The organism is Desulfosalsimonas propionicica (assembly GCF_013761005.1).
Classification (GTDB): Bacteria; Desulfobacterota; Desulfobacteria; order Desulfobacterales; family Desulfosalsimonadaceae; genus Desulfosalsimonas; species Desulfosalsimonas propionicica.
Genome location: NZ_JACDUS010000013.1, coordinates 57,672 through 102,977 on the forward strand (window position 1 = coordinate 57,672; position 45,306 = coordinate 102,977).

42 protein-coding genes (1 of these 42 cut by a window edge) are annotated in these 45,306 nt (G+C 52.9%); 24 read left to right on the top strand and 18 right to left on the bottom strand.

Features of this window, described 5'->3' with window-relative positions; genetic code table 11:
- From HNR65_RS15725 to serA, 8 genes are all read left to right on the top strand, one after another.
- Positions 1-806 carry the 3' portion of a trimethylamine methyltransferase family protein gene (locus HNR65_RS15725; RefSeq protein WP_181552480.1) on the top strand. The gene continues 661 nt to the left of window position 1, outside the view, so only the last 806 of its 1,467 coding nucleotides appear in the window; its start codon lies beyond the left edge, outside the window; its stop codon occupies positions 804-806.
- 186 nt (positions 807-992) lie between these two features.
- On the top strand, positions 993-3,050 hold the full coding sequence (locus HNR65_RS15730; RefSeq protein ID WP_181552481.1) for a hydantoinase/oxoprolinase N-terminal domain-containing protein: 2,058 nt from the start codon (positions 993-995) through the stop codon (positions 3,048-3,050).
- 37 nt (positions 3,051-3,087) lie between these two features.
- Positions 3,088-3,534, top strand: coding sequence for an aminoacyl-tRNA deacylase (locus HNR65_RS15735; RefSeq protein ID WP_181552482.1), 447 nt, complete (start codon positions 3,088-3,090; stop codon positions 3,532-3,534).
- A 19-nt stretch (positions 3,535-3,553) separates the two neighbouring features.
- Positions 3,554-4,084 (top strand): glycine cleavage system transcriptional repressor, encoded by a 531-nt coding sequence (locus HNR65_RS15740; RefSeq protein WP_181552483.1) that lies wholly within the window; start codon positions 3,554-3,556, stop codon positions 4,082-4,084.
- 5 nt (positions 4,085-4,089) lie between these two features.
- Positions 4,090-5,841 (top strand): ASKHA domain-containing protein, encoded by a 1,752-nt coding sequence (locus HNR65_RS15745; protein WP_181552484.1) that lies wholly within the window; start codon positions 4,090-4,092, stop codon positions 5,839-5,841.
- A 165-nt stretch (positions 5,842-6,006) separates the two neighbouring features.
- Positions 6,007-6,744 carry a DUF1638 domain-containing protein gene (locus HNR65_RS15750; protein WP_181552485.1) on the top strand — a complete coding sequence of 246 codons (738 nt, stop codon included), beginning with the start codon at positions 6,007-6,009 and terminating at the stop codon, positions 6,742-6,744.
- A 41-nt stretch (positions 6,745-6,785) separates the two neighbouring features.
- Complete coding sequence (locus HNR65_RS15755; RefSeq protein ID WP_181552486.1) at positions 6,786-7,583, top strand: methyltetrahydrofolate cobalamin methyltransferase; 798 nt, start codon at positions 6,786-6,788, stop codon at positions 7,581-7,583.
- Between the two features lie 24 nt (positions 7,584-7,607).
- Positions 7,608-9,200: a phosphoglycerate dehydrogenase gene (serA, locus tag HNR65_RS15760; RefSeq protein WP_181552487.1), complete on the top strand. Its 1,593-nt coding sequence runs from the start codon at positions 7,608-7,610 to the stop codon at positions 9,198-9,200.
- Between the two features lie 109 nt (positions 9,201-9,309).
- Here serA and HNR65_RS15765 read toward each other — a convergent pair whose 3' ends face one another.
- The 8 genes from HNR65_RS15765 to HNR65_RS15800 all read right to left on the bottom strand — a co-directional run bounded on the left by HNR65_RS15765 (position 9,310) and on the right by HNR65_RS15800 (position 14,656).
- Positions 9,310-9,906 (bottom strand): F0F1 ATP synthase subunit B, encoded by a 597-nt coding sequence (locus HNR65_RS15765; protein WP_181552488.1) that lies wholly within the window; start codon positions 9,904-9,906, stop codon positions 9,310-9,312.
- Positions 9,899-10,357 (bottom strand): F0F1 ATP synthase subunit B, encoded by a 459-nt coding sequence (locus HNR65_RS15770; RefSeq protein ID WP_181552489.1) that lies wholly within the window; start codon positions 10,355-10,357, stop codon positions 9,899-9,901. The genes HNR65_RS15765 and HNR65_RS15770 overlap by 8 nt, the downstream gene beginning before the upstream one ends.
- Positions 10,358-10,390: 33 nt before the next feature.
- Positions 10,391-10,636, bottom strand: coding sequence for an ATP synthase F0 subunit C (gene atpE, locus HNR65_RS15775; RefSeq protein WP_220128413.1), 246 nt, complete (start codon positions 10,634-10,636; stop codon positions 10,391-10,393).
- A 45-nt stretch (positions 10,637-10,681) separates the two neighbouring features.
- Complete coding sequence (locus HNR65_RS18060) at positions 10,682-11,899, bottom strand: ATP synthase F0 subunit C (protein ID WP_232364802.1); 1,218 nt, start codon at positions 11,897-11,899, stop codon at positions 10,682-10,684.
- Positions 11,900-12,574: a F0F1 ATP synthase subunit A gene (gene atpB / locus HNR65_RS15785; RefSeq protein ID WP_181552490.1), complete on the bottom strand. Its 675-nt coding sequence runs from the start codon at positions 12,572-12,574 to the stop codon at positions 11,900-11,902.
- A 6-nt stretch (positions 12,575-12,580) separates the two neighbouring features.
- Positions 12,581-12,973, bottom strand: a complete 393-nt coding sequence (locus tag HNR65_RS15790) for an ATP synthase subunit I (RefSeq protein WP_181552491.1) — start codon at positions 12,971-12,973, stop codon at positions 12,581-12,583.
- Between the two features lie 6 nt (positions 12,974-12,979).
- On the bottom strand, positions 12,980-13,261 hold the full coding sequence (locus HNR65_RS15795; RefSeq protein WP_181552492.1) for an AtpZ/AtpI family protein: 282 nt from the start codon (positions 13,259-13,261) through the stop codon (positions 12,980-12,982).
- 183 nt (positions 13,262-13,444) lie between these two features.
- Positions 13,445-14,656, bottom strand: coding sequence for a response regulator (locus tag HNR65_RS15800; RefSeq protein WP_181552493.1), 1,212 nt, complete (start codon positions 14,654-14,656; stop codon positions 13,445-13,447).
- A gap of 151 nt (positions 14,657-14,807) precedes the next feature.
- Between HNR65_RS15800 and HNR65_RS15805 the strand changes: the two genes are divergently transcribed.
- A complete protein-coding gene (locus tag HNR65_RS15805; RefSeq protein WP_181552494.1) occupies positions 14,808-16,433 on the top strand; it encodes an endonuclease/exonuclease/phosphatase family protein in 1,626 nt (541 codons plus the stop codon).
- Entirely contained in the window at positions 16,430-20,707 is a 4,278-nt protein-coding gene (locus HNR65_RS15810; RefSeq protein ID WP_232364803.1) for an acyl-CoA dehydratase activase, read from the top strand. Before HNR65_RS15805 ends, HNR65_RS15810 begins: the two co-directional genes overlap by 4 nt.
- 79 nt (positions 20,708-20,786) lie before the next feature.
- Here the strand turns inward: HNR65_RS15810 and brnA are convergent, their stop codons facing one another.
- The gene (brnA, locus tag HNR65_RS15815; RefSeq protein ID WP_181552495.1) at positions 20,787-21,011 is read right to left on the bottom strand and encodes a type II toxin-antitoxin system BrnA family antitoxin; all 225 of its coding nucleotides are present in this window, start codon (positions 21,009-21,011) and stop codon (positions 20,787-20,789) included.
- A gap of 143 nt (positions 21,012-21,154) precedes the next feature.
- Positions 21,155-21,967: a DUF3786 domain-containing protein gene (locus HNR65_RS15820; protein ID WP_181552496.1), complete on the bottom strand. Its 813-nt coding sequence runs from the start codon at positions 21,965-21,967 to the stop codon at positions 21,155-21,157.
- Positions 21,968-22,556: 589 nt separating this feature from the next.
- Here HNR65_RS15820 and HNR65_RS15825 point away from each other — a divergent pair.
- The gene (locus HNR65_RS15825) at positions 22,557-23,423 is read left to right on the top strand and encodes an MBL fold metallo-hydrolase (RefSeq protein ID WP_181552497.1); all 867 of its coding nucleotides are present in this window, start codon (positions 22,557-22,559) and stop codon (positions 23,421-23,423) included.
- A gap of 58 nt (positions 23,424-23,481) precedes the next feature.
- Positions 23,482-24,960: a CDP-alcohol phosphatidyltransferase family protein gene (locus HNR65_RS15830; protein ID WP_181552498.1), complete on the top strand. Its 1,479-nt coding sequence runs from the start codon at positions 23,482-23,484 to the stop codon at positions 24,958-24,960.
- A 44-nt stretch (positions 24,961-25,004) separates the two neighbouring features.
- Here the strand turns inward: HNR65_RS15830 and HNR65_RS15835 are convergent, their stop codons facing one another.
- Positions 25,005-25,385 (bottom strand): cytoplasmic protein, encoded by a 381-nt coding sequence (locus HNR65_RS15835; protein ID WP_181552499.1) that lies wholly within the window; start codon positions 25,383-25,385, stop codon positions 25,005-25,007.
- Between the two features lie 14 nt (positions 25,386-25,399).
- Between HNR65_RS15835 and HNR65_RS15840 the strand changes: the two genes are divergently transcribed.
- Both HNR65_RS15840 and HNR65_RS15845 read left to right on the top strand, forming a co-directional pair.
- Positions 25,400-27,013: a sensor histidine kinase gene (locus HNR65_RS15840; protein WP_181552500.1), complete on the top strand. Its 1,614-nt coding sequence runs from the start codon at positions 25,400-25,402 to the stop codon at positions 27,011-27,013.
- Between the two features lie 131 nt (positions 27,014-27,144).
- Entirely contained in the window at positions 27,145-27,651 is a 507-nt protein-coding gene (locus HNR65_RS15845) for a peptidylprolyl isomerase (protein ID WP_181552501.1), read from the top strand.
- 19 nt (positions 27,652-27,670) lie between these two features.
- Here HNR65_RS15845 and HNR65_RS15850 read toward each other — a convergent pair whose 3' ends face one another.
- The 5 genes from HNR65_RS15850 to HNR65_RS15870 all read right to left on the bottom strand — a co-directional run bounded on the left by HNR65_RS15850 (position 27,671) and on the right by HNR65_RS15870 (position 33,413).
- Positions 27,671-28,288, bottom strand: a complete 618-nt coding sequence (locus HNR65_RS15850) for a hypothetical protein (RefSeq protein WP_181552502.1) — start codon at positions 28,286-28,288, stop codon at positions 27,671-27,673.
- Positions 28,289-28,312: 24 nt separating this feature from the next.
- Entirely contained in the window at positions 28,313-29,638 is a 1,326-nt protein-coding gene (locus HNR65_RS15855) for a DUF362 domain-containing protein (RefSeq protein WP_181552503.1), read from the bottom strand.
- Between the two features lie 18 nt (positions 29,639-29,656).
- Positions 29,657-30,568: a 3-hydroxyacyl-CoA dehydrogenase gene (locus tag HNR65_RS15860; protein ID WP_181552504.1), complete on the bottom strand. Its 912-nt coding sequence runs from the start codon at positions 30,566-30,568 to the stop codon at positions 29,657-29,659.
- Positions 30,569-30,628: 60 nt separating this feature from the next.
- A complete protein-coding gene (locus HNR65_RS15865; protein ID WP_181552505.1) occupies positions 30,629-32,728 on the bottom strand; it encodes a molybdopterin-containing oxidoreductase family protein in 2,100 nt (699 codons plus the stop codon).
- A 64-nt stretch (positions 32,729-32,792) separates the two neighbouring features.
- Entirely contained in the window at positions 32,793-33,413 is a 621-nt protein-coding gene (locus tag HNR65_RS15870) for a TetR/AcrR family transcriptional regulator (RefSeq protein ID WP_181552506.1), read from the bottom strand.
- 468 nt (positions 33,414-33,881) lie between these two features.
- On the opposite strand from HNR65_RS15870, the gene HNR65_RS15875 reads away from it, so the two are divergent.
- Both HNR65_RS15875 and HNR65_RS15880 read left to right on the top strand, forming a co-directional pair.
- Positions 33,882-34,967: a hypothetical protein gene (locus tag HNR65_RS15875; RefSeq protein WP_181552507.1), complete on the top strand. Its 1,086-nt coding sequence runs from the start codon at positions 33,882-33,884 to the stop codon at positions 34,965-34,967.
- 161 nt (positions 34,968-35,128) lie between these two features.
- Positions 35,129-36,154, top strand: coding sequence for an ExeA family protein (locus HNR65_RS15880; RefSeq protein ID WP_181552508.1), 1,026 nt, complete (start codon positions 35,129-35,131; stop codon positions 36,152-36,154).
- Positions 36,155-36,527: 373 nt separating this feature from the next.
- Here HNR65_RS15880 and HNR65_RS15885 read toward each other — a convergent pair whose 3' ends face one another.
- On the bottom strand, positions 36,528-37,376 hold the full coding sequence (locus tag HNR65_RS15885; RefSeq protein ID WP_232364804.1) for a choice-of-anchor L family PEP-CTERM protein: 849 nt from the start codon (positions 37,374-37,376) through the stop codon (positions 36,528-36,530).
- A 550-nt stretch (positions 37,377-37,926) separates the two neighbouring features.
- Between HNR65_RS15885 and HNR65_RS15890 the strand changes: the two genes are divergently transcribed.
- From HNR65_RS15890 to HNR65_RS15925, 8 genes are all read left to right on the top strand, one after another.
- A complete protein-coding gene (locus HNR65_RS15890; protein ID WP_181552509.1) occupies positions 37,927-38,556 on the top strand; it encodes a PEP-CTERM sorting domain-containing protein in 630 nt (209 codons plus the stop codon).
- A 134-nt stretch (positions 38,557-38,690) separates the two neighbouring features.
- Positions 38,691-38,882, top strand: a complete 192-nt coding sequence (locus tag HNR65_RS15895) for a hypothetical protein (protein ID WP_181552510.1) — start codon at positions 38,691-38,693, stop codon at positions 38,880-38,882.
- 132 nt (positions 38,883-39,014) lie between these two features.
- The gene (locus tag HNR65_RS15900; RefSeq protein WP_181552511.1) at positions 39,015-39,905 is read left to right on the top strand and encodes a CIA30 family protein; all 891 of its coding nucleotides are present in this window, start codon (positions 39,015-39,017) and stop codon (positions 39,903-39,905) included.
- Between the two features lie 216 nt (positions 39,906-40,121).
- Positions 40,122-40,364 carry a type II toxin-antitoxin system Phd/YefM family antitoxin gene (locus HNR65_RS15905; protein WP_181552512.1) on the top strand — a complete coding sequence of 81 codons (243 nt, stop codon included), beginning with the start codon at positions 40,122-40,124 and terminating at the stop codon, positions 40,362-40,364.
- A complete protein-coding gene (locus HNR65_RS15910) occupies positions 40,351-40,785 on the top strand; it encodes a type II toxin-antitoxin system VapC family toxin (RefSeq protein WP_181552513.1) in 435 nt (144 codons plus the stop codon). The genes HNR65_RS15905 and HNR65_RS15910 overlap by 14 nt, the downstream gene beginning before the upstream one ends.
- A 50-nt stretch (positions 40,786-40,835) precedes the next feature.
- Entirely contained in the window at positions 40,836-41,087 is a 252-nt protein-coding gene (locus HNR65_RS15915; RefSeq protein WP_181552514.1) for a CIA30 family protein, read from the top strand.
- A 51-nt stretch (positions 41,088-41,138) separates the two neighbouring features.
- The gene (locus HNR65_RS15920; protein ID WP_181552515.1) at positions 41,139-42,227 is read left to right on the top strand and encodes a GNAT family N-acetyltransferase; all 1,089 of its coding nucleotides are present in this window, start codon (positions 41,139-41,141) and stop codon (positions 42,225-42,227) included.
- A gap of 239 nt (positions 42,228-42,466) precedes the next feature.
- Positions 42,467-44,041 (top strand): Ig domain-containing protein, encoded by a 1,575-nt coding sequence (locus tag HNR65_RS15925; RefSeq protein ID WP_181552516.1) that lies wholly within the window; start codon positions 42,467-42,469, stop codon positions 44,039-44,041.
- A gap of 46 nt (positions 44,042-44,087) precedes the next feature.
- Here the strand turns inward: HNR65_RS15925 and HNR65_RS15930 are convergent, their stop codons facing one another.
- Entirely contained in the window at positions 44,088-45,209 is a 1,122-nt protein-coding gene (locus tag HNR65_RS15930; RefSeq protein ID WP_181552517.1) for a glycosyltransferase family 4 protein, read from the bottom strand.
- Between the last annotated feature and the right edge of the window lie 97 nt (positions 45,210-45,306).

The following is a 45,306-nucleotide window of genomic DNA, read 5'->3' on the forward strand; positions in this document are numbered from 1 at the left end:
CCATTGGAAAATGTTATTACTGCGCCGAGCACCGGATCCCTCAGGTGTATACGCCGTGCTGCATTGGCGGCGCCACCGTGCCGGCCACCCATGCCGGACAGCTCATTGTTGCCATGTCTGAATCCATGGTGGGCGTGGTGGTCTCCCAGTTGCTCAATCCGGGTACTTGTATTCTGATCGGCGGTGTGCAGTCCATTCTTGACATGCGGCGGACCATTTATTCCTACGGCGCACCTGAGCTATCCATCATGAGCGCGGCATACACCGAACTGCTCAATTATGTGGGCCTTCCCATGTATTCCACCTCCGGGTGCACGGACACCAAGAAAATGGATATTCAGTCAGCCATTGAAGCGGCTTATTCCATCCACACCGCCATGATGTCAGGGGCCAATTTTGTCCATGACAACGGGTATACCGAGTCGGGCATTACCGGCGATGTCTTCCAGACAGTTATGGACGATGAGATCATCGGCATGAGCCGGTTGATCTGCGGCGGCGTCGAGGTCAATGAAGAAACCCTGGCAGTGGAGGAAATCTGCAACGTGGGCCCGGGCGGTCATTACCTCTACGAGGACCACACCATGAAATGGTTCCGCAAGCACTATCAGCCCTCCCTCATGGACCGAAACTCCTACGAGGACTGGGATGCTCAGGGACGCTTGACCATGAAGGACCGGATTGTCAAAAAGACCCGGGATATCATTGAAAATCACGAGGGTCCCGTGTCCCGTGTGCCCGAAGATGCGAAAAAGGATATCCAGAAGATCCTGGACTCCGCCGAGGAACGGGTGCGTTCCAAATAATCGTAGAATCAGCCGGTTAAATGGTTTCGAAAAGCCTGTGAGCGCACAAATCGGCTGCTTGCAGGCTTTTCGAATGTCCAGGGCGGTTAATTGATCTGTAATATTCTGATTTGTCAAGAATTTCGAATAAAAGACGATTTTTTTGAATTATAACAATAATTTTAAGCATATTCTCAGACAGGAAAAATGAAAACGAAGCAGCCATTTGATCCCGGAGCCGGGCGGCGTGGGCTTGGTTCCGGCAAGGAAAAACAGGCAAACTATGTTGTAGGCATTGACACCGGCGGCACCTATACGGACGGGGTTCTTATGGATTACCGGTCCCGCGAGGTGCTGGCCTCGGGCAAGACCCTGACCACCCGCGAGGATCTGGCCGGCGGCGTTGTTTCCGTGCTCAAAATGCTCAAGATCAAGGACCCTTCCCGGGTGAAACTGGTGGGCATTTCCTCAACCCTTGCCACCAATTCCGTTGCCGAGGGAAAGGCCCGGGATGTGGGCCTCATCTTAATCGGTTATGACCGGGAACTGGTGGCCTCCTTTGGCTTGGAGGAAAAACTTTCAACTCCGTATTTTGAATTTTTTGCCGGCGGCCATTCCGCCCAGGGCGAAGAGCAGGCTCCCGTGGATCTCGACGGCATCCGGGCCTGGGTGGCGGAAAACAAGGATAAGGTGGATGCATTTGCCATATCCAGTTATTTCAGTCCATTAAATCCTTCCCATGAGGAGTCCGCCTTCCAGGAAGTCCGGGATGTGTGTAAGCATCCGGTGGTGCTGGGCCATCAGCTCTCCACCCAGCTCGATTCGGTAAAGCGGGCGGCCACGGCCAGTTTAAACGCCTCGCTGGTGGCGGTGATGCATGAGTTTATCGAAGCGGTGAAGGCGTCTTTGAAAAATCGCGATATCCATGCCCCCCTGATGATTGTCAAGGGCGACGGCTCTTTGATGCCTTATACCGAGGCGGTGGAAAAGCCTGTGGAAACCGTGCTGTCCGGACCTGCGGCCAGCGCTATCGGCGGACTGTTTTTCTCCGGTCACAGCAATGCCCTGATGATCGATGTGGGCGGGACAACCACGGATATGGCCCTGATTGAACAGGGCCAGGTCACGGTATCAGATGCCGGCGCCCGGGTTGGCGAGATTGAAACCGCGGTCAAGGCTGCCCGGATCCGGACAGCCTGCGTGGGCTGTGACAGCCGGATTTCCTTTGGCCAGGGCGGCCGGGTGGAAATCGGACCGGACCGGGTGGTGCCGCTTTGCCGGCTGGCCTCCCGATACAGCCAGGTCCGCGAAGCGGTGATGGGCTTAACGTTAAAAGACAGCATCCACTGGAAAATTTCAGACATTGAGTTCTGGTTTTTGCATAAATCCGTTGATCCGGAAAAGATGGGCATTTCCGAGCACCGTCATATCCAGCTGATCAATCTGCTCAACCAGGGTCCGGCAAGTGTTACCGCCATACTCGAGGCTCTCGGGGTGCACCACCGCTTGCAGGTCAAGGCAGAGCCGCTGTTTCGCCAGGGCCTGATCGAACAGGCCACGCTGACGCCCACCGATCTTTTGCATATCAATGGTCAGATGGATACATGGGACAGAGAAGTGGCCCGCCAGGCCATGCTCTGCGCCTGTGACATATTCAGCCGGGATCCGAAAACCTTTGTCAGTCAGACTTTGGATCAGATCATTTCCATGATGGTGGAAGAAGCCGTTGTATTTCTTGCCGGCCAGGAAAAGGGGGCGGATCTGCCTGATACGGTTGACGGGCATTGGGGCAGATGGCTGCTGGAGGAATCCATCCGGGGCAAAAACGCACATTTATCGGTCAATATCTCCTGCCGGTTTCCAATCATCGGTATCGGCGCGCCGGCCGGGATTTTCGTCAAGCGGGTGGCCGAAACACTGAAGGCCCCGTTTGTCCTGCCGGCCCATGCCCACGTGGCCAATGCCGCAGGCGCAGTGGCCGGATCGGTGGTGGCGGAAAAAGAAGCCATTCTATACGCTCAGGAGGCCGGGGAGAGCCATTGTTTTATTGTTCAGATCGGAGATCGGCGGACGCGTTTTAATGAATACGAAGAGGCCTTGTCCCATGCGCGTAAAAAAGTGGACAAAATGGCCAGGGAAGTGGCCGAAGGCGCCGGGGCCAACGATCCCCAGGTAAAGGTGCGGGTTGTCACCGAAGGCGCCCTGGAGCGGATTCAGGCCCGGGCCGTGGGAAATCCGCGCCTTTCAGAGGAGTTCGGCGAATAATTGTGTAAACAGCAATGGAAAAGAGGCCAAATCACCCATGACCCTTGAACAAAAAATTGTCCAATTGCTTGAAGCCCAGGGGATTTCATATAAAATCACAAAGCATGAACCGGTTTATACCAATCCGGCCATGGCCGGGGCCCTTGGCGTAACCGAGGGGGAAACCGTCAAATCGCTTGTGCTGGAAACAAAAGAAGACGAGATGATTGTCATGGTCCTGCCTGGTGACCGGAAGGTGGACTGGAAGGCAGCGGCGTCTGCGGCCGGCACCAAAAAAGTCTCTTTTGCCAGGCCCGAGGCGGTCAGCCGCAGCGTGGGCTGCGAAGTGGGATGCGTGCCGCCGTTTGGGCACGGGCTTCCGGTTTATATGGACAAGGCCCTTTTGGAAAAAGACCGGGTCTATTTTAATCCCGGCGTGCATCACAAATCATTTTCAATCGCCGGCAGCAGTTTGAAAAGCCTGTGCCGGCCAAGTCTGTTATAAAGAGTGGAGTAAACCGATTATGAACCAGGAATACATCATATCCGCAGTGGGAAAAAACGTTCCCGGCATTGTGGCCAAGGTTTCCCGGGCCGTCTATGAAAGCGGGTGCAATTTTGAAGACTCCCGTATGAACCTGCTGGGCAATCATTTCGCTCTCATGGTGCTGGTCACGGCCGGAGATAAAAAGGCGCAACAGGCGCTTTCCGATGCCTGTGAAAGCCTCGACAAGGAGCCGGATCTCAATGTGATCCTTTTTGAGGTGGAAGGCGGGCGCAAGAGCGAATTTGCCACGGAAGCCAATTATGAAATCCGTGTCAAGGGCATTGACCGCATGGGCATTGTCTACCGGACCTCTCAACTGCTGGCCTCCCGGAACATCAACATCATGGAGCTGGAAACCCGGGTGGAAACCGGCAAGAACGGAAAACCCATGTTTACCATGCGCACCAGTGTGGCGGTTCCCAGGGAAGTCGACGGGGAGTCATTGCGCAAGGATCTGAAATTTCTTGCCGAGGAAATCCCGGAAACCATTTCTCTGACGCGGATTTAGAGATTATGCCGGAAATTCAAATTCTGCCGATGAATCTGTCGGTGCGAACCCGAAAAGGTGAAACCCTGCGGGATGCCTTATACAGGGCCGGAGTTGAACTGGAATCCCCCTGCAACGGTAAGGGACTTTGCGGCAAGTGCCTGGTCTGCGTGGAAGAGCCTGATAATGTGCCAGAAACCCCGCACAAGGAAATCACCGCTGAGCAGGCCCAACAGGGAATCCGGCTGGCCTGTCAGCTGGTGCCGGCCTCGGATATGGTTGTCCGGGTAATTGGTGAGTATAAAAAAGACGAGCACCGGATTCTGGAAGGCGACCGCGACCCAACCTTTTCTGAAAGGGATACCGGCGATGCGGGCGTCGGCCGCAAGCATCTGTCGGATACAGAATCGCTGGTGAAAAATACGCCTGCAGCTGTTGTGAAGATGTCCGGCGGAATCTGCCGGCTGCAATATGCCGGACAGGCCCAGGAAGAGTTAAAAAACTGGCCGGAAAAATCCGTTGCAAAGGGACTGGCCATTGATCTGGGCACCACCACCCTGGTGGTCACGCTTATCGAGCTGCCAACAGGACGGGAACTGGCCACCACCTCCAGTCTCAACCCACAGATTCGTTTCGGCCATGACGTGATCAGCCGCATCCAGAAGGGATCGACGCCGGAGGGGCTGGCGGAACTGAGCCAATGTGTGCGCGACGGGCTTAATCACTTAATTGATCAGGCCTGCCAGGATTCGGGTGCGAATCCAATGGAGGTACTGGATGTGGTTCTGGGCGGCAATACCACCATGCTGCAGCTTGCTGCATCTATTGATCCCGAGCCCCTGGGTCAGGTGCCGTTTACTGTGGCCCTGCAGGGCGGCCGGGCGTATCCGGCGCGGCAATTCGGCCTTGAGATAAACCCGGCGGCCCGGGTTTATGTGCCGCCCATTGTTCATGCCTATGTGGGTGCGGATATCAGCGCCGGGCTCCTGGTTTCCAGGCGCTTTTTCGAACCCGGCGGGGCCATGTTTTTTGTGGATGTGGGAACCAACGGGGAAATGGGGCTCAGCGCAAACAGTGAGTACCTGATGACATCAACCGCCGCCGGGCCGGCTTTTGAAGGCATGGGCATATCCGCGGGCATGCGGGCGCGGATCGGTGCGGTGGAAGGGGTGGACACAGATGGTCAGGACCGCCTCGATATCCATACCATAGGTGATGCCCCCCCGCAGGGTATCTGCGGAAGCGGTATTATTGATATCACTGCGGCTTTGCTCAAACTCGGCGTCATTGACGCAAGCGGCCGCATGCGGCGGCCGGATGATACCAATGGCCTTGCCGGGACAATCGCTTCACGCATCATTGAAATCAACAAAAGCCCGGCATTTCGCCTGGGCGGCAAAGTCTATTTCACTCAGGAGGATGTCCGGCAGGTGCAACTGGCCAAAAGCGCCATCCGTGCGGCCATGGAGATTCTGCTGCATGAGTCGGGCATGGAAGCCGGCAGCCTGGAGCGTATTGTCCTGGCCGGCGGCTTTGGCTATTCCCTCAGGGCGCAAAATCTGGAAGCCATTGGCATGCTGCCCCCTGATACTGCGGACAAGGTGTATTTTGCGGGCAATACATGCCGGATCGGGTGCGCGCGCATGCTGCGCAATGCGGGCTACCGGCAATATCTGGAGGAAAAAATGCAGTCTGTGCGGCATGTCTCCATTGAGACCCGGCCCGATTTTATGGATCTCTACGTTGAAAGCATGGAATTTCCTGAGATTAAGGAATGATGCCGTCGTAAAAAGTCGATTTTCAGATGGTGCCGTAAAGTTCAAGATCAAGGCTTGCGCGATTTCGAAGAATGCAGCGTACTTATCCGTACGTGAGGTTCTGAGAAATCGCGCGTAACGCAGATATTGGACTTTTACAGCGCCATCAAGGAATAAAAATATCAGATGCCTGATTTGAAGACGGATAAACGGCGAGATACAGCCGCGCCTGCGGGCCCGCGCCTGATTATCGCCTGCCGGGTGATGCAGCATGAACTCGATGCCCTGCGGCAGCAGTATAAGGATATGCTAGACCAAGGTATTGAAATCTGCTATATGGATCAGAATCTTCACCTCACCCCGGAAAAAATGCCCGGCCTGATTCAGGAGCAGATTGATGCGCGCGCGGATACCGCCCAAAATATTGTCCTTGGCTATGGGCTTTGTTCCAACGGCATTGTCGGGGTCACGGCCAGAAAGCAGAATATTTATATTCCCCGGGTCCATGACTGCATCTCCCTGCTGCTTGGCTCCAGGCAGGCCTATTTTGAAGCTTTCCGAAAACGGGCCGGCACTTATTATCTCACCCCGGGCTGGGTGGCCGAGGAAAAAGATCCTTTGGGGATGGTGGAACACGAGTATGGCCCCAAAATGGGGCAGGAAATGGCTTTGTGGGGCATTAATGAAGAGCTGAAACATTATACCCATATTGTGCTCATCAACACCGGCGCAGGCGACATAAAAAAGGTTCGCAAAAGGGCAAAGGCCAATGCAGCGTTTCTGGACAAAGTTTATGAGGAGGTTTCCGGCTCAACCTCCTATTTTGAAAAACTGCTTTTCGGCCCCTATGATAGGGAGGATTTTGTGTGTCTGGCCCCGGGGCAGAGGGCTGAGCAGAAGGCTTTTATGAAGCAGACGGAGTAAAAAACAAATACAATTCACCATAATTTTTAAGGAGGTTGACAATGTTAATTGTTGGAGAACTGATTAATTCCAGCCGTAAGGCCATCAAGGAGGCCATTGATGCCGAAGACGCGGAGGCGATCAAGAAAATTGCCAGAGACCAGGCAGAGTGCGGGGCGGACTACATCGATGTCAACGCCGGCACTTACGTGGGCAAGGAAGACCAGTACATGAAGTGGCTGGTCTCCACCGTGCAGTCTGCAGTGGAAATTCCCTGCTGCATTGACAGCCCGGATCCCAAGGTGGTGGAAGCGGCCATGGAGCTGCACAAGGGCACGCCCATGCTCAATTCCATTTCCCTGGAAAAGGAACGCTGGGATGCGCTTCTGCCGGTGGTGGCCGGATCGGACATCAAGGTTATTGCCCTTTGCATGAGCGATTCGGGAATGCCCGAAAGCAAGGATGACCGGTTGTCTATTGCCAGTGACCTGATCAATAGCCTGGTGAAAAATAATGTGCCGGTGGAAAACATTTACGTGGATCCCCTGGTACAGCCCATTTCAACCAACGACTCCTATGGCATGGAATTTATGAACGCCGTTGGAGCGATCATGACAGAATTTCCGGGTGTGCATACCATCTGCGGGCTTTCCAATATTTCCTACGGACTGCCTGAGCGCAAATTGCTCAACCAGGCCTTTATGGTCATGGCCATCTGCAAGGGCCTTGACAGCGCCATTATCAATCCCCTGGACAAGCGCATGATGGCCAATGTGTATGCAGCCGAAACCCTGGCGGGTCGGGATGAATTCTGCGGCAATTACCTGACAGCGTACAGGGAAGAAAAGTTGGTATTGTAAAATAAATCAAAGGGAGGACCCTATATGACTTACAAGGTACTGGTCAGCGACAAGCTTGGAGAAGCCGGAATCAAGCTTTTTGAACAGGAAAACGATATTGAAGTGGATGTGAAGACCGATCTTTCCCCTGAGGAGTTAAAGGAAATTATCGGTCAATACCACGGCCTTGCCGTTCGCAGCGCCACCAAGGTAACAAAGGAACTGCTGGATGCCGCAGAGAATCTACGGGCCATCGGCCGTGCAGGCATTGGTGTGGACAATATTGACGTGGACGAAGCCACGCGCCGGGGCATCATTGTCATGAATACCCCCGGGGGAAACGTGGTGACCACCGCAGAACATGCCATTTCCATGATGATGGCATTAACGCGCAACATTCCCCAGGGAACCGCATCCCTGAAAGACGGCCGGTGGGACAAGAAAAAGCTCCAGGGCAGGGAAGTGATGAACAAGACACTGGGCGTGATCGGTTTTGGCAAGATTGGTTCTATTGCGGCCAACCGGGCCCGGGGCCTGAAGATGAATGTTATTGTTTACGATCCTGTGGTCACTCCGGAAAATATCAAAAAGGCCAAGTGCGAGCCGGTGAGTCTCGATGAACTCTATGAGCGCTCCGATTACATCACCATACACGTTCCCAAGATCAAGAAGACAGCCAATATGATCAACAAGGACGCCTTTGCCAAAATGAAAGACGGCGTGATGCTGATTCATTGCGCCCGGGGCGGTATTGTGGATGAAGATGCACTCTATGATGCCCTGAAGATGGGAAAAGTGGGCGGGGCGGCCATTGACGTTTTTGCTACCGAGCCGCCGCCTGAGGGATTTAAACTCTTTGAATTTGACAACGTGATCTGCACGCCGCATCTCGGGGCGTCCACAGCCGAGGCCCAGACCAACGTAGCCGTTGACATCGCTCGTCAGCTCATTGCTTATCTAAAAAGCGATACCATTCAAAACGCGGTCAACGTGCCCTCGGTTTCCGGAAAGGTGCTCGAGGAACTCGACCCGTTTATCAGACTTGCTGACCGCATGGGCCGCATGCTGTCTCAGTTGTCTGAGGGGCATATCAAGTCTGTTGAAATTGATTATGACGGCAATTTCGGGGACAATGACATGGCCCCGGTGCGCACGGCGGTTGTCTGCGGTTTGCTCGAACCTCTTGTGCTCGATGACGTCAATGCTGTCAACGCTCCTTATCTGGCCAAGGAAAAGGGCATCAAGGTACTGGAGTCGTCCAGTGATGATGCACAGGAGTTTATCAACCTGATAACCGTGACCGTCAAGACTGATAAGGACACCAATGTGGTCTCCGGAACCCTGTTTGGCAAAAGCGATCCCAGAATCGTGCGCATCAACGACTTCCGGCTGGAAATGCGCCCATCGGGTAATCTGGCACTGATCCACAACATGGACATTCCCGGTGAGATCGGGGTGATCGGCACCATTCTCGGGGATCACAAGGTCAATATCGCCCGCATGACAGTGGGGCAGGAAGAGCCGGAAGGGGAGCGCAACATTGTGTTTCTGCGAACCGACACGCCCCTGACCAAAGAGGTGCTTGATAAGCTGGAAACATATCCCAGAACCAGGCGGGTGATTTACATGGAATTGTAGACAGTTGAAAGGTTTCGTTAGAACAAAACAAAGCCCGGAAGGCCAAAAGGCTTTCCGGGCTTTTCAATGGGATTGCGTCTGAATTTTGCCGGGGCTGACTTATCCTGACTTAGCCTGACATGCGGTTTACGCTGGCGACGTAAAAGTCAATGAGCTTGTCTTGATCGTTTTCCGTGATTTCCTCCGGAAGCCGGTTTCTGGCGAGGTTTGAGGCAGTGTCCACAAGTTCGGACATGAAATTTTTCCGGGCGTCGGCAAGCCGGCGACTGGCATTTTTCTTTTCCCGCTCCAGCATGGTTTTGCTTTGCTGCCGCGCATCATCGATAATCTGCTGCCGGGTTTGTTCGCCTTCCTCAATGATCCGCTGCTTTAATTTCTCATAGCGTTCACTGCTTTCCTGCATCTGGCTCTGGGTTTCATTGATCTGCGCCAGCAGTTTTTCCTTGCGGCCTTCGACCTTGTGAATCGACTCGGAAACCTGCAGCTTCTGGGTCTGGAGAAACTGCAGAAACGGCTGACGACCGTAGCGGTAAAGCAGATAGGCCAGAATGAGGAAATTGACATAAAGCATGATCGTGTCATAAACCGGGCGCCAGTCTCCGCCACTGCCTTCTTCGGCCAGCACTGCAAAGGCTGTCAGGTGCAGCAGCAGGATGCAGAAAAACAGTATTTTGCAGGTTGTTTTGATGGTGCCTGAGTTACCCACGCGATACCCCCCGCTCCAGAATGGTTTCCATGATTGTTCCTGCCAGTTTTTCAGATTCAGCTTCAATGTATTTGCGGGCCTCGGAAATTTCCTGGTTCAGCAGTCGGGTGTTTTCCTGACGGATCTGATCGATCTCATTTTTGGTCTCCCCCAGAATTTCCTGAGCCTGCTGATTGCCCTGTTTTTTGAGGTCTTCCTTTTCTGCGTTGGCCTCCCGGACGACTTTTCTTTCATGTTCCCACAGCTGTTGATTGAGGTCTTCGAGCTTTTCAGAGGACTGATGAATCTCTGATTCAATGTTTTGAATATAGTGCTCCCGTTTTCCCATGGTTTCCCGCAGAGGGCGGATCATGATCCGGTTAATGAGAAAAAAGAAGATCAGAAAAGCAATCAGCTGCGCAATCAGAGTCTCATTTAAGCTGATCAGAGCAAGATTTTCGACAATTTCCATCACGGGCCTTCCCGTACTAAACCATTAAACCGATTAGACAACAAAAAGGAGCAACAGGGCAATAACAAGAGAATAAATACCTGTGGATTCGGAAACCGCCTGACCCACAAGCATGGTACGGGTGAGCAGGCCGGCCTCGCCGGGATTTTTCCCGATGGCCTCACATGCTTTGGCTCCAACCATGCCTTCACCAAGCCCCGGGCCGATTGCGCCAAGGCCCATTGCCAGTCCGGCACCAAGAAATGCCGATGCCTGGATTAGATCTGCACCTTCAATCATAATTTCCTCCAGTTGAAATTTAGGGGTTTATTTTTATTTATTGTTTTATACCAGAAAAATCAATGCCAGAGAAATAACCATGGCATAAATGGCTGTGGACTGCGATACGGCCTGCCCAACGAGCATGGTGCGCATCAGTAAGGCTTCCTGCTCCACATTTCGCCCCACCCAGGATACAGCGGTTTGTGCCACCTGTCCGTTTCCCACGCCTGATCCGATGCCGCCGAGTCCGGTGCACAAACCCGCTGAAACCAGTGCCGTGGATACGATAAACACCTCGGTAGAGGGGTATCCCTTGAAGATGAGAATAAAGCTGATCAAAAGCCCGAAAATAGAGGGCGTCTGGGATACCGCCTGGCCCACCAGCATAATCACCAGCACGTTGCCGGTAGCCATGGGTTGCCTGGCCCAGCCTTCAACGCCAGCGCCTGCGGCAAGACCGCTTCCCACCCCGGATCCGATTGCGGCCAGGCCCGTTGCCAGGCCTGCGCCGAGTAAGGCAGCAGACGTGGGATGCACCGGTGTGCCGGCAAAACTGATAAACATGAGCATAAACGAGACCACCATGGCAAAAATGGCCGGTGTCTGGCTGACGGCCGCGCCAATGAGCATGTTGGTGGTCAGGCGGCTGCCCATTGCTGGCTGCCTGGCCAGACCAACGCAGGCCTGACCGGCCGGAAAGCCGGAACCGATTCCGGATCCGATGGCGCCAAAACCCATACACAGCCCTGAGCCAAGCAGTGCGGCCACCATATGGGGGCTGCCGCCGGAAAAATTGATAAACATCAGCATAAAGGCAATCACCATGGAAAAAATGGCGGGCGTCTGGCTGACAGCCGAGCCGATCAGCATGGTGGTGGTGAGGGTGCGGCTGAGGGCCGGCTGACGGGCCAGCCCGTCGCATGCTTCACCGGCCGGAAAGCCCGAGCCCACCCCGGAACCAATGGCACCCAGGCCCATGGACAGGCCGGCGCCGAACAGGCCTGCAGCAGTGATCATTGAAGCGTTGCCGCCGGTGGCAAACAGCAGCAGGACACCAATAACCAGGGCAAATATGGCTGCGGTTTCCGCGATGGCCTGACCCACCAGCATCATCTTGACGATATCGCCGGAATAAGTCGGATTTTGAGATATGGCATTGTTTGCTTTTGCAGCAGCGAACCCTTCCCCGATTGCAGCACCAATGGCGCCGAATCCCATTGAGAAACCGGCCCCCACGAATGCCGCCATTCTAACCCAGGCTTCAATTTCGATGGACATCATTTAATTTACCTGTACCGCAATGTATACCAGTGTGAGCATCGTAAACACAAACGCCTGTATCCCGCCGATGAAGATGACAAAAAACGCATTGAGAAATGGCGGCAGCACAAGGCTGAAAACCAGATGCGAAACCACAAGCACAATGATGGTGCCGCCCATGATATTGCCGAAAAGACGAAACGAGATGGATATGACCTTGGAGATTTCACCGATGATGTTGAGCGGCGCCATAAAAAAGATCGGATCAAAATAGGCCTTGATGTATTTTTTAAAACCCTTTTGCCGGATGCCGGCATAATGGGCAATCACAAAGCCCATCAGGCCAAGGCTCAAAGGCGTGTTCAAATCGTTTGTGGGTTCATAGAGGTGTGGGATAAATCCGATCCAGTTGCAGAAGAGCAAAAACATGAACAGGGCAATGATCATGGGCCCGTAGGTTTTGGCCATATCCTCGCCCAGAGCGTCTTCGGTCAGGGAATAAAACTGGAACACAAAAGCCTCCCCGATAGTCTGCAAGGTCCCCGGAATCATCTGCTGTTTGCGGGCCGCAAAATAACCGAAGATCAGAAGTCCGATGATGACCAGCCATGTCATGGCCATGATGTCAAGGTTAAACGTCATCTTGTAGTCGGACACGGTAACAATAAGCTGATGTATTTTCCCGAGTTCTTCCATATCGCGTCAATAATCCAGGTTTTTTCGAGTTGATGCGTATATGCCCTGTGTGGCCAGTATCATAATCTGTATCATGAATAGGCCCACAACGGTGGCCGCCAGGTTAAAGGAAGGGCTTTTGATGGCAAGGATCAGGGGCGCAGCCAGCAGGGCGTAGCGGATAAAAATCGATACACCTGAAACAACAGAAGCGCGCCGCCGGGAGCCGGAGATTCTTCTGGGCAGGGTTTCTCCCATGAGGATAAAATTCAGCGAGCTGAAGACGGTTCCCAGAACCAATCCTTTTCCAAGAGGTTTATAGCCGGCAAAAATAAGGATCAGAGCAACGGAGATTGCAGCAAGCATTGCGATTGAGCAGTATTTTTTCTGGGTTTGCCGGATTTGTTCATGCGGTTCCAACTGCTGTTATCCCCTGCCGTCTTTGTGTTTGTTCTTTTCTTGTTCCGTATCCGGTTTTGTTACTTCCATGATCTGGCGATAAACAACCACTGCCCCGCCCACAATTCCAAAGAGGATAAAAAGTATTGTAAAAATGCCTTTCGTCCCCAGCCAGCCATCCAGAAAACGTCCCACAAACAAACAGAAAACAATGCAGCCGGCCATGGTCAGGCCGACCTGGACAACAATCTGCAAATGCTGGGCCCACGGTCGGTTGTCGTTGAAGTTAAAAATTTTCCTGGGCGCCATAACGATTGTATCCCCTTAAAGCTCAAGTATACTAACAACTGCTCCCCGGGCAGTCAAGAACTTTTTTGGCTCTCATGGATCGTAAGATTCGGAGAAATGGATTATTTTGCGGGCCTCCGGCGAGTCTGCCGGCCGTGGCGGAATGATAGGGCCAAAAAATTGGCTAAAAACTTGAATTATTGTTCAAAAAAGTTTTTTGGCGGACAAACCCTTACTTTCAGTTCCCCCGGGCATGGCCACTTCGGAAAGAATTTTGGGGATGATGGTTTTGAGCTGTGTCTGGATGAAAAAGCAGTTGCCGTCTTCTGCCATCAACGCCAAAAAACGGTAGTTGCCGCTTTTATACATATCCGTGTTATGCACCAGCAGAATACCCTGTTCCGTGTGCAGGCTCAGGCCCCGGCATCGGCCCAGTCCCTTCCGGCTCAGGTGCCGGGAGCAGTCCGTATATATTTGGTTGGCCATCTCGGCAATGGCGTTGAAATCAATGTCCGCCCGATAGGATGTGTCATTGGCAAGGACCTCGCCGGTGCCGCTGACAATGGCCAGTCCCTTGTAGCCTTTGGCGGTGCGGAGAATGCCCGCGTGTTTGTGAAAGGCATCTTCGAGCTTTGATCCGATCCGGGCGCCTGTGCGGGATTCATAGGCCAAAGATGCCGGGAAGTTGTCCGCCTGCGGGGCGCTTTTTTCCCAGGTGGCCTTGGCCAGAGCCAACAGGTCGACGTTGATTCGCGCCTGTCGGTTTATGTCAGCGAGCGGGGAAAACGATAGATGGATACCACGCCATTCAGCGATCTGTTTGGCTGCTGCATCCCCTTCGTGTTCAGCGGTCCGGGCATTGAGCAGCTGGCCTTTTTCCAGGTAACAGATCCCTTTTTGCCGGGTCGCTGACTTTATATCCATTCTGCAGGTTTTGCGGGCAATGGCCAGCAGTGGCAGAAAATTGGTCATGGTCATGCCGTTTCGGGTCTGGCCTTCGTCGCGGAGGTTTAAACCCACAAAAATGGCCGAGGCCAGCCTGCCGAAGGAAAAGGGTTTTTTCAGGTAATACAGAACCCCGGTATGGCCTGTGCGGTCAATAAACCAGGGTTTGGGGTCATCTTTTTCCAGAATGGCGATACAGGGGATGGAGGGATATTTCCGGGTCATCAGTGCTATCAGATCCAGGCCGTCGCCCTGGGGCAGGTGGATGCTGGTGGCCAATACGGCAATCCGGGTGTAGGCCAGGATGTCAGTGGCGGTTTTGACGGAGCTGGCGGTGAGCAGCTCAAAGTGATGCAGATCCCTGAACCCGGCCCGGATCTGCTCCAGTGTGCTGCGGTGGTTTTCGACAATGAGTACCTTGTCCATAAGCGGTCCGTATCCAAAATAGGGCGGCTGCATGCGGGCAGCCATGGGATGTCAGAATGTCTTGCTTGACGGCATTTTCTGGTTTTATTATAACTATTTTAATTAACGGTAGATATAATGAATGTCAATAAAAAAACAGGAAATTGGGGTGTTTTTTGAAATAAGAACACCTGCAGGGAAGAGGAAAAGGTGTTGAATGTCTTTTGCAAAGTCATATAAATTTGGGAAATCCTGCATTTTAGCGGCATTGTTGATCTGCCTGACATTGCCGGCCGCCTCCCGGGCCGGGTGCATTAAAATTGCCGCCTATAACCTGGAAAATCTTTTTGACCTCAAACATGACGGCACTGAATACACCGGCTATATTCCGGGCGGTCCTCTTGGCTGGAACAGGGATATGATGGAAACCAAGGTGGATCATTTGGCGCGGGTAATCCATGATCTTGACGCCGATATCATAGGCCTCCAGGAGGTGGAGTCCCCGGCGGCCCTTGAGACACTGCTGCGGCACCTGGCTCAGAAGGACAGCCCCTATCCTTACTCTGCCATTGCCGATGCCCGTGACGCAGCGGTCAGATGCGCCCTGCTGTCAAGATTTGCGATTATGGATTCGTCGGAGATCTTTGCGGAAGGCGGCTCCGGCCGAAGTATACTTCGGGCGGACATCGATATTTCCGGGAATCGGCTGATTGTTTTTGTCAATCACTGGAAATCCAAAAGCGGACCGGAAAGCCGCAGGATGGCCGGCGCCCGGGCCCTGGCCGAAGCCGTGGAAAAGTTGCCGGAAAAAACCGATTATGTGCTTCTGGGGGATTTTAACACGAATTACAATGAGCATGAAACCCTCCGTCGCCGGCCGAAACTCAATGATACCGGCGGAAAAACAGGGCTGGAGCATGTTTTAAATACCCGTTTTCAGGGCGCGGCCGTGGATGAGCGGCAGCTGATCATCAACCCGGCACAGGGCCTGCATTACAATCTGTGGCTGGAGCTGGACGAACATCGGCGCTGGTCTGCCCGGTTTTTCGGCCGCCCCCAGAGCCCGGATGCCATTTTGCTGCCCGCAGCCCTTTATGACGACCACGGCATTTCCTACCTGGACAATTCATTTGACAGGTTCGACCCGGGCTATCTGTTTGACCGGCATCGCATCCGGCGCTGGCAGCGGGCGGATCAGGGCCGGGGCCGGCACCTGGGGCGGGGATATTCGGATCATCTGCCGGTTTATGCCTGCCTGCAGACCGGGCCCTTTGTTTTTCGGCCGGAGACCACAAGCCCTGTAAAGAGTTTGGAAAAAGCTGAAATAGCCGATCTGTATAATGCGAAAGCCGGGGCCGTGCGATTTGCGCTGAAAAATTGTGCCGTGATTTACCGGCACGGTGATAATGCCGTGATCAAGCAGCCCGGCGGCCGGGCTGTTTATGTATATAAAGCAGCAGCCGATCTGGACAAAGGCGCTTATTATGATCTGGTTGTGATCCGGCTGAAACGTTTTCACGGCAACCTGGAGGTCACAGGTGTCAAAAAGGTTTGTCCACGCCCGGGCATTGCCCCGGTTGGTTCCCTGTATATCTCGGATCCGGACGCGGATTTTTCCGAGGCGAAACTGGAAAACGAGGTCATCGGGGCTTATACCGGGCGGTATGCCAACGGGCATTTTTACTATGGAAATCAGCGGAAAATCCGGCTATATTTTGCTGATAAGGCTCTTGCACCACAAGCGCCGGCACAGGTCCGGATACGGGGCGCGCGCATTGGTTACCATCGCAGCCCGGAGCTTGTGATTGAAAAAAATACACAAATCAGAGAAGTAAAACCATGACAATGACGATACAGAACCCGGAAAAGCAAGACAGGGAACCCCTGGTGCTGGGACTGGATGCCGGATCGGTCAGCGCCGGTCTGGCGGTTTTGACGCCGGAAAGGGAACTTCTGCACTCGGATTACCGCTTTCATCACGGCCAGATCGCCGGCACCCTGGAAAAGATGCTGGCCTCGGTGGACCCCGGCCGACTGGCGGCTGTATGCCTCACCCACTCCACGCCACGGATTGTTGACGGGGACTGGCGCTGCGATGACCGGGTGGCGGTGATTGCTGCAGCCGGTTTTTTTCATGATAAAATCGGGGCCATACTCAATGTCGGGGGTGAAAATTTTTCCCTCATGCGCTTTGACGGGCAGGGGCGGTATGCCGGCCTGGAGACCAATACCTCGTGCGCCGCAGGAACCGGCAGCTTTCTGGATCAGCAGGCCGGCCGGCTTAATCTGTCCGGCATATCGGATCTGGCCCGGATTGCTGCGGACAATACAGGTGCCGTTCCCAAGATCGCATCCAGGTGTGCGGTTTTTGCCAAGACCGATTTGATCCACGCCCAGCAGGAGGGCTACAGTCTGGCTGAAATTTGCGACGGGCTGTGCCGGGGACTGGCCAGAAATATCGTGGATACGGTGTTCAAACATCAGCGCCCCAATGTCCCGGTGATTTTTTGCGGGGGTGTGGCCCGCAATCCCGCAGTGATTCATCATATCAGCGAAATGACGGGAATTCAGCTGGTTGTGGATGAAATGGCGCCCCTTTACGGCGCCGTGGGAACAGCCCTGTCCTGGATCGAGGAAAACTGGACCGGGAAAAAATCAAAAAAGGCGGCTGCCTTCCGTGCCCCAAAGCCCGTGGTGCGGCAGGCCGAGTTTGAGCGTACATACGGCCATCCGCCTCTGGTATTGGAGCATTCCCAATATCCGGAATTCAAATCCATGGAAGCCTATATCTACAAAGCCGGCAGCCAGGGGTTTGCCAGCGACGTGGAAATCGACATATACGCCCGGCTGGAACCTGAAAGCCGGCAGCAGGTGTATCTGGGCATGGATATCGGGTCTACCAGCACCAAGGCGGTTTGGCTGACACCGGAAAAACAGGTGATGGCCGGATTCTACACCCGCACCGCCGGCCGCCCCGTTGCCGCCCTGTGCGGCGTGCTGGAGGCCATGGAGGATCTGGTTGTCAAAAAAGATCTGAATTTGTGCATTGCCGGTGCCGGCACCACAGGCTCGGGCCGAAAGTTCGTGGGCCGGATTGCCGGTGCCGACCGGATTCTTGATGAGATTACCGCCCATGCCCGTGCCGCACGGGAGCTGAACGCGGATGTGGACACCATCATTGAAATCGGCGGCCAGGATTCCAAGTTCACCACCCTGAAAAACGGCCGGGTGACATTTTCAATCATGAACACGGTGTGCGCGGCCGGCACGGGAAGTTTCCTTGAGGAACAGGCTGAAAAGCTCGGTGTGGACCTGGCGGATTACGCCCAGCTGACCCAAAACGTGGCCGCTCCCGTGGCAAGCGATCGGTGCACGGTTTTCATGGAGCGGGATATCAATTACTACCTGAGCCTGGGCTACGAGGTAAGAGAAGTGCTGGCCGCGGCCCTGCACTCGGTACGGGAAAATTATCTGACCAAGGTGGCAGTGGAGGCCGGCATTGGCGAAAACGTCTGCTTTCAGGGCGCCACTGCCAAAAACCGTTCCCTGGTTGCCGCCTTTGAGCAGCGCCTGGGCCGGCCGGTTTACGTCTCCGAGTTTTGCCATCTGACAGGTGCCATGGGCGTGGCCCTTTATCTGGCAGATGAAGGCCTGTCCCAGAGCGCATTCCGGGGTCTGGGCCTGCATAAGGCCGAAATTCCGGTCCGGTCCGAGATCTGCGATCTGTGTCCCAATCACTGCAAGCTCACCATTGCCGATATGGCCGACGGCCCTGTGGCATTCGGGTTTTTATGCGGCCGGGACTATAACACCCGGCATTTTGTGGACAACAACCGGGCCGGATTTGACCTTGTTAAAACCCGTGGCCGGGTTTTTGCCCCGGCTGCGGCCGCACCCGAGCAGGCCGGCTTGACTGTTGGCATTCCCGCGGCCCTGTATATGCATGAAGACGTGTCCATGTGGGTGGATTTTTTCCATCAGCTCGGCATGCGCACGCATATCGCGCCCAAAAGCGCTGATGTGCTGGCACGGGGAAAGGCGCGTGCCGGAGCGGAATTCTGCGCGCCCATCACGGCCCTGCACGGCCATGTGGATTACCTGCTGGGAAAAACCGATTTCGTGTTTCTGCCCCATTATCTGGAAAACCGGGAAAAGGACGGCAGCGCCCGGCGCCAGTACTGCTATTACTCCCAGTTTGGCCCGGCCCTGACCGCGGCCCTGGACGATTCCGGGCAAAATCGTATTGTTTCACCGGTGATCCGGTCTTTATACAATCCCTTTCACACCCGACTGGCCCTTTACCGGGCCGTGCGGCGGATGAATCCGGATCTCGGGTTCTTCGAGATCATCCGCGCTTATGAGCGGGCCCGGAGCCGGCATCAGACGGCTGTTGAAAAATGGCGCCAGGTTTTTGAACACCGGTTTTCCCCTTCCCAAGAAGTTTCCGTGATGTTTCTGGGCCGGCCCTACACGGTGCTGGACCCGGCCATGAACAAAAATATTCCGAAAATTTTCGGGAGCCTTGGGGTTAAGGGATTTTTTCAGGACATGCTGGATCTGGAAAACGGTGATTTTTCCGAAATTGCCGGGTTTCTGAATGAACTGCACTGGAATTATGCCGCAGACATCATCAAGGCGGCAAAGGTCGTGGCCGAGACCCCGGGCCTGTATCCGGTTTTAATGACCTCGTTTAAATGCTCACCGGATTCGTTTGTCCGGGATGTGTTCCAGTCCCTGATGGAAGGGGCCAATAAGCCGTATTTGATCCTGGAGCTTGACGAGCACGGGTCGAGTGTAGGCTATGAAACCCGGATTGAAGCGGCTGTGCGGGCGTTTGACAATCATTTCCACTCCGGCCGGCCCCAGAGAAACGATGCCGGCCGCATCAATCCGGCCAACGCATCGGGTATGCAGGCAAAGACCGTGGTTCTGCCCAGCTGGGACCCGATTACCTGCCGTTTGCTGGCGGCCAACCTCCGGCGGGAAGGCATTGATGCCAGAGCGGTCACTGAAACCCCGGATGCAATCCGGCGCAGCATGCAGTTAAACAGCGGCCAGTGCATTCCCATCAATGTCATGGCCCAGGAATTTGTGGACTATGTAACGGAAAACGATCTCGACCCGGCCAATACAGTGCTCTGGATGGGATACTCGGAGGTCCCCTGCAATATCCGGCTTTATCCCTACAAGATAAAGGAGATGATATCGTCTTTTGGCAGGGATATGGCCGGGGCGGAAGTGTATGCCGGTGAGATTTCATTTGCGGACGTATCCCTTCGGGCGGCCACAAATGCCTATTTCGCCTTTATGTTCGGCGGTTTGCTGCGGCGCATGGCCTGCCGCACCCGGCCTTATGAAAAAAATCCAGGCGCTGCAGACCGGGCGGTGGAAGCCGGTATCCGGACCCTTGAAAAAGCTTTTCTGGGACTGCAGGACAAGGAAACGGCCGTTATTGAAACCGTCAAGCGGTTTGAACATATTGAAACCGTTGCCGGCAGCCGGCCGAAGGTGGCCATTTTCGGGGACCTCTACGCCAGGGACAATCCCGTGTTTAACCAGGACCTGATCTCCCTGATCGAGGCTTGCGGCGGCGAGGCCCTGACCACGCCGTATACTGATTATGCCAAGATGATCGCACCGGCTTATTTCAAGAAATGGTTCACAGAGGGGCGTTTTGCGAGCCTTCTGGTCAACCGGGGCCTGCTGGCCACCATGGTGTACCGGGAAAAAGCCTATTACCGGCATTTCCAGAAGGTCTTAAAAGAGCCTGAACCGGTCTATGACGTGGCCCCTGAAAAGATCCTGGCCCAATTCGGCATGGTGGGCGAAAACACGGGCGAGTCCATGGACAATATCCTAAAGATCTACTACATTTGCCGACACCATCCCGAGGTGGCCCTGTTTGTGCAAACCTCGCCGGCGTTTTGCTGCCCGTCTCTGATCACCGAGGCCATGGCCAAAACCATTGAGACGCAAACCGGTGTGCCCATGGTGTCGATCACCTATGACGGCACTGGCGGGGAGAAAAATCGCAAGATCGTGCCTTATCTCAAGTTCGCCCGGCCCCCGGAGGCCGGCGGCGAAAGGGCTGATGCGGCCTGCCCGAAATCTGTGTGAAATGTCGGTCGCATAAGGCCCGCACGGGCAAGGGCCCGGCCGGAGAAAACCGGGGATGGTTTATTCAAGGCAAGCGGCGTCAGCTCAATTCCTTCAGCCTTTCTGCAATCCATATTTTAATGATGGATTGCCGGGGGACCCCCAGTCGTTTGGCTTCCTTGTCCAGGCTGTGGATCATCCATTCGGGGAAATCAACATTGACGCGGCGAGATTCCCGGCCGGGCCGGCGGGCTTTGGCAAAATCCAGAAATTCGGTGATATCTTCACCTTTTTCAAATTTTTGATCCAGTTCTTCAGCTTTCATAAATTGTCACTTCCTTAATATAAAAAATATATCATTTTTATATCAAATATCAACGGATTTTCATATCCTCATTCATGAACAGGCCTTCCTGCGCCAAAAAAGCTCGTGGGTTTTTGCTTGGCAAAAATTGTCATAGCCAGTTATTATGAAGGGCCTGATTGGTTGCGCGCCGCAATTTTTTCAAACATTTTGACCATGCCGGCCAGAAGCGTGTAGATGGATTCGGCATCCAGTTGCTGGTCCGCGCTTTTGTCGAAAAACAGGTGAAGACTGGAGCCCATGCCTTCCTCGGGCTCCCAGTAGCAGCACATCACCGGCAGAAGCGGCAGGGGGTGGAGGACCACGGAAATATCTGAGTCAATATGGGTCTGCACCCGGCGGCCGGCAAACACATCGAGCATGTCTGAAAACAGATCTGTATAGGTGTCTGCCAGGTGTTTTAAGGGTTTTTCACAATTCTGCTGAAAATGGTTGTACCGTTCCGGGCCGCCTTTTAGTTCCCGAAAGGTAATCCACTCGCCGGTGAGGGCCTCGCCCCTGCAGTGCAGCACGTGATTGAGAAATGGCATGGCCACCCAGGCATTGATATGGATGTCGGCCGACAGGCTGCCGGCCCTGTCCACGGAAAACGCCTTGCCCATGACCCGCAGGGTCAGTTTCTGCCCGTCAAACTCGCCGGCGGTCCGCCGGGCGGCTTCAGCCATGTCGATGTCCGGGATTTGTTCCTGCAGTTCTTCCACGGCTTGCTGCATGAATTCGTCAATGGTGTCAGGCCGGTCTGTGGCATCCTGGTATTGGGCCAGCACTTCAGGGGCGATTTTCGGGCACTGGTCCAGGTTTTTTCTTCCCTTGAACACGGCCACGCCAAAGGCCATGCAGGTTTTTTCATTGCACGCCCGGCAGTTGGAGCCGTCGGTAAGCTTAAACACATCCATGGGGCTGTTGATTCGTGCCATTTTTCAATACTCCTTGAAAGCTTCTTGCATTGTCCGATATTTGTCAGGAGCCAGGAAGGAAGTCCGGGGACTTCCTTGGAACTTTGTTGCTGCCGCATGGCGTCGATATGCCGATGCAGTGCAAAGTCTTTGTATAATGCACATTCATGCTGTGTGCAACCCGGCAGTTTGATATGGCCGGGTAAAAATCCAGGAAGCCTGACGAGGCGTGAGAACGACAGCATCGGCACAATCAGGGCCATAACCAAGGCGTAAGCAGCTTGCACGGGTTTTCGCATGTGACGGGTCGGGTGCGGTTTGTTTGTCTGCGGCGGGGTTTCGGCGATCGTCCCGGGGCTTTGGCTGGAATTTTAAAAACTCGGGCTGATCGCCCTCAGACAGTTTAAAATTCCGGTCGCCAAAGCCCCGGTCCGATCTTATGCCGAAACCGCGCCAATGCAGCCAAACAAACCACCCCCGCCCCGCCCCATGGCTTTCCTTCCTGACACTCCCGCCCCCTCCGCCTGCGAAAATCAGGGACAAGGGTCGGTTGTTGTTTTTGTCAGGAATGCAAAAACGTGATATAAGGGCGGTATTTAAGGAGATGGCCATGTATTCTTTGATTGATCTGGATATCCCGGAATTGGGGTATACCCGTTTTATTTCGTCCTGGCTTTATTCCGGCCCGGAGATGGCGTTTTTGGTGGATGTGGGCCCGGCGTGCACAGCAGATGTGCTTTTGGAGACCCTGGAGCGCAAAGGGGTTGAAAAGCTTGACTGGATTCTGCTGACCCATATTCACCTGGATCATGCGGGCGGGATCGGACATGTGGCACGCCGGTTTCCGGAAACGCGCATCGTGTGCCATCCAAAGGCGGTCAGGCATCTGGTGGACCCTTCAAAGCTGTGGGAGGGTACACGAAAAGTTCTGGGCAACATCGCAGATATCTATGGCCCCATGCTGCCGGTGGACCCGTCGCGCATCCTGACCCCGGAGGATATGGACCCGGATGCCGGCATCGGCATTATTGATACCCCCGGCCATGCCGCCCATCATCAAAGCTACCTGTTTGATGACCGGCTTTTTATCGGCGAGCTTTTCGGTGTTTTCCACGATCTTGGCGGGGAGATCTATCTGCGGCCGGCCACTCCGCCCAAATTTATTTATGAGCAGTTTGCCGCATCCCTTGACCGGGTGGCGCCGGCTGCGGACCGCAAGGTCTGTTTTGCCCATTACGGCATTTACCCGGACGGGGAAAAAATACTGGAGCTGGCGAAAACTCAGTTGTCTTTGTGGCTGGAAGTGGTGCGGGCGCATTTGGAAAATCCCCGCAAAGACGCCATTATCAAGGACCTGAAAACGCAGGACCCGGTGTTTGCCCGAATCGATGACCTGCCGAAGGCTTACCGGGACCGGGAAGCCTATTACGTGGGAAACACCATCGGCGGCATGCTCGATTATCTCCAAGGGGCCTGACAGTGCGGGCGCACACAAGCTGCCTGCTTTTGATAATGATTTATATTAGTTTGAAATTATGCTGAAAAAGAAAAATTTGCTCACAACCATGACCCCGATTCTGGTCTATGGCCGGCCCCTTTTGGTGTTTTTCGGGATGATGTGCGCGGTGGCGGTCATGTTAAACCGCAGTCCAAACGTGTATTTGGCCGGAACCCTGCTTTTTTTTGCCGCCATGGTCTTTGATCTGATGGATGGGTGGTTTTCGGCCCGGTTCGGCCCGGAGATTTCCTTTGCCGAACTGGCCGACAAGATCATGGACCGGGTGGTGTATTCCATTATATTTCCCCTGGTGGCAGTGGGCAGCATGTGGCGGCTGCATTATTTGGTTCCCGATCACAGCCGTCTGGAGCTGGTGCATGCGGTGTTTGTGCTCATGCTGTGCGTCACCGTGCTGATCCGGGACAATTTTGCCCATTTCATGCGCGGCTTTGCCATCCGACAGGCCCGGGAGCCCGAATTGCGGGAACTGACCCGCCTGCGAACCGCCGTGGCAGCACCCTTGGGATTTCTGCTCTATGTTCATGCGTTCTATATTCCGGTGGAGGGTGATTTCGGCTTCCTCTATTCCGGTCTGACCTGGCTTGGCGGTCTTTCCGTGCGCAATCTTTTTGTCATTGAAATCGTGTTTCTGGTGATCAATTTTGGCTCCATTGCCTTTTACTGCCGGAAATACGGGACCTACTGCCTGGATGCGCTCTGCGTGGAGGACATGGCGCTTCGCCGCCGGATCCTGGCGGCCTTTCCAAACGCCCTGACTGTGATGAACGCCATGATGGGGCTTCTGGCGGTTTTTTTTGCCTACCAGAGCAAGATGACCGAAGCCTACCTGCTTTTGATCGGGGCGGCGGTGTTTGACAAACTCGACGGGGCCATGGCCAGGAGGCTGGGGCTGACCGAACCGCTTCCGGGCGCAGCGTCAAAGCATATCACCTTTGGGGGGATCATGGATGACGTGGCAGACGCGGTGAGCTTCTGCATTGCCCCGGCCTGGATTTTTTATGTGTGTCTTTCAAATCATCCGGTCACGGAAATCCGGGATCTTCCCGTATATATTCCCGCCCTGGTTTATGCATTTTGCGGGTTTGCCCGGCTGGCCTATTTTACGCTGGACCGGACGCCGGTGCCCGGCTTTTTCAAGGGGCTGCCCACCCCGGCGGCGGCCCTGTTCGTAACCGCGCCGCTGATTGTGCTGACGCAGGCAACTTCTGCCGATTCCCAGTGGGCGGTATTTTTGGGTTATTTCTGCATGGGACTGATGGTGTTTACGGCCTTTCTCATGAACCTGTATCCGGTGCGCTATCTCCACATCGGTCGGTTCATGGACCGCAACCCCTGGTTTACCTGGACCAATCTGGTGCTGATGGTGGTGTTTGTGTTCACGCCGTATTTCGGTTATCTGGTTTTTTGCCAGATGGTTTTGTATCTGCTCTCGCCGCTGATCACCTGGCGGGTGGATCCGGATACCGCCGCCCGGGAGGCGCAAAAGAACGGCTGAAAAGAATCTCCGGCCGGCGTTGGTCCGCCGGCCGGCAGGAGCAATTATTCATAGGGCGTATAGATTCGTGATCCCCCTTGCTTGGGCTGTTGTGGCTGCTGCTGCTGTTCTTGCTGCTGCATCTGCTTTAGCCGATCAATGGTTTGATCCAAAGCCTTTTTCATGGCCCCGGGAAATTCCTCCATGGCTTCCTGCAGGCTGGTGGCAGACAGCTGGGACTGGATGGGCAAAGGGCCTTCGGGTGTCATGAGCTGGGTGGAGCCGTAATAAATCCTGGAACGGGAAGGGTCTTCAGAGCCGTCGGCTTTCACCGGGGTCATGCACCGGATCGAGGCCACCTTCAGATCGGTGACCGATTCTTCCCGGTATAGGTTGTCCTTGTCGACGGTAAAATCAATCTGTTGAGATTCTGCAGAATCCGGCATAAGGTACCTCCATTATGTTTAAGATGTTTCAGCCTGAATTTACCTGGTTAAAATATGCATCCCCGGGCCGATGTCAACCCTTGAAATCCGGCCGGAGACCGTTTGTAGCCACCCTGGGTGCAGCCGTTCTGGTGCTGGCCGTGATTTATGTGACCGGTTGGTACAGCTACCTGTTGTTTCACAGTGTGGTGGAAACCTTTGCCATCCTGGTGTCTTTTTCCATTTTCCTGTTTGCCTGGAATACTCTGCCGTTTTCCCGTCAGCGCTACCTGGTTGTACTGGGCATTGCCTATTTGTTTGTGGGCGGCCTGGACATGCTCCACATGCTGTCTTACAAGGGCATGGGCGTGATTGCCGTTGAAGGGTCCGATTATGCCACCCAGACCTGGATTGCGGCCCGTTACATGGAAAGCATATCTCTTCTGGTGCTCCCGTTTTTGTTTCATCGCAAGGCAGATTACCGGGTGGCGTTTGCCGTTTACGGCGGGATTTCCCTGCTCCTGTTTTTAACTATTTTTGTTTTTCCTGTTTTTCCAAAATGTTATATTGAAGGGACCGGACTGACCCCTTTTAAGGTCATTAGTGAATACATCATATGCGGGATTCTTATTGCAGCTGCTGGGGCGCTTTATCGCCGGCGCAAGGATGTGGATCCGGTAATGTTTGGATTTCTGATGGCGGCCCTGGCCGTGACCGTGGCCTCTGAGCTCGCCTTTACCCAATATGTCAGCGTCTACGGGCCGGCCAATCAGATCGGGCATATGTTAAAGCTCATATCCTCTTATCTGATTTATCGCGGAATCGTGGCAAGGGGTCTGCTGTCGCCCTATCAAAGCATGTTCCGGGAACTCGCCCGGAGCCAGAAGGAGCTTGAGCGTTATTCCCGCGCCCTTGAAACCCGTGTCGCAGAGCGCACCCGGGAACTGGAGGAAAGCAACCGGGAACTGCGTTATCTGTCCGGGCAGCTGGTCCATGCAGAGGAAAAAGAGCGCAGGCGCATTGCCCGGGATCTGCATGACAGCATCGGCCAGACCCTGAGCGCCATTAAGCTGACCGTGGAAAATGCTGCAGATACCCTTGGTCAGCGCGTGGATCGGCGTTATCTCAAGGAACTTGAAACGCTGATGCCCATGGCCAGAACCGCAATTGACGAAGTGCGGCGGATTATCATGGATCTGCGGCCGCCGGTGCTGGAAAAGGGGATTTTGCATACCATCGGCGTGGTGTGCCGGGACTTTGAACGTCTGCATCCGGATATCCGCATTCAAACCGATTTGTCCGTGGCCGAAGACCAGGTGCCCGAGGAGGTAAAGGTCCCCGTATTCCGATTGCTCCAGGAGGCGTTGCACAATATTGACAAACACAGCAATGCCAGCAGCGTAAATGTGATTTTTTGCCTGGAAGCCGATCGTCTCAGGTTTGAAGTGGCGGACGACGGCAAGGGTTTTGATCCGCAGGCAGCCGAATCCGGCTATGGTCAAAGCGGCTTTGGTTTGAAGGGCATGCGGGAGCGCGCCGAACTCAGCGGTGCCGGTTTCCAGATCCAAAGCCGGCCTGGCGGCGGCACCCGGGTGCAGGTTGACTGGTCGGCTGCCCCGGGCCCGGAGGCTGCGGCAGCCGGGCAGTGAGTTTGCTGTTTACTTTTTTGATATTACTTAACACTTAATCACTTAACCACTTGGCTCTGCCTGCAAAAAACACTTTTTACAGGCGCATCAACCATTTATTTCACGATAACATAAGAGGAGAAGTTGCGAATATGAATGTTTTGCTTGAAACCAGCATGGGGGATATTGAAATTGCCCTGGACGCGGAAAACGCCCCGAAAACCGTGGAAAATTTTCTGGGCTATGTCAAAGACGGCCACTATGACCAGACCCTGTTTCACCGGGTGATTAACGGGTTTATGATCCAGGGCGGGGGCATGGATGTGGACATGAATGAAAAGTCCACCCGGGCCCCGATTGGCAGCGAGGCGGACAATGGATTGAAAAACGAGGCCTATACCTTGGCCATGGCCCGTACATCAGATCCCCACAGTGCAACGGCCCAGTTTTTTATCAATGTAAAGAATAACACATTTCTCAATCACACAGCCAAAACCCCGCAGGGATGGGGATATACCGTATTCGGCAAGGTAGTCAAAGGCCATCCGGTGGTCAACAAGATCAAGGCTGTGAAAACCGGATCAAAAGGGATGCATGCAGACGTGCCGGTTGAGCCGGTGATCATCCGCAGCGCAACGGTTGTGTCAGAAGCCTCCTGAAAGATTTGCTGCAAACCGCTTACCACTCGATTTTTACAGCTATCACTGAAATGCCGAGGGCTGCGGCGGATGCCCCGCCAATTCCGCCGTGGCCTGAATCATTGTCGGCTTCGGCAATCACCAGGGTCGCCACCAGGGCGGCTGTTCCCAGGATTCCGAAAACCGCATGGGTGTCATGGGTGGAAATGCCTTCCGAGAGGTTGATGACATTGCCGTAGCCGGCAAAGCCGGTTGCGCACGTGGCCCCGGCAAGCCAGGCAGCCCCGTAGGATGCCGCCCTGTGTATTTCATGGGATGAATTGGACACGGCTGCAAGGGCGGTAAGGGCCAGGGTGCTGTATCCCAGGTATTTATGGGCGGTCATTGTGCGAAATGATGCCCGGTCCGGGGAAGGCCGGTGTTCGGTGAGCAACCGGGTATTGTTTCCGCCGAAGGTGTTTTGTGCAAAAACAGGCGCGGGACCGATTTTTTCAAAAAATTGCGCATCCGGGTAAAGCCGGGGGGAATTGTCCGGGCCGGCAGGTGTCTGCGCCCGCACCGGCCCGGGCAACCCACAAAGGGTCAAAATACAGAGCGTCAATAGCAGCAGCCATGCTGTAAAAAACAGTTGCGCGGTGCGCGTCCTTGTTTTGTTCATGACATGGCCCTTTTCCCTGTATTTTTATTCCACCCGAAAAAAGCTTTCCTCAAATTCAGGCCGGTCCTGGTATCTGGCCATAAAGAAGCCGGGCAGGGATTCGGCCTGGGCAAACAGGTTGGGGTCTGCCTCAATACCGGCTTCATGCAGGGCCTCGACCACTTTTTTCGGCTCAGGCGGGCATCCCTTGACCGCGATCATTTTCTGGATGTCCGGGTGATCCTTGTTTTTCTTATACATGCACTGGCCCAGCAGGATCGTGGCCTTCATGCCCGGGGAGGGTTCCATGGCCTTGCCGGTGAGCACCTCCACGTTGTCCCAGGGCTCGCCTTTCCAGGCATAGCGGATGGCCGTGAGCACCAGGCCGTTTAAAGCCGTGCAATAGGTGCACATGGTGTCGTCGAATTTCCGGTAAAACAGGCCGTCAAGCCCCTGTTTTGCCAGAGGCACCGGGATTTCCCGGGAGCTTTCACTGCAATAGTCAAAATCATACTCGTGATAAACGGCCGCATCTTCGATTTTTTCCCCGATGATTTCCACGTCCGACAAATCCGCGGGCCGGCCGCGGTTGGCAGCCGCATGTTTCAGATACGGCACCTGCGCGGGATCATGGCCCAGCAGGCGGGTGCCGGTTAAATCTGCTGATAACACATCGGCGGACGCCGCCAGCAGGTTGGTTCTGTGCATTTTGCCGTCAAAACCCGGGCCCCGCTCCACGGTGTAAATGCCGTCGATAACAGTGAGCATGGGCGGCATTTTGTCTGCCAGCCGGGCAATGTGGAAATGCAGGTCTTTTTCCGGATCTGCATTGTGGCATTTTTTCCGTGAGGCAATGTCAATGGTGCCCTTGAGATTCTTGATGCCCAAACTGACCATGGTCTGATTATGGGTTTTTAAGGGCGGAATGTCCACCACAAAATCGCTGTTGAGAATATCAGTGTTAAATTTCAGCTCAATGCCGTCGCCCAGGTCCACTTTTTCAAAAGGGCGGTCCATGACATTGACGGTTTTGACCCCGTATTTTTCCGTGAGTTTCTTGTATCCCAGGGTTTCAAAGGCATGGGCCGGTGTCTGCTTGTCCTTGGGGTCGGCCACAATGCCTTCGCCGATGGTAATATCGGTGATGCCGTGCTCGGCAAGCACGCGGACCACATCCTCAATGACCCGGGATGTGGTGATCACCCCCCATTTGGGAAAATCGCAGACCTTGGTCCAGAACACGATATTGGGTTTGATAAAAACCTTTGCCCCGGAAGGCAGATGGTCCAGGCCGCCGCACATGTCAATGACGGTTTTGACCGATTCATAGGGTTTTTCATATTTGACAATGGATACGCGGTGTTTTTTCATTTTTTGCTGCACCTTTGGTTATTCGTTTTTTCCCTGGATAAAACCGGGTTTGGAAAAGGCGGGTTTGGGATAAGTATAAAAGCCTGTTCCGGTTTTGGCTCCCAGTCGGCCGGCGTTTACGTAGGGTCTTAAAAATTCGGCGTTTTTTATATCCTGGGGATCGCCGTCGGCTTTTGCCCAGTAATCGGTAACCTTCCATACCGTATCAATGCCAATGGAATCCATCATGCCAAAGGGCCCGATCTCCATTCCCATCACGCCCATCCAGGCGCGATCCACGTCCTTGGGATCGGCCACTTCATTGGCCGCCAGGCTCTGGGCGCTTTTGAGCAGTTCCATTAACATGGCATTAAACACATACCCGTTGTTCTCTTTTTTCAACACAATAGGGATGGTGCCGATTTTTCGCGCAAAGGCCTCGATAACAGATACGATCTCTTTGGATGTGTCCGGATGGGGCATGACATCGACAATGTTGTTGTAGCGGATGTCATGGAAGTGAAATGCCGCAAACCGGTCGGGCCGGCCCGTGGCTTGGGCAACCATGGAGGGCAGAAGCGATGAGGTGTTGGTGGTAAATATTGTTTGTTCCGGGCAGATTTCATTGAACCGGGCAAACACTTTGGCTTTGAGGTCGGGGTCCTCGGGTACGGATTCACTGATCAGATCGGCTTGTTTGCCGGCTTTTTCAGCATCGGGTTCCGGGCGGATCCGGCCTAAGGCCGCATCGGCTTGATCCTGGCTCAGCCGCTGGGTTTTGACAAAGATCCGGGCCAGCTTGCCCATGCGGTCTAAGGCAGTATCCATCATTTCCTGGCTGATGTCATGCAGGATCACGTCATATCCATGGGCAGCGCACTGAAATCCGATTTGCTGGCCCATGGTGCCCGAACCGATAATTAAAACGGTTTTGATGTCTTCTGGTTTCAATAAGATCTCCCTGGTTTTCATGTTGCCGGCGATCAGGGCCGGGTTGCGCCTTTAAGCGTTTTATTGTTTTTCATTGTTTTTCGCCATTTTCTCCACCCGGCACATCAGGGCTTTGATGGGTACGGATCCGGTGACCGGGCAAAGGGGCTCGTCGCTGGTGAGCATGTTGATATTGATGCGCTTCCATCCGTCTTTGACCCCGTACCAGAACCCGTGGTGGGAATGGACCACCCGCGGGTCCATGTCCTCAAAGTACCGGGCCCGGATTTCCACCTGTCCCCGGGGTGATATCAGATATACCCATTCCCCGTCCCCGATGTCAAGGCCGCGGGCGGTATCCGGATGGATCTGCAGTTCCGGGTCCGGGGCGCGTTTTTTCAAAGAGGCGATGTTTCTGTGGGAGGAATGGTAATACACCAGCAGGCGGCCGCCTGTGGTCAGCACCAGGGGAAAGTCACCGGCCAGATCCGGGCGGGAGGCCGGGCTTTCATCCGGTTCCCGGAACACCGGAAGCGGGGAGATGCCCAGGTCCTTTAGAAAATCTGCGCTAAGGGCCACCTTGCCCGTGAGGGTGCGGAATTTCCCCTTTCTTTCATAGCTTTTGTACTCAAAGCCGTCAAAATGCCACAGTTTTTCCTTAAACTCCCGGTATGTGGTGCCCATGGGCGCCAGCCGGTAGTCGAGGATCTGCTCGATGTTCTGGAAAAAATCAGTCATGCCGAGTTTGCCCGCCAGGTCAATGAGCATCTGCTTTTCATCCCGGCATTCAGGGATCGGCTCCATGGCCTTGGGCTGTGCAAACACATGGCTTTTCATTAAAAGATCTTCCACATCATCGCGCTCGGCCCAGTGGGCCGGCGGCAGGATCACGTCTGCCAGGGCCGTGGTGGGGGTGTGGAAATAATCCACGGCAAACAGAAAATCGAGTTTTTCATAAACCTGCCGCACGCGTTGAGAGTTGGGATAGGCGCACACCGAATTGTTGGCAAACAGGCCCACCACCTTCACCGGATAAGGGTTGCCCTCTTCAATAGCCGGCCACACGGCCTGGGGCGGGGAGGGAATCGGGATGAAGTTCATTAAGGGAAACCGGTCTGTGCCCAGCTTCTTGCGTGCCTGCTCCTTTGGCAGATTAACAAACGGGTCATGGTCTGCGCCGTAGCAGGCCCGCTTGTGGGTGGGCGGCGGACACCGCAGGTTGCCGCCGGCCACTTCCAGGTTGCCGGTGATGGCCGCTAAAATGGTCAAAGAGCGGGTGAGGTCAAACGCATCATTGGCCTGGCATACCCCTCCCATGCCCGGGCCCAGGGAGGCCGGCGCGTTTTGGGCATAGGCCGCTGCCGCATCCCGGATTTTTCCGGCATCCACCCAGGTGATCGCTGCGGTTTTTTCCGGGGTGAAATCCGCCACGTGCGCGCGCAGGGCCTCGAAACCGTCTGTCCAGTTTTCCACAAAATCCTTGTCATAAAGCTGGTTTTCAATGATGACCTGCATGAAACACAAAGCCAGGGCCACATCCGTTCCAGGGCGGATTTGCAGCCAGTGGTCGGCCTTTTTGGCCAGTCGGGTGCCGCGCGGGTCCACCACGATCAGTTTGGCCCCTTTTTTCAGGCCGTCGCGGATGTCATTCATGTAGAGCCCGGGCCAGGAGTTCTCCGGGTTATGGGCCCACAGCATCATGCACCGGCTGTTGGTATAATCCGGGTCTGTGAGGCCGAAGCCGCATGTGGCCGAACTGCCCATGACAATGGGGCCGCCGCTCATGTTCGAGGGGGCCATGAAATTCGGGGACCCGAACTGCGTCAGAAACCGGTTGAGGTACGGGGCCATGCCCCGGGTGGTGCCCGAGCCGAACACTACGGACTCGGCGCCGAACTGCTCCTTTGCGCTGCTCATTTTGTCGGCGATAATCGACAGGGCATTGTCCCAGGAGGTCTCGGCGAATCCGCCGTTGTTTTTCACCAGGGGCCGGGTGATGCGTTCTTTGTGATATACGATTTCCGGGGCGGCTGCGCCCTTGGGGCAGATGTAGCCCCGGCTGATGGGATGGTCCTTGTCGCCCTTGACACCGGTGAGCCGGCCGTCTTCAATGCTCAGCACCACTCCGCAGCGGGAATGGCATTCAAAGCAGATGGTTTTTACGCTCTGTGCAGCTGCCATGGATTTGCTCCTTGTCTGTGAAAATGGATCAAAATGCCCGCAGACGGGCCAAGATTGCCCAGGGTTATTTCATTTTAAGCATCATTTTGGTGGCTTCCTTCATGTCGTGGTTGTACTGCTTCACCCGGTTGTGGTGGACAAAAAAGTGACGGAAATGCCTGGCGCCTTCAACCAGGGTGATCACCCGGTTGGCCGCGCGCACCGAATCCTGGGCTTCGATTGCCCCGGCATCGCAGGCCCTTTGGATTTCCTTTGCCAGAAAATGTTGAAATGATGCGTAGAGCCCCTGGATTTTTTCGTGAATGCGTGGGTTTCTGAAGCTGACCGCGATCATGGAAAAGGAACTGGCAATATGGATTTTTTCATAATACTGGCGGCTCCAGATAATTTCGATGAGTTTTTCCAGGCGGGCGGCAGGCTCCAGGCCGCCCAGCCGGATTGTTTGAAAAAGCCGGGCGTATTCATCAATGACATAATCCACAAGCGCCAGGGTCAGGCTTTCCTTGCTGCCAAAGTAATGGAGAATCAGGCTGGGGTGTATCCGGATGCGGGCGGCCACCTTGGCAATGGAGGCGCCTTCAAGCCCCTGTTCCAGGATGGTCTGGTAGAAGCTTTTGACGATCTCGGGCTTCCGGATTTCCGCATTCTGCCGCTGACGGCCAGTGTCCGGCTGTTTTGGAGGCATTGGCAAGTCCTGGCTATTTTGAAAGGATTTATTTTATGGGATGCAGCCCCGGAATCCGGAATAAGGTTTTTCCCCCGCCCCGGAGGACGGGGGAAAAACCTTTGGAGGGGGGCTTGAGAATAATTAACTGAACAGTTAGTTAATTAATCATTTTTTAAGCCTTTATTCAGATTTTTGTCAAGATAAAAATGTTTCAGAAATTGATGATTTCGCAAAAAGCTTTTTACCGCGTCCGCTGTTTGTCAGGAGTGAAAAAACCAACCCCGCCCCTGGACTGCCTTGGAAGCTTTGAGGTGGCGCTGACACGTGTTGACAAACCCCTTGAGATATAATTGTCTGTTGTGTAAAATAATACGTTTCATGGGGAAATTGTTGCGCCGGCTCGGATATCAAGTCATTTATTGTCACGGCAAGGTGGTGCGGGCAATGTTGAAGCAGTCGGATTTATACAGCCTGGCAGGAGTGTTCATGGCAGCCGGCCTGCTTTTGGGCCTGCCCCTGCTGGGGGCATGGATGTTTGTGGATGAGCCGCTGTGGATTTATTTTGATTTTCCGCCAGAACCCGGCCGGATTGATCATGCACCGTTTTCATGGCCCGTGTTCTGGGTTCTTGCCCTGTTGATTGCCGCCTGCCTGGCCCCTTTTGCTGTCCGGGGTTTGCGGGTGTTTTTGCAGGGCAGGCGGATCAATGCCAAAGCGCAGCCCCTGGAAGCGTTTCCGGCCTGGGGCCATGCCGGGATTGCAGTCGGCGCTGTGGCCTGGATTTTTTCCTGGACCCGGTTTTCATGGTTTGGCGCCTGGCAGCCTTATACTTTTCCGCTTCTCTGGCTGGGATACATCATAATCGTGAACGCGCTTTGCCAAAGACGCACCGGCGCATGCCGGATGCTGGCCCAGCCCCGTTTTTTTGCGCTGCTGTTTTTGGCAAGCGCTGTGTTCTGGTGGTTTTTTGAGTATTTAAACCGGTTTGTCCTAAACTGGTATTATGTGGATGTGGACATGTTCGGCCCGGCGGGCTACATTTTTTACGCCACCATTTGTTTTTCCACTGTCCTGCCTGCTGTCTGGTCCACCGCGGACCTGATTGCATCATATCCTTTTTTCCGGCACGCCTTTGCTGATTTTATTCCGCTTCGCCCGCGGCATTCCGGACTTGCAGCCGGAACTTTGCTGACAGCGGCGGCGGCCGGTCTGTTTTTGCTCCCGGCTTACCCCAACTGGCTGTTTCCCCTGTTATGGGTTTCGCCCTTGCTCATCATTGTCTGCTTCCAGGCCATTGCCGGCCGGCCCCACCTGTTTTCACCCGTTGCCCGGGGACAGTGGCAGCGGCTGGTCTGCTTTGCCACAGCCGCCCTGGTTTGTGGATTTTTCTGGGAAATGTGGAATTTTTACAGTCTGGCCCGCTGGGAGTACAGCATTCCTTTTGTCCACGGCTTTGAGGTGTTTGAGATGCCGCTGCCCGGTTATGCCGGTTATTTGCCGTTTGGCCTGGAATGCGCGGCTGTGGGTGATATTGTGCAAAGGCAGGTCGCAACCCGCCGGCAGGGTAAATGATGTCCGGGGGGTTGCGTAAATTCCATTGGCAGATAGAGGCGGTCAGGAAAAATGTGGATGCGCACAGGTTGAAAAATTTGCAAACAAGCCCATTATTGGATAAACAGAAAATGGATGTTGTTGTGTTGTCAGCATAAAACAAAAAGGAAGTTTTTGTCATTATGTATCTTCAACATTATTCCCTTTCAAGAAAGCCGTTTGATATCAATACAGATCCGGATTTTCTCTGGTTCGGGGAAAAACACCGCGAAGCCCTTGCCACCCTCAGGTACGCCATTTTGGAAAGCAAGGGCTTTTTGCTGCTCACCGGTGATGTCGGGGTGGGCAAAACCACTGTGGTCAATGCATTGCTGGCAAACCTCGATGACAATGACCTGGCTGTTGCCATCCATGATCCGGACATGGAGCGGATGGATTTTTTCAATTACATTGCAAACGCTTTTGGGATGTCAAAGCAATTTGAAACCAAGGGCGCTTTTCTCATGGAGTTTACCGCGTTTTTAAACCGCTGCTACTACCAGGGCCGGCGGGTGGTGCTCATCATTGATGAGTGCCAGTTAATCAGCGATGAACTGCTAAATGACCTGCGTCTGTTTTCAAATCTGGAAAAAAAGGGAAGAAAGCTCATCAACGTGTTTCTGGTCGGACAGCTCGAGTTGCGCGATATCCTGCTAAAGCCCGAAAACCGGGCCATCCGTCAGAGAATCACGGTCCATTACACCATTGATCCCCTGTCGGCGGCGGAAACGGAAAAATACATCCGCCATCGCCTCGCGGTGGCCGGCAGCACCCGCCATATTTTCACCAAAACCGCAATTCAGGAAATATACCGGTTTTCTGCAGGATATCCCCGCCTGATCAATATTATCGCCGACCGGGCGCTTCTGACCGGATTTATTCGTTCGGCCGATCAGATAAATAAAAAAATAGTCCTGGAATGCGCCCAGGAACTCGATATCAAAGGCACTGCATGGTCCGCGGATCTGCCCCATGCCCCCAACCCGGCCGGCAATCCAGCCCCAACTGCCCCGACCGTGTCAGCCAAAACCGGGCGCCTGAATTTCAACTGGGTGGCCTATCCTCTGATTTTCATCTTAATTGTCTGGATCCTGCTGCTTTATTTCGGACAGGAGGGCCAGACGGTGTTTGAGTCCATTCAAAACCAGCTCCGGGGGTTTCTTGGATAGGCGCTGTGCCGACGGCCCTTTTTGGGGCATGTGTTTTTGGCCCACCTCACCTGCCTTTTGGATTGCAGTATATACCCCGAAAAGCCAGGCGTTAGCAACCCAAGCTCAAAGCGAGGTGTTCAAGCTTGCCTGGGTGAGCTTTGGCTTGTTCGTAACCTGTGCACCGTACTGACGGTTGGGTTTGTAACTGAACCGCACTATATGAAAATATAAGCTTTCGTTTGACCGGCACGTATAGCAAATTACAAGTTGTTCATTGGATGAAAAAAAGACATCTTGGACAGGAAAAAGCCAAGCGCCTGCAATGAAGCAGGGGTCCCTCCAGGGGCCCCCTGCTTCATTGTTAAAGATTTGATTGTGTAGCTTTGCGGGATTAGCTCATAAACTTCTTCCTGAAACCTGCAACACCTGCCAATCCGGTCAAAAGAAGAATTGCAGTAGCAGGCTCGGGAACCTGGTTCGGCGGCGTATCCCCGAAACTACCTCCCTGAAGAAAAACCCCCGAATCCAAAATAGAGTCCGAGGTATCAGCGATTGCCAGTTTTAAATGATAGCTGTCTCCCGGGGTCAGGTTAGAAATCGAGGCTGTCAATACATCTGTAAAACCGTCATATTCAAAACTATAAGGATACGGAGTGTCCGCATTATCATTATAATATGAGGAGTTTAGGCCGTTATTTACATTGTTTATGGCCACTGGTGTATCCGTTCCGGGGATCAAAGCAATATTTTCTCCCTCAAAAAAGAAGCCGAAAACATCATTAAATGATGAATTTACATATTCATTATATTCATCCGATCCAAATACATAGTTAAAAAAGGCGGAGTTCCCTGTAGTCAAGGAAAAATCAAACTCGAGTATGGCGGCATCATTTGTTGAATTGGGAGATACCAGATTATTGAGATCGGTGTCGCCAGGCATATAATTAACTCCGGTTATAGAACCGCTGGTGTTAGAATTCCCATCTAGATTTGATGCAAAACCGCTTGTCAACAGTATTCCGCTATCAATTCCGATGCCGGCGGCAAGCCCGCCACTGAAATAACCAGAAGCATCCTCAGCGCCCGTATAAGTTGGGTTAGAGATTGTAATGCCTTCGCCTACAAGATTGTTTGCCAGGTTAGTAGCCGAGTCGAAGGCTGTAACACTCATTGCAAAAGAGCTCGTGGACAAAAAAACTAACGAAAAAAAGACTGGGAAAAATAATAATTTTTTCATCATAGGGTTCCTTTCATTTTTTTGTTGTTTTTTCTGAAACTTCCTTTTTTGCCTCGTTAACTCCTTTTTCTTCTTTCAGTATCACCCCCTTGCCATGTAAGAAAAATATTCTATACTTTCCTAAGCAAATATTATGCCCGATACTAAAGCAGGGGCATTCATTTGCGTATATGCGCCAAATCCATTCAAGGGGTCGGGAAAATTTTTATCTATTTCAATTGGTTCAATCTAAGGCCAGGCATCTGTTAAACATCTATAGAAAGCCATCTTTTCTTCTTTGGCTCGGGGAAAAATTCCGGGAAACTGAACTTGGTTTCCGATTTTCAGGAAATGTTCTCAATGAGGTCATCTGAATAATTCGGTGACATGCCCATCCCATTTATGAGGTCCTGCAAAATTTGTTCTGTTAACAGATGGTTGTTCTGATTTAGAAATAATGTGAAATACTTTGAAAAATTGGTGTAAAACTTGCAACAGGAAAATAGGGGCATGTGAGCCACTGGCAGGCTTGAAAAGAACAACTTTCTACATAAAGCGAGGATAGGGAAATGCCATGAAACGCGCCGGACATTCATTAAAAATTATTGTTTCTGTAGTGCTTATGTTGCTGGGGGCTTATGGCTTTGCTTCAGCCGTTCCCATCTATGGAGAAGACGGCATTGAAAGCTTGGGTGCATTTGAGGGAGACTTCTCGTTTATGGCCGCAAGCAACACCAGCGCCACCATAGATGTATCACTGACCAACACCTCGCCCGCGGATAATGGTGGTTATTTAACAGCATTTGCATTTTTTGTTCCTGTTGCAAGTTTTTCTGTGGAAGATAGCATTCTGGGAAATTTCGATCTGCTTGCGGGACCAGTTCAGGCTTCCCCCTATGCCGATTTCGATCTGGGCGCCTCTGCAAACACGACCTGGCTGGGGCAGGGTTCACCGAATGATGGGATCGGGGTAGGAGATACCGGCGTGTTTCAGTTCACTTTATCCGGAACAGGTTTTTTAGGCCTGACTGAGGATTCCTTCTTTAATGCAGGAGATCCCTGGTTTGCAGCCCGCTTTATGGGTTTTGAAGATGATGGAAGTGACAAGGTTCCGGCGCGGGTGCCGGAACCGGCGATTATGCTTCTTGTCGGGGTCGGGCTTGCAGGTATTGCAGCATACGGCAGGAAGCGGAAAAAATTTTAAACAAACTTCAAAAAAAGCTGATTTATTCCGGAAAACCGGAGCTTTTTCGGTTTTCCGGAATTCTTTAAAATAATCCCCTGTTTGGCATTCAAGGCGAATGATTTCCGCTTTCTTTTCCGGCAAGCCAGAACTCAATGGCACAACATATTGTTCCACACAAAGAAGACCAGCCGCTGGCTGAGACAGAATTATCTGATTTTGTCTTTCTTCAGGCCAGCATTGCGTTCACCGATCCCACCTTCCGAGGCGTAAGCAGCCTCAACGGTGCAGTCCTTTCTTTTATACAGCATGGGGCCCTTGCCGGACAAAAGGCTTCTTCCGGTTGAAAAACAACCCATTCCATGACATAAAATAAAAAAAAAACCTCAACCCGGACAAATCAGACAAACGCCTTGGCTTACGGTAAACAAATCATAAGATATGTCAGCCTGGCGGTTTTTACCGCCGGAATCATCGGCATGTTCCTCCCGGCCCAGGAATCCGGGCACTCCGGGGCGGCAGGAACCCGCCTGATGATAGAAATCTGGATAACCGGCCACATCCTGGTTTTCTTTCTGGGCTGCTACCTGTTTTATTCGTTTAGCCCCGGCTTTAAAAACCGCCCGGCTGCCGCCCAGATCCTGCTTGTCCTGCTTGCCACCCTGGCCGCAAGCCTTGCAATAGAAGGCGCACATACATTGATCCCCGGCCGGTATCCGGCCATAAGGGACATGGCCGGCAATTTTGCCGGCACCCTTCTTTATCTTTCATTTATCCACCGCCACTTTCCCGTCAAACTGCTCCCCCTGCATCTTGCTGCCATAGTCCTCACAGCAGTGCTTGTATACCCGGTTTTTATCTCCATCGCCGACCGGGCCGTGGCAATCGCCAGATTCCCGGTGCTGGCCGACTTTGAAACTCCCATGGAAAAAACCCGCTTCAGGGGCGGCCGCAGCCTGCTTGAAATATCAGACAAGTACGTCTTCCAGGGCGACCACAGCCTGCGCATGGGTTTTACCACGCAGGTATATTCCACCCACGCGCTTACATACATACCCGGCAACTGGAAGGGATACTCCCGCATTCACGCCGCGCTCTACAATCCCGGCAAAAAACCGGTTAAACTCCATGTCCGCATCGAAGACCGCAAGCACGCCCGATCGGAAAACCAGCAGTACACGGACCGCTACAACAGCTCATTTGACCTGCCCCCGGGTAAATGGAAAACAATAAAAATTCCCCTGGAAGAAATTGAAAACGCCCCGAAAACCCGCAAAATGAACATGGAGCAGATCAGCAGCATCATGTTTTTCGTGGCCAGGCAGCCCGAACCCCTGACCCTCTACATCGACGATATCCGACTGCAATAAATTTGACCCAAACAGGAAAACACTATACCGAATTGACATTACAGCATCATGATACGGATCAAATACTTCAATTTTATTCAAATGTTAACTCGCAGAGCCGAACCTGAAAAAGTGCAACACCTTTACCCGACCGGGCCGCCTTCGCATGAGATTCCGATTTGACATGTACACCCAGAAAGCGTACTTTAATGAAAGAACAATAAAGGAACGGACACCATGCAAAAAATCAACGTGAAAGAAGCTCGTCGAAATATCAGCCGCCTGCTGGACGAAATCAATGCCGGCGAAGAAATAATCCTCCTGAGGCGGGGAAAACCGGTCGCCCGTATGATGCAGGTTGAAAACGATCATAAAGAAGCGCTCCGGTTTCCGGATCGAACTTTGTTCCGCAGCAAACTGCCCCCTATGAAACAAAGCAGCGCATCTTTAATCCGGGATATACGGGATGAGCGGGGATAATATTTATTTGGACACAAGTGCCCTTCTCCCGTTCTATAGGGAAGAAAAGGCGAGTGAATCCATTCAGACCCTGTTAAATGGAATACAGCCCCCGGTTTTGCTAAGCGACCTCACCCGGGTGGAAATGGCATCTGCGATCGCACGCTGGGTGCGTATGAAAGAAATCGCAGAACCGCAGGCAGCGCTAATTGAAAACACGTTTAACCAGGATATCCATTCAGGCCTTTACCTGGTCAAGTCATTGATTGCAACACATTATCAGCAGGCGGAGAAATGGCTGTCAGCCAGAAAAACCGCACTCAGGTCCCTGGACGCACTGCATATTGCGTGCTGCTGGAGCTTCCATGCCCAATTAATTACCTGTGATCGTACCATGCATGAAGCCGCCGTCCTGTTAGGCTTGGAAAGCTCCTTGATTTGAATTCCCAACAAAGCCTGCAGAACCATACGACGAGTAATGGGGAAAAACAGGTGAAACTCCATCTCCGGATCGAAGACCGCAAACACGCCCAATCAGAAAACCAGCAATACACGGACCGCTACAACAGCTCATTTGACCTGCCCCCGGGTAAATGGAAAACAATAAAAATTCCCCTGGAAGAAATTGAAAACGCCCCGAAAACCCGCAAAATGAACATGGAGCAGATCAGCAGCATCATGTTTTTCGTGGCCAGGCAGCCCGAGCCCCTGACCCTCTACATCGACGATATCCGGCTGCAATAAATTGACCCACACAGGAAAACACGATACAGGTATCAACAGAGGCTTGCCCGGATGACACAGATTCAGATTGCTCCCATAACAACCACAGAGAACTGGCAGAAACTCGAATCCGGGTGGAACACCCTTCTTGCCAGCTCTGCCGCCCCCTCTTTTTTTCTTACTTATGAATGGCTCAGGGCCTGGGAGGAGTGTTTCCTGTCATCCAACCAGCGTCTTTACATCCTTGCTTTTTATGAAAAGCAAAGCCTGGTTGCCGCAGCCCCTTTTTACCTTACACGAAAAAAAGCAGGGCCTCTTTGCTACAACGAGATCAAATTTCTCGGCGCCCCCCAGGCAGGCTCGGACTATCTGGATGTAATAATGAAAAAGGGCAGGGAAAAAACCGTTGCAGAGGCTTGCTACCAGTACCTGACAGGCCCGGCCGCACCCAAATGGGACACGCTGTCGCTGACCGATATTTTCGCCGGGTCATTGTTTCTGCTCCATTTCATCAACTGCATCCAACAGCAGGGCCAGTATTTTAAAACCGCACCTTCGGCATTTTGCCCCGCAGCCGAAATCACCCCCGACTTTGACACGTATTTTGCAGAACTTTCAAAATGGCGGAAAAAAAAATTTCGGCAGGACCTGCGGGTCTTATACCGGGACCACAAGGCAGCACACCTGACATTTGAAGGAAAGCCGGCAGCAGACCATCTTTCTGCTTTTTTTGATTTTTACAACCAAAAAAGCCCCTGGCCCGGCCAGGGGCCCCAAAAAATTCTGAACAAATATAGTGCGCTTTGCGGTGAGAACCCGCCGGTGCAGCTTGACATACTTGAAGCAGACGGGAAAATTGCGGCAGGGCTATTGCATCTGCGGTACAAAAAAAGCCTTTACATGTACCAGATGGCTGTTGACAGAGAGTTTAACCCCAGGCTCAGCCTGGGAAACCTGCTGGTGGGAATGTGTGTCAAAAACGCCGCTGAAGCGGGATATATAACCTACGACTTTCTAAAAGGCCACGAGGACTACAAATTTCACTGGGCAAACACGGGCCGCAGGACCCTGAAACTCCAGCTCTGGAACAAGCGTCCGGTTTCCAGGGCGCTTGCACTGGCAAACCTGGGGAAAAACGCTGGTAAAATTGTTTTGCGGTAATCCACAAGCATAGCTGTCCTATGATGCGGCGTACCTGGTTAAAATACCACACACATGTATATTTCTGTTAACACTCTATCCATACGAATTTTTTCGTCTCTCTTTGCTGTGTCCCCAAATAAGGACCTTTCAGAATATTTGCTTTTTCGGCATTTAATTTGCAAGCCAATGAAAGCGCCTGATTTCCCGGCCTGCTGACAAGAGGTTAAAAAAGATAACACTAAGGAGGTTTCACAGAAATGACCATCAAACATCACACGCTACATTTAATAAAACTTGTAAGCCTTACCGGTATTTTGCTGCTGTTCGTATTTTCCGGCTTTTCCTTTGGAGCTACGGAGGCGAATTTTCCCCTTGAAATTACCAACATTAAGCCCGCAGGCACAGGGGAACCTGCCATTCCTGAAACCAACAGGATTTTCAGGGCATATCCCGGCATTGAATACAACATTCGCGCAGCCGCGATAGGCGGTGTTTACCCCTACACCTATGAATTGTCCAACAAACCCGTGGGCATGTCTATTGATGAAAATACCGGCGAGATCACATGGGATAATCCGCAATCGGATGCCGGACCCATAACTCTTTCTGTTACAGATAGTGAAGGAAGCACTGTGACGGCGGATTGGTCTATAGAGGTGACTACCAAAGGGTTTCTGTTTGTGGACAATTCTGCTGCTGCCAATGGCGATGGTTCCCTGAACAATCCTTATAACTCAATGACCAACTTTCTCACGGACACCCTCGATACAGGGCAGCAAAGCGATATAGTCTATTTTCGGGCAGGCACCTATGAAATGGTGGATCATAATTCAAGCAGCGACCATATTCTGAGGATTGATGATAACCCTACAAATTGGTTGAATTACCCGGGAGAGGACGTTGTTTTGCAGGGAAGCGATAATGCCGGGAAAGCTTATCGAATCAACCCGATGGGCGAGACCATATATTTTGACGGTATAATTATTAAAAACACTATTGGATATGCATTCACCTTATACGGAGCACCAAATTACTATACTATTCGAAGATGTGTTTTTGACGGCCTTGTTCCCCCTGACAGCACAAACAGAAACTATGGCTTTATATTTACATCAGCGGGCGGTGCTACATATTATAACGTGATTCAGGATAATGAATTTAAAAATTGGTATGGAGCCGCCGCCATCGGCAGTCTTTATCAGGACAAAAAATTGTTAATTGAAAATAACTATATCCATACGCCGAAGTCAAAGCCCGCAGATGGCCCTTCGGGCATAGGTGTAACAATGGCTTTTGCATTAAAATCCAGACTTGATTATCTTACCGTTAGAGGCAACGATGTTCAAATGGGAGATGAGAGCAGCGGGATTTTTGATTCATCGGTGAACAATTTCTTCAATGTTGAATATATGGATCTTTGTTTCAATTATTTTAATTGTGATCCAGCCGGTAATAATAGAACTGACCTTATGTTAAACAGTCAAAGTAGTAGCCACGGACCCAACATATACCACAACGTGTATCGGAATACGGTAAGGGGACATGGAGCGCTGTTCAGATTCAGCCCATGCGATCAAGGTCCATTTACTCTCACCAATAATGTTTTCATTTTCGAGAAGAACGAACTTGAAAGAGATTGTGTAACTTACGACAGTAACCTGGAAGGTACGGATGCAGATAACATTATTGACTCCGACGGTCAACTGACTGAAGAATATTCAGAATATGTTGGAACCAGGGGCCATCAAATTCAAGGACAAGAGACTGCAACCCTCTCTGAGGAGGAGCCTCTTCCGTCGCCTGATTTGGAAATACAAGTCAGCAGTCGATAGGATTGTACCCTGCGTTAACGCACTAAAGGCGCACCGAGCTTCCCAGTCATTTCCTCTTTTTTGGACTGCCGGCAAGGTGCGCCTTAAAATAAAGATTAAGATATTTTTCAGCCATTGCCCCGGCTGAGTACTCTTCCTCCACCTTTACCATAGCGGCCCGACCCATCTTGTTCAAAATTTCAGGATTATCTTCAAGAAAGATTATTTTTTCCGCAAAAGCCATCGGATTCCTGTCTTTGATAAGAAAACCATCCACCTCGTCGGTAATAATCTCCATGATACCGCCGACCTTTGGAGCCACCACCGGCAAACCGTAAGACATGGCCTCCAGTATGCTCATGGGAATCCCTTCATGAACCGAGGTATTCAAAAACACGTCGATCCCGGCATAAAAATCAGCCATATCTTCAACATGGCCTTTTAACAAAAACGCATCATCAAGCCCGTAAGAACTGATCCGTTCTCCAATTATATCCCGCTGCGGGCCGTCTCCGGCAAGTTCAAAGGCAACCGGATATCCCTTTTCCTTTATTGTACGTGCGATCTCAACCATCAAAGGATAGTCCTTTACCGGGAAAAACCGCCCAGCCGATCCCACTGTGATGCCGGATTCTGTATTGTGGTGCTTCGCCCTGGCCGGCAGTTCTATGCCGTTGTGTATGGTATGGACTTTTTGCGGATTAAAACCGAGTTCCTGAATATAGGTCTGCCGCATATCATCTGACACAACTACCAGGCTGTCAAAATGTTTGGCGAGCAGGAATTTATTTAATCCTGACACAAAACGTCCCTTGGACAGCAACCGCTTGCTGCCCCCCTCGGGCATTCCGTGCTGCGTGGCAATCAGGCGGGGCTTTCTCCGAAATCCCCTGGCCAAAAAAGCCAGGATATTTTCCTTGTAGCGGTGCGAGTGGATGACATCAGGTGATAATTTCTGTACCAAGGATCTGATTTGAAAAACGAGTGCATAAAAGGAAGTACTATGTTCGTCAACAACAAAAATCGGCACATCTGCATTACGCAGTTCCAGGGCCAGACGGCCTTCATTAAAAACTATAGCGGCAACATCGATTTCGCTGAATTCCTGCAATTCTTTAAGCAGGCTAAAAGCCATGACTTCGGCGCCGGCCCATAGATCGCCGGAAATAAAATGGCACACTTTTACCATATTAGGGCTTCCTGAAAAACTTGCTTCAAATTTCTGTGCATAACCCCGGCCGACCCTGGAGAGGGCTTCCAATTTGACTCAGGATAAGCAGATTATA

What these genes read in the sequence shown, in the direction of transcription:
- HNR65_RS15880 (WP_181552508.1), top strand. Translation starts at nt 35,129, where the DNA reads ATGTATCTTCAACATTATTCCCTTTCAAGAAAGCCGTTTGATATCAAT.
- HNR65_RS15930 (WP_181552517.1), bottom strand. Translation starts at nt 45,209, where the DNA reads ATGGTAAAAGTGTGCCATTTTATTTCCGGCGATCTATGGGCCGGCGCC.
- HNR65_RS15770 (WP_181552489.1), bottom strand. Translation starts at nt 10,357, where the DNA reads ATGGAAATTGTCGAAAATCTTGCTCTGATCAGCTTAAATGAGACTCTG.
- HNR65_RS15850 (WP_181552502.1), bottom strand. Translation starts at nt 28,288, where the DNA reads ATGAACAAAACAAGGACGCGCACCGCGCAACTGTTTTTTACAGCATGG.
- HNR65_RS15745 (WP_181552484.1), top strand. Translation starts at nt 4,090, where the DNA reads ATGCCGGAAATTCAAATTCTGCCGATGAATCTGTCGGTGCGAACCCGA.
- HNR65_RS15890 (WP_181552509.1), top strand. Translation starts at nt 37,927, where the DNA reads ATGAAACGCGCCGGACATTCATTAAAAATTATTGTTTCTGTAGTGCTT.
- HNR65_RS15845 (WP_181552501.1), top strand. Translation starts at nt 27,145, where the DNA reads ATGAATGTTTTGCTTGAAACCAGCATGGGGGATATTGAAATTGCCCTG.
- HNR65_RS15800 (WP_181552493.1), bottom strand. Translation starts at nt 14,656, where the DNA reads ATGGCTGCCCGCATGCAGCCGCCCTATTTTGGATACGGACCGCTTATG.
- HNR65_RS15875 (WP_181552507.1), top strand. Translation starts at nt 33,882, where the DNA reads ATGGCAGCCGGCCTGCTTTTGGGCCTGCCCCTGCTGGGGGCATGGATG.
- HNR65_RS15830 (WP_181552498.1), top strand. Translation starts at nt 23,482, where the DNA reads ATGCTGAAAAAGAAAAATTTGCTCACAACCATGACCCCGATTCTGGTC.
- HNR65_RS15730 (WP_181552481.1), top strand. Translation starts at nt 993, where the DNA reads ATGAAAACGAAGCAGCCATTTGATCCCGGAGCCGGGCGGCGTGGGCTT.
- HNR65_RS15925 (WP_181552516.1), top strand. Translation starts at nt 42,467, where the DNA reads ATGACCATCAAACATCACACGCTACATTTAATAAAACTTGTAAGCCTT.
- brnA (WP_181552495.1), bottom strand. Translation starts at nt 21,011, where the DNA reads ATGAAAGCTGAAGAACTGGATCAAAAATTTGAAAAAGGTGAAGATATC.
- HNR65_RS15755 (WP_181552486.1), top strand. Translation starts at nt 6,786, where the DNA reads ATGTTAATTGTTGGAGAACTGATTAATTCCAGCCGTAAGGCCATCAAG.
- HNR65_RS15805 (WP_181552494.1), top strand. Translation starts at nt 14,808, where the DNA reads ATGTCTTTTGCAAAGTCATATAAATTTGGGAAATCCTGCATTTTAGCG.
- HNR65_RS18060 (WP_232364802.1), bottom strand. Translation starts at nt 11,899, where the DNA reads ATGATGTCCATCGAAATTGAAGCCTGGGTTAGAATGGCGGCATTCGTG.
- HNR65_RS15870 (WP_181552506.1), bottom strand. Translation starts at nt 33,413, where the DNA reads ATGCCTCCAAAACAGCCGGACACTGGCCGTCAGCGGCAGAATGCGGAA.
- HNR65_RS15900 (WP_181552511.1), top strand. Translation starts at nt 39,015, where the DNA reads ATGTTCCTCCCGGCCCAGGAATCCGGGCACTCCGGGGCGGCAGGAACC.
- HNR65_RS15910 (WP_181552513.1), top strand. Translation starts at nt 40,351, where the DNA reads ATGAGCGGGGATAATATTTATTTGGACACAAGTGCCCTTCTCCCGTTC.
- HNR65_RS15905 (WP_181552512.1), top strand. Translation starts at nt 40,122, where the DNA reads ATGCAAAAAATCAACGTGAAAGAAGCTCGTCGAAATATCAGCCGCCTG.
- HNR65_RS15810 (WP_232364803.1), top strand. Translation starts at nt 16,430, where the DNA reads ATGACAATGACGATACAGAACCCGGAAAAGCAAGACAGGGAACCCCTG.
- HNR65_RS15795 (WP_181552492.1), bottom strand. Translation starts at nt 13,261, where the DNA reads ATGGCGCCCAGGAAAATTTTTAACTTCAACGACAACCGACCGTGGGCC.
- HNR65_RS15735 (WP_181552482.1), top strand. Translation starts at nt 3,088, where the DNA reads ATGACCCTTGAACAAAAAATTGTCCAATTGCTTGAAGCCCAGGGGATT.
- serA (WP_181552487.1), top strand. Translation starts at nt 7,608, where the DNA reads ATGACTTACAAGGTACTGGTCAGCGACAAGCTTGGAGAAGCCGGAATC.
- HNR65_RS15820 (WP_181552496.1), bottom strand. Translation starts at nt 21,967, where the DNA reads ATGGCACGAATCAACAGCCCCATGGATGTGTTTAAGCTTACCGACGGC.
- HNR65_RS15825 (WP_181552497.1), top strand. Translation starts at nt 22,557, where the DNA reads ATGTATTCTTTGATTGATCTGGATATCCCGGAATTGGGGTATACCCGT.
- HNR65_RS15920 (WP_181552515.1), top strand. Translation starts at nt 41,139, where the DNA reads ATGACACAGATTCAGATTGCTCCCATAACAACCACAGAGAACTGGCAG.
- HNR65_RS15895 (WP_181552510.1), top strand. Translation starts at nt 38,691, where the DNA reads ATGGCACAACATATTGTTCCACACAAAGAAGACCAGCCGCTGGCTGAG.
- HNR65_RS15865 (WP_181552505.1), bottom strand. Translation starts at nt 32,728, where the DNA reads ATGGCAGCTGCACAGAGCGTAAAAACCATCTGCTTTGAATGCCATTCC.
- HNR65_RS15855 (WP_181552503.1), bottom strand. Translation starts at nt 29,638, where the DNA reads ATGAAAAAACACCGCGTATCCATTGTCAAATATGAAAAACCCTATGAA.
- atpE (WP_220128413.1), bottom strand. Translation starts at nt 10,636, where the DNA reads ATGATTGAAGGTGCAGATCTAATCCAGGCATCGGCATTTCTTGGTGCC.
- HNR65_RS15740 (WP_181552483.1), top strand. Translation starts at nt 3,554, where the DNA reads ATGAACCAGGAATACATCATATCCGCAGTGGGAAAAAACGTTCCCGGC.
- HNR65_RS15840 (WP_181552500.1), top strand. Translation starts at nt 25,400, where the DNA reads ATGTTTAAGATGTTTCAGCCTGAATTTACCTGGTTAAAATATGCATCC.
- HNR65_RS15750 (WP_181552485.1), top strand. Translation starts at nt 6,007, where the DNA reads ATGCCTGATTTGAAGACGGATAAACGGCGAGATACAGCCGCGCCTGCG.
- atpB (WP_181552490.1), bottom strand. Translation starts at nt 12,574, where the DNA reads ATGGAAGAACTCGGGAAAATACATCAGCTTATTGTTACCGTGTCCGAC.
- HNR65_RS15885 (WP_232364804.1), bottom strand. Translation starts at nt 37,376, where the DNA reads ATGATGAAAAAATTATTATTTTTCCCAGTCTTTTTTTCGTTAGTTTTT.
- HNR65_RS15835 (WP_181552499.1), bottom strand. Translation starts at nt 25,385, where the DNA reads ATGCCGGATTCTGCAGAATCTCAACAGATTGATTTTACCGTCGACAAG.